Origin of the sequence: Klebsiella sp. JB_Kp004, from assembly GCF_040065795.1 — a bacterium.
Classification (GTDB): Bacteria; Pseudomonadota; Gammaproteobacteria; order Enterobacterales; family Enterobacteriaceae; genus Klebsiella; species Klebsiella quasipneumoniae.
The window spans coordinates 1-56,916 of record NZ_JBEAKW010000052.1 but is presented as its reverse complement, the minus strand read 5'-3'; the positions used below and the strand labels follow the sequence as shown (position 1 = coordinate 56,916).

Annotated in this window: 52 protein-coding genes and 4 tRNA genes (1 of these 56 only partly in view); 42 read left to right on the top strand and 14 right to left on the bottom strand. The window is 58.0% G+C overall.

Going from position 1 to position 56,916, the window contains the following annotated elements; translation table 11 throughout:
* From rfbA to ABLX76_RS24500, 12 genes are all read left to right on the top strand, one after another.
* Nucleotides 1–694, top strand: partial view of a glucose-1-phosphate thymidylyltransferase RfbA gene (rfbA, locus tag ABLX76_RS24555; protein ID WP_023291555.1) — the 3' portion only. Its footprint begins 188 nt before the window's first position; only the last 694 of its 882 coding nucleotides appear in the window; its start codon lies beyond the left edge, outside the window; its stop codon occupies nt 692–694.
* Nucleotides 672–1,346, top strand: coding sequence for a dTDP-4-amino-4,6-dideoxy-D-galactose acyltransferase (gene rffC, locus ABLX76_RS24550; RefSeq protein WP_023291556.1), 675 nt, complete (start codon nt 672–674; stop codon nt 1,344–1,346). The genes rfbA and rffC overlap by 23 nt, the downstream gene beginning before the upstream one ends.
* A 4-nt stretch (nt 1,347–1,350) precedes the next feature.
* Complete coding sequence (gene rffA, locus ABLX76_RS24545; protein WP_044521751.1) at nt 1,351–2,481, top strand: dTDP-4-amino-4,6-dideoxygalactose transaminase; 1,131 nt, start codon at nt 1,351–1,353, stop codon at nt 2,479–2,481.
* Nucleotide 2,482: 1 nt separating this feature from the next.
* On the top strand, nt 2,483–3,733 hold the full coding sequence (wzxE, locus tag ABLX76_RS24540; protein ID WP_048296402.1) for a lipid III flippase WzxE: 1,251 nt from the start codon (nt 2,483–2,485) through the stop codon (nt 3,731–3,733).
* Entirely contained in the window at nt 3,730–4,806 is a 1,077-nt protein-coding gene (locus tag ABLX76_RS24535; protein WP_048296403.1) for a TDP-N-acetylfucosamine:lipid II N-acetylfucosaminyltransferase, read from the top strand. The genes wzxE and ABLX76_RS24535 overlap by 4 nt, the downstream gene beginning before the upstream one ends.
* Nucleotides 4,803–6,149 (top strand): ECA oligosaccharide polymerase, encoded by a 1,347-nt coding sequence (gene wzyE, locus ABLX76_RS24530; protein WP_032454510.1) that lies wholly within the window; start codon nt 4,803–4,805, stop codon nt 6,147–6,149. Before ABLX76_RS24535 ends, wzyE begins: the two co-directional genes overlap by 4 nt.
* A gap of 11 nt (nt 6,150–6,160) precedes the next feature.
* Nucleotides 6,161–6,901, top strand: a complete 741-nt coding sequence (wecG, locus tag ABLX76_RS24525; RefSeq protein WP_023291561.1) for a lipopolysaccharide N-acetylmannosaminouronosyltransferase — start codon at nt 6,161–6,163, stop codon at nt 6,899–6,901.
* Nucleotides 6,902–7,106: 205 nt separating this feature from the next.
* A complete protein-coding gene (locus tag ABLX76_RS24520; protein ID WP_132136146.1) occupies nt 7,107–8,492 on the top strand; it encodes an amino acid permease in 1,386 nt (461 codons plus the stop codon).
* A gap of 102 nt (nt 8,493–8,594) precedes the next feature.
* Nucleotides 8,595–8,671: transfer RNA gene (locus ABLX76_RS24515), tRNA-Arg, on the top strand.
* A gap of 55 nt (nt 8,672–8,726) precedes the next feature.
* Nucleotides 8,727–8,802 (top strand) — tRNA-His (locus ABLX76_RS24510).
* 23 nt (nt 8,803–8,825) lie between these two features.
* Nucleotides 8,826–8,912, top strand: a tRNA-Leu gene (locus tag ABLX76_RS24505).
* 42 nt (nt 8,913–8,954) lie between these two features.
* A tRNA-Pro gene (locus ABLX76_RS24500) sits at nt 8,955–9,031 on the top strand.
* A 462-nt stretch (nt 9,032–9,493) separates the two neighbouring features.
* Here the strand turns inward: ABLX76_RS24500 and hemY are convergent.
* Genes hemY through hemC form a run of 4 tightly spaced genes read right to left on the bottom strand, consistent with a single transcriptional unit; the run spans nt 9,494 to nt 13,575 of the window.
* Entirely contained in the window at nt 9,494–10,690 is a 1,197-nt protein-coding gene (gene hemY / locus ABLX76_RS24495; RefSeq protein ID WP_023291562.1) for a protoheme IX biogenesis protein HemY, read from the bottom strand.
* 3 nt (nt 10,691–10,693) lie between these two features.
* Nucleotides 10,694–11,875 (bottom strand): uroporphyrinogen-III C-methyltransferase, encoded by a 1,182-nt coding sequence (gene hemX / locus ABLX76_RS24490; RefSeq protein WP_032454512.1) that lies wholly within the window; start codon nt 11,873–11,875, stop codon nt 10,694–10,696.
* 21 nt (nt 11,876–11,896) lie between these two features.
* Nucleotides 11,897–12,637, bottom strand: a complete 741-nt coding sequence (gene hemD / locus ABLX76_RS24485) for a uroporphyrinogen-III synthase (RefSeq protein ID WP_023291564.1) — start codon at nt 12,635–12,637, stop codon at nt 11,897–11,899.
* Nucleotides 12,634–13,575: a hydroxymethylbilane synthase gene (gene hemC / locus ABLX76_RS24480; RefSeq protein WP_032454513.1), complete on the bottom strand. Its 942-nt coding sequence runs from the start codon at nt 13,573–13,575 to the stop codon at nt 12,634–12,636. The genes hemD and hemC overlap by 4 nt, the downstream gene beginning before the upstream one ends.
* A 358-nt stretch (nt 13,576–13,933) precedes the next feature.
* Here hemC and cyaA point away from each other — a divergent pair, with 358 nt between their 5' ends.
* Nucleotides 13,934–16,486: a class I adenylate cyclase gene (gene cyaA / locus ABLX76_RS24475; protein WP_002883383.1), complete on the top strand. Its 2,553-nt coding sequence runs from the start codon at nt 13,934–13,936 to the stop codon at nt 16,484–16,486.
* 133 nt (nt 16,487–16,619) lie between these two features.
* On the opposite strand, the gene cyaY is transcribed toward cyaA, so the two are convergent.
* Nucleotides 16,620–16,940 carry an iron donor protein CyaY gene (gene cyaY, locus ABLX76_RS24470; RefSeq protein ID WP_023291566.1) on the bottom strand — a complete coding sequence of 107 codons (321 nt, stop codon included), beginning with the start codon at nt 16,938–16,940 and terminating at the stop codon, nt 16,620–16,622.
* Between the two features lie 138 nt (nt 16,941–17,078).
* Between cyaY and ABLX76_RS24465 the strand changes: the two genes are divergently transcribed.
* The 7 genes from ABLX76_RS24465 (at nt 17,079) to corA (ending at nt 23,993) form a co-directional block, all read left to right on the top strand.
* Entirely contained in the window at nt 17,079–17,282 is a 204-nt protein-coding gene (locus tag ABLX76_RS24465) for a lipoprotein (protein ID WP_004886794.1), read from the top strand.
* A 35-nt stretch (nt 17,283–17,317) separates the two neighbouring features.
* The gene (gene dapF, locus ABLX76_RS24460; protein ID WP_002883394.1) at nt 17,318–18,142 is read left to right on the top strand and encodes a diaminopimelate epimerase; all 825 of its coding nucleotides are present in this window, start codon (nt 17,318–17,320) and stop codon (nt 18,140–18,142) included.
* The gene (locus ABLX76_RS24455; RefSeq protein WP_180264123.1) at nt 18,139–18,846 is read left to right on the top strand and encodes a DUF484 domain-containing protein; all 708 of its coding nucleotides are present in this window, start codon (nt 18,139–18,141) and stop codon (nt 18,844–18,846) included. The genes dapF and ABLX76_RS24455 overlap by 4 nt, the downstream gene beginning before the upstream one ends.
* Nucleotides 18,843–19,745 carry a tyrosine recombinase XerC gene (xerC, locus tag ABLX76_RS24450; RefSeq protein ID WP_044521758.1) on the top strand — a complete coding sequence of 301 codons (903 nt, stop codon included), beginning with the start codon at nt 18,843–18,845 and terminating at the stop codon, nt 19,743–19,745. Before ABLX76_RS24455 ends, xerC begins: the two co-directional genes overlap by 4 nt.
* A complete protein-coding gene (yigB, locus tag ABLX76_RS24445; protein WP_023291569.1) occupies nt 19,745–20,461 on the top strand; it encodes a 5-amino-6-(5-phospho-D-ribitylamino)uracil phosphatase YigB in 717 nt (238 codons plus the stop codon). The genes xerC and yigB overlap by 1 nt, the downstream gene beginning before the upstream one ends.
* Nucleotides 20,462–20,524: 63 nt before the next feature.
* Nucleotides 20,525–22,687, top strand: coding sequence for a DNA helicase II (gene uvrD, locus ABLX76_RS24440; protein WP_004886784.1), 2,163 nt, complete (start codon nt 20,525–20,527; stop codon nt 22,685–22,687).
* A gap of 355 nt (nt 22,688–23,042) precedes the next feature.
* The gene (gene corA / locus ABLX76_RS24435) at nt 23,043–23,993 is read left to right on the top strand and encodes a magnesium/cobalt transporter CorA (RefSeq protein WP_002883400.1); all 951 of its coding nucleotides are present in this window, start codon (nt 23,043–23,045) and stop codon (nt 23,991–23,993) included.
* An 84-nt stretch (nt 23,994–24,077) separates the two neighbouring features.
* On the opposite strand, the gene rarD is transcribed toward corA, so the two are convergent.
* Both rarD and yigI read right to left on the bottom strand, forming a co-directional pair.
* Nucleotides 24,078–24,974 carry an EamA family transporter RarD gene (gene rarD / locus ABLX76_RS24430; RefSeq protein WP_023291570.1) on the bottom strand — a complete coding sequence of 299 codons (897 nt, stop codon included), beginning with the start codon at nt 24,972–24,974 and terminating at the stop codon, nt 24,078–24,080.
* A gap of 48 nt (nt 24,975–25,022) precedes the next feature.
* Nucleotides 25,023–25,487 carry an acyl-CoA thioesterase YigI gene (gene yigI / locus ABLX76_RS24425; RefSeq protein ID WP_002883404.1) on the bottom strand — a complete coding sequence of 155 codons (465 nt, stop codon included), beginning with the start codon at nt 25,485–25,487 and terminating at the stop codon, nt 25,023–25,025.
* Nucleotides 25,488–25,639: 152 nt separating this feature from the next.
* Here yigI and pldA point away from each other — a divergent pair, with 152 nt between their 5' ends.
* From pldA to rhtC, 3 genes are all read left to right on the top strand, one after another.
* A complete protein-coding gene (gene pldA, locus ABLX76_RS24420) occupies nt 25,640–26,500 on the top strand; it encodes a phospholipase A (protein WP_004886777.1) in 861 nt (286 codons plus the stop codon).
* A 67-nt stretch (nt 26,501–26,567) separates the two neighbouring features.
* Nucleotides 26,568–28,394: an ATP-dependent DNA helicase RecQ gene (gene recQ / locus ABLX76_RS24415; protein WP_060591384.1), complete on the top strand. Its 1,827-nt coding sequence runs from the start codon at nt 26,568–26,570 to the stop codon at nt 28,392–28,394.
* A 61-nt stretch (nt 28,395–28,455) separates the two neighbouring features.
* Nucleotides 28,456–29,076, top strand: a complete 621-nt coding sequence (rhtC, locus tag ABLX76_RS24410; protein WP_048336567.1) for a threonine export protein RhtC — start codon at nt 28,456–28,458, stop codon at nt 29,074–29,076.
* Between the two features lie 44 nt (nt 29,077–29,120).
* Here the strand turns inward: rhtC and ABLX76_RS24405 are convergent, their stop codons facing one another.
* Together ABLX76_RS24405 and rhtB are read right to left on the bottom strand one after the other, a co-directional pair.
* Complete coding sequence (locus tag ABLX76_RS24405) at nt 29,121–30,053, bottom strand: Rpn family recombination-promoting nuclease/putative transposase (protein WP_023291573.1); 933 nt, start codon at nt 30,051–30,053, stop codon at nt 29,121–29,123.
* Nucleotides 30,054–30,215: 162 nt separating this feature from the next.
* On the bottom strand, nt 30,216–30,836 hold the full coding sequence (gene rhtB, locus ABLX76_RS24400) for a homoserine/homoserine lactone efflux protein (protein ID WP_002883411.1): 621 nt from the start codon (nt 30,834–30,836) through the stop codon (nt 30,216–30,218).
* A 109-nt stretch (nt 30,837–30,945) separates the two neighbouring features.
* Here rhtB and pldB point away from each other — a divergent pair, with 109 nt between their 5' ends.
* The 3 genes from pldB to ABLX76_RS24385 all read left to right on the top strand — a co-directional run bounded on the left by pldB (nt 30,946) and on the right by ABLX76_RS24385 (nt 33,771).
* Nucleotides 30,946–31,938 carry a lysophospholipase L2 gene (pldB, locus tag ABLX76_RS24395; protein ID WP_008807942.1) on the top strand — a complete coding sequence of 331 codons (993 nt, stop codon included), beginning with the start codon at nt 30,946–30,948 and terminating at the stop codon, nt 31,936–31,938.
* Between the two features lie 44 nt (nt 31,939–31,982).
* Nucleotides 31,983–32,783, top strand: a complete 801-nt coding sequence (gene yigL / locus ABLX76_RS24390) for a sugar/pyridoxal phosphate phosphatase YigL (protein WP_017899394.1) — start codon at nt 31,983–31,985, stop codon at nt 32,781–32,783.
* 88 nt (nt 32,784–32,871) lie between these two features.
* On the top strand, nt 32,872–33,771 hold the full coding sequence (locus tag ABLX76_RS24385; RefSeq protein ID WP_101978338.1) for a carboxylate/amino acid/amine transporter: 900 nt from the start codon (nt 32,872–32,874) through the stop codon (nt 33,769–33,771).
* Here the strand turns inward: ABLX76_RS24385 and metR are convergent.
* A complete protein-coding gene (gene metR, locus ABLX76_RS24380; protein WP_032454519.1) occupies nt 33,659–34,612 on the bottom strand; it encodes an HTH-type transcriptional regulator MetR in 954 nt (317 codons plus the stop codon). The genes ABLX76_RS24385 and metR overlap by 113 nt on opposite strands.
* Nucleotides 34,613–34,843: 231 nt before the next feature.
* Here metR and metE point away from each other — a divergent pair, with 231 nt between their 5' ends.
* The gene (metE, locus tag ABLX76_RS24375; protein ID WP_348875394.1) at nt 34,844–37,108 is read left to right on the top strand and encodes a 5-methyltetrahydropteroyltriglutamate--homocysteine S-methyltransferase; all 2,265 of its coding nucleotides are present in this window, start codon (nt 34,844–34,846) and stop codon (nt 37,106–37,108) included.
* Nucleotides 37,109–37,167: 59 nt separating this feature from the next.
* Here the strand turns inward: metE and ABLX76_RS24370 are convergent, their stop codons facing one another.
* Nucleotides 37,168–37,980 (bottom strand): dienelactone hydrolase family protein, encoded by an 813-nt coding sequence (locus ABLX76_RS24370; RefSeq protein WP_023291577.1) that lies wholly within the window; start codon nt 37,978–37,980, stop codon nt 37,168–37,170.
* A 272-nt stretch (nt 37,981–38,252) separates the two neighbouring features.
* Between ABLX76_RS24370 and udp the strand changes: the two genes are divergently transcribed.
* The 9 genes from udp to tatD all read left to right on the top strand — a co-directional run bounded on the left by udp (nt 38,253) and on the right by tatD (nt 46,204).
* On the top strand, nt 38,253–39,014 hold the full coding sequence (udp, locus tag ABLX76_RS24365; RefSeq protein ID WP_348875393.1) for a uridine phosphorylase: 762 nt from the start codon (nt 38,253–38,255) through the stop codon (nt 39,012–39,014).
* 133 nt (nt 39,015–39,147) lie between these two features.
* Entirely contained in the window at nt 39,148–40,596 is a 1,449-nt protein-coding gene (rmuC, locus tag ABLX76_RS24360) for a DNA recombination protein RmuC (RefSeq protein WP_023291578.1), read from the top strand.
* Nucleotides 40,597–40,666: 70 nt separating this feature from the next.
* The gene (gene ubiE / locus ABLX76_RS24355) at nt 40,667–41,422 is read left to right on the top strand and encodes a bifunctional demethylmenaquinone methyltransferase/2-methoxy-6-polyprenyl-1,4-benzoquinol methylase UbiE (protein WP_023291579.1); all 756 of its coding nucleotides are present in this window, start codon (nt 40,667–40,669) and stop codon (nt 41,420–41,422) included.
* 13 nt (nt 41,423–41,435) lie between these two features.
* Nucleotides 41,436–42,041, top strand: coding sequence for an SCP2 domain-containing protein (locus ABLX76_RS24350; protein ID WP_032454522.1), 606 nt, complete (start codon nt 41,436–41,438; stop codon nt 42,039–42,041).
* Nucleotides 42,038–43,678 carry a ubiquinone biosynthesis regulatory protein kinase UbiB gene (gene ubiB, locus ABLX76_RS24345; RefSeq protein WP_032454523.1) on the top strand — a complete coding sequence of 547 codons (1,641 nt, stop codon included), beginning with the start codon at nt 42,038–42,040 and terminating at the stop codon, nt 43,676–43,678. The genes ABLX76_RS24350 and ubiB overlap by 4 nt, the downstream gene beginning before the upstream one ends.
* 129 nt (nt 43,679–43,807) lie before the next feature.
* Nucleotides 43,808–44,059: a Sec-independent protein translocase subunit TatA gene (tatA, locus tag ABLX76_RS24340; protein WP_002883425.1), complete on the top strand. Its 252-nt coding sequence runs from the start codon at nt 43,808–43,810 to the stop codon at nt 44,057–44,059.
* Between the two features lie 3 nt (nt 44,060–44,062).
* The gene (gene tatB / locus ABLX76_RS24335; protein WP_023291582.1) at nt 44,063–44,587 is read left to right on the top strand and encodes a Sec-independent protein translocase protein TatB; all 525 of its coding nucleotides are present in this window, start codon (nt 44,063–44,065) and stop codon (nt 44,585–44,587) included.
* Between the two features lie 2 nt (nt 44,588–44,589).
* On the top strand, nt 44,590–45,369 hold the full coding sequence (gene tatC, locus ABLX76_RS24330) for a Sec-independent protein translocase subunit TatC (protein ID WP_004886745.1): 780 nt from the start codon (nt 44,590–44,592) through the stop codon (nt 45,367–45,369).
* Between the two features lie 43 nt (nt 45,370–45,412).
* The gene (gene tatD / locus ABLX76_RS24325) at nt 45,413–46,204 is read left to right on the top strand and encodes a 3'-5' ssDNA/RNA exonuclease TatD (protein WP_032454525.1); all 792 of its coding nucleotides are present in this window, start codon (nt 45,413–45,415) and stop codon (nt 46,202–46,204) included.
* On the opposite strand, the gene rfaH is transcribed toward tatD, so the two are convergent.
* Entirely contained in the window at nt 46,201–46,689 is a 489-nt protein-coding gene (rfaH, locus tag ABLX76_RS24320; RefSeq protein WP_004886742.1) for a transcription/translation regulatory transformer protein RfaH, read from the bottom strand. The genes tatD and rfaH overlap by 4 nt on opposite strands.
* A gap of 178 nt (nt 46,690–46,867) precedes the next feature.
* Here rfaH and ubiD point away from each other — a divergent pair, with 178 nt between their 5' ends.
* On the top strand, nt 46,868–48,343 hold the full coding sequence (ubiD, locus tag ABLX76_RS24315) for a 4-hydroxy-3-polyprenylbenzoate decarboxylase (protein WP_023291584.1): 1,476 nt from the start codon (nt 46,868–46,870) through the stop codon (nt 48,341–48,343).
* Nucleotides 48,344–48,392: 49 nt separating this feature from the next.
* Nucleotides 48,393–49,094, top strand: coding sequence for an NAD(P)H-flavin reductase (fre, locus tag ABLX76_RS24310; RefSeq protein ID WP_004886735.1), 702 nt, complete (start codon nt 48,393–48,395; stop codon nt 49,092–49,094).
* A gap of 193 nt (nt 49,095–49,287) precedes the next feature.
* Here the strand turns inward: fre and fadA are convergent, their stop codons facing one another.
* Complete coding sequence (gene fadA, locus ABLX76_RS24305) at nt 49,288–50,451, bottom strand: acetyl-CoA C-acyltransferase FadA (protein ID WP_004886733.1); 1,164 nt, start codon at nt 50,449–50,451, stop codon at nt 49,288–49,290.
* A 9-nt stretch (nt 50,452–50,460) separates the two neighbouring features.
* On the bottom strand, nt 50,461–52,650 hold the full coding sequence (gene fadB / locus ABLX76_RS24300; RefSeq protein WP_101862610.1) for a fatty acid oxidation complex subunit alpha FadB: 2,190 nt from the start codon (nt 52,648–52,650) through the stop codon (nt 50,461–50,463).
* A 191-nt stretch (nt 52,651–52,841) separates the two neighbouring features.
* Here fadB and pepQ point away from each other — a divergent pair, with 191 nt between their 5' ends.
* From pepQ to hemG, 4 genes are read left to right on the top strand one after another with little or no spacing between them, the layout of a single operon-like run.
* Complete coding sequence (pepQ, locus tag ABLX76_RS24295) at nt 52,842–54,173, top strand: Xaa-Pro dipeptidase (RefSeq protein WP_348875392.1); 1,332 nt, start codon at nt 52,842–52,844, stop codon at nt 54,171–54,173.
* The gene (locus ABLX76_RS24290) at nt 54,173–54,787 is read left to right on the top strand and encodes an IMPACT family protein (protein WP_182962345.1); all 615 of its coding nucleotides are present in this window, start codon (nt 54,173–54,175) and stop codon (nt 54,785–54,787) included. The genes pepQ and ABLX76_RS24290 overlap by 1 nt, the downstream gene beginning before the upstream one ends.
* Before the next feature lie 39 nt (nt 54,788–54,826).
* A complete protein-coding gene (trkH, locus tag ABLX76_RS24285) occupies nt 54,827–56,278 on the top strand; it encodes a Trk system potassium transporter TrkH (protein WP_004886724.1) in 1,452 nt (483 codons plus the stop codon).
* Nucleotides 56,279–56,289: 11 nt separating this feature from the next.
* A complete protein-coding gene (gene hemG, locus ABLX76_RS24280; protein ID WP_023291587.1) occupies nt 56,290–56,832 on the top strand; it encodes a menaquinone-dependent protoporphyrinogen IX dehydrogenase in 543 nt (180 codons plus the stop codon).
* Nucleotides 56,833–56,916 lie beyond the last annotated feature (84 nt).

The window sequence follows — 56,916 nt, the reverse complement described above, 5'->3', positions numbered from 1 at the left end:
CCTGCTCGGCGATGGCTCAGAGTTTGGCATTGCGCTGCACTATGCCGTACAGCCGACGCCGGATGGTTTAGCCCAGGCGTTTATCATCGGCGAAGCCTTTCTTAACGGCGAACCGGCGTGCCTGGTGTTAGGCGACAACATCTTCTTCGGCCAGAGCTTCAGCCCCAAGCTGCGCAGCGTGGCTGCCCGCACGGAAGGGGCGACGATTTTTGGCTATCAGGTGATGGATCCTGAGCGCTTTGGCGTGGTGGAGTTTGATGACAACTTTCGCGCGCTGTCGCTGGAAGAGAAGCCGAAGCAGCCGAAGTCGAACTGGGCGGTCACCGGTCTCTATTTCTACGATGGCAAGGTGGCGGAGTACGCCAAACGGGTCAAGCCATCCGAGCGCGGCGAACTGGAAATCACCTCCATCAACCAGATGTACCTTGAAGATGGCGCACTGACCGTCGAACTGCTTGGACGCGGCTTTGCGTGGCTGGATACCGGCACCCACGATAGCCTGATCGAGGCCAGCATGTTCGTGCAGACCGTCGAGAAGCGTCAGGGCTTCAAAATCGCCTGTCTGGAAGAGATCGGCTGGCGCAACGGCTGGCTGGACGACGACGGCGTCAAACACGCGGCGAAGCGGTTGGAAAAAACCGGCTACGGCCAATATCTGCTGGATCTGCTCCGTGCCCGTCCGCGCCAGTATTGATCCCCTGGAGTGGGAGAACCGCTTCTTTGCCGTTAACAGCGCCGTCGTTCACTTTGACGAGCATGCGCCGCGGCTGACGCCTGAGGCGCTGGCGGGGTGGTCGCGAGTGCAGGCGAAGGTAGCCGCCAGCGACACCGTCCGGCTCGACGCGCTGCAGCAGCTGGGTTTTCAGCTGGTGGAAGGCGAGGTCGATCTGGCGCTACCGGTGGGCAACCCTGCGGATGCGGGCGCCGACGTCGCCGTGGAGGCGGATATTGCGCCACTGCGCGAGCAGGCGGCGCAGGCCTTTGCGATGAGCCGCTTTCGCGCGCCCTGGTATGCTGCCGACGCCAGCGGCCGCTTCTATGCCCAGTGGATTGAAAATGCGGTGCGCGGCACCTTCGATCATCAGTGCCTGATTTACCGCCATCCAGAGGGCGATATTCGCGCCTTTGTCTCTCTGCGCCAGCTCAATGCCACCGAGGCGCGTATCGGCCTGCTGGCCGGACGCGGCGCCGGGGCGCAGCTGATGCAGGCGGCGCGGTACTGGGCCGCTTCGCGCGGACTTTCTACACTGCGGGTGGCGACCCAGATGGGCAACACCGCCGCGCTTAAACGTTATATTCTCAGCGGTGCTAATGTGGAAAGCACCGCCTACTGGCTATACAGGTGACCCCATGATCCCATTTAACGCGCCGCCGGTGGTTGGAACCGAGCTTGATTACATGCAGTCTGCGATGAACAGCGGCAAGCTGTGCGGCGACGGCGGCTTTACGCGCCGCTGCCAGCAGTGGATGGAGCAGCGTTTTGGCACGGCAAAAGCCCTGCTAACCCCTTCCTGCACGGCTTCGCTGGAGATGGCCGCGCTGCTGCTGGATATCCAGCCGGGCGACGAAGTGATTATGCCCAGCTATACCTTTGTCTCCACCGCCAATGCCTTTGTGCTGCGCGGGGCGAAAATCGTCTTCGTCGATATCCGTCGCGATACGATGAATATCGATGAAACGTTAATCGAAGCCGCTATCACCGATAAAACCCGGGCGATCGTCCCGGTGCACTATGCCGGCGTAGCCTGCGAGATGGATACCATCATGGCCATCGCCGACAAGTACAACCTGTTCGTGGTGGAAGACGCCGCGCAGGGGGTGATGTCCACCTACAAGGGGCGCGCGCTGGGCACCATCGGCCATATCGGCTGCTTCAGCTTCCATGAAACTAAAAACTACACCGCCGGCGGTGAGGGCGGGGCGACGCTGATCAACGATCGCACGCTGGTGGAACGTGCGGAGATCATTCGCGAAAAAGGCACCAACCGCAGCCAGTTCTTTCGTGGCCTGGTGGATAAATATACCTGGCGGGACATTGGCTCCAGCTATCTGATGTCCGACCTGCAGGCCGCCTATCTGTGGGCGCAGCTGGAAGCGGCGGAGCGCATCAACCAGCAGCGTCTGGCGCTGTGGCAGAATTACTATGACGCGCTGCTGCCGCTGGCCCGCGCGGGACGTATTGAACTGCCGACGGTCCCGGCTGACTGCGGGCAAAACGCGCACATGTTCTACATTAAGCTGCGCGATATCGAGGATCGCAGCAGGCTTATCGCCTGGCTGAAAGAGGCGGAGATCCTCGCGGTATTCCATTACATTCCCCTGCACAGCTGTCCGGCAGGCGAACACTTCGGCGAATTCCACGGTGAAGACCGCTATACCACCCAGGAGAGCGAGCGCCTGGTGCGCCTGCCGCTGTTTTACAATCTGTCTGTGGTGAACCAGCGGACGGTGATTAACTCGCTGCTGAGCTACTTCTCCTGATATGTCGTTAGCAAAAGCCTCATTGTGGACGGCGGCCTCGACGCTGGTCAAAATCGGCGCCGGGCTGTTGGTCGTCAAGCTGCTGGCCGTCTCGTTTGGGCCCGCGGGCGTTGGTCAGGCCGGTAACTTCCGGCAACTGGTCACCGTGCTCGGCGTGCTGGCCGGGGCCGGGATATTTAACGGCGTCACGAAGCTGGTGGCTCAGCATCACGACGATCCCCCGCGCCTGAAGCAGGTGGTGGGCACCTCGTCGGCGATGGTGCTTGGCTTTTCCACGCTGCTGGCGCTGGTGTTTTTACTGGCGGCGGCGCCGATAAGCCAGGGGCTGTTCGGTCATACTCATTATCAGAATCTGGTACGGCTGGTGGCGCTGGTGCAGATGGGGATCGCCTGGGCGAACTTCCTGCTGGCGCTGATGAAAGGCTTTCGCGATGCGGCGGGAAACGCCTTCTCGCTGATTGCCGGCAGCCTGATTGGCGTGGCGGCCTATTATGCCTGTTACTACTTCGGTGGTTACCAGGGGGCGCTGCTGGGGCTGGCGTTAGTGCCGGCGCTGGTGGTGATCCCGGCGGGCATCATGCTCTGGCGGCGGGGTAATATTCCGCTGAACGCCCTGCGTCCGCGCTGGGATAACGGTCTGGCGGGACAGCTATCGAAATTTACCCTGATGGCGCTGATAACCTCAGTGACCCTGCCGGTGGCTTATGTGATGATGCGTAATCTGCTGGCGGCGCATTATGGCTGGGAGGCGGTCGGTATCTGGCAGGGGGTGAGCAGTATCTCTGATGCCTATCTGCAGTTTATTACCGCCTCGTTCAGCGTCTATCTCCTGCCGACGCTGTCGCGGCTGAGCGCCAAAACGGATATCACCCGCGAGATAGTCAAGTCGCTGAAATTCGTCCTGCCGGCAGTGGCGGCGGCGAGCCTGACGGTCTGGCTGCTGCGTGATTTTGCCATCTGGCTGCTGTTTTCCGATCGCTTTACCGCGATGCGAGACCTGTTCGCCTGGCAGTTGGTGGGCGACGTTTTAAAAGTAGGCGCCTACGTCTATGGCTATCTGGTGATCGCTAAAGCGTCGCTGCGTTTTTATATTCTGACGGAAATCAGCCAGTTCACGCTGCTGACCGCATTCTCACACTGGCTTATACCGGCGCACGGCGCGGTTGGCGCGGCGCAGGCGTATATGGCCACTTATATTGTTTATTTCGCCCTTTGTAGTGGCGTGTTTTTACTCTGGCGTAAACGGGCATGACAGCACTGATACATGTACTGGGATCGGATATCCCGCATCATAACCAGACCGTACTGCGGTTCTTTAACGACGAACTGGCCGCCGATCCGCAGGCCAGGAGATTTATGGTCGTCGGTGATGAGGCCAGCGTGCGTGATGGGTATCCGGCGCTGGACATCACCTGCTATCCGGGGAAGAAGTCGCTGGCGCAGGCGGTGATTGCGCAAGCCAAAGCCAACCGTCAGCAGCGCTTTTTCTTCCACGGCCAGTTCAATACCGGCCTGTGGCTGGCGCTGTTGAGCGGCGGTATCCGCCCATCGCAGTTTAACTGGCATATCTGGGGGGCGGATCTGTATGAAAATGCGACCAGCCTGAAGTTCCGCCTGTTCTATCCGCTGCGCCGCCTGGCGCAGGGGCGGGTGGGGCGCGTTTTCGCCACCCGCGGCGATCTTAGCTGGTTCGCTAACCGCCATCCACGCGTTCCGGGCGAACTGCTCTACTTCCCGACGCGTATGGATCCGGCGCTGAATACCCTGGCCGAAAACGCGCCGCGCGGCGACACGCTGACCATTCTGGTGGGCAACTCCGGGGATCGCAGCAATGAACATATTGCCGCGCTGAAGGCTATCCATCAGCAGTTTGGCGATACGGTAAACGTCATCGTGCCGATGGGCTATCCGGCGAATAACGAGGCCTATATCAATGAGGTTCGTGAGGCGGGGGCGGCGCTGTTTAGTCGCGAGCATCTGCAGATCCTCAGCGAGAAGCTTGAGTTTCATGATTATCTGGCGCTGCTGCGCCGCTGCGATCTGGGCTATTTCCTGTTTGCGCGTCAGCAGGGGATCGGCACCTTGTGCCTGTTGATTCAGGCGGGCATTCCCTGCGTGCTCAACCGCGAAAACCCGTTCTGGCAGGATATGACCGAGCAGCATGTGCCGGTGCTGTTCACCAGCGATGCGCTGGACGTCAGCGTGGTGCGCGAAGCGCAGCGCCAGCTGGCGAGCGTGGATAAGTCGGGTATCGCTTTCTTCCGGCCGAACTATCTGACGGGCTGGCAGCGGGCGCTACGGTTAGCGGCGGAGGGGCAGGCATGACGTTAATGCAATTTAGCGGGCTGCTGGTGGTCTGGCTGCTGTCGACGCTGTTTATCGCCACCGCCACCTGGTTTGAGTTCCGTCGGGTACGCTTCAACTTCAACGTCTTTTTCTCGTTGCTGTTTCTGCTGACCTTTTTCTTCGGTTTCCCGCTGACCAGTATTCTGGTGTTCCGCTTTGACGTCAGCGTGGCGCCGCCGGAGATTTTGCTGCAGACGCTGCTGATCGCGGTGTGCTTCTACGCGATCTACTACGTGACCTATAAAACGCGGCTGCGTCCGGCATCGCGTGAGGTTACGCGTCGGCCGCTGTTTACCATGAACCGGGTGGAAACCCATCTGGCGTGGGGCATACTGATGGGGCTGGCGCTGCTGTGCGTCGGCATCTTCTTCGCCCACAATGGTTTCCTGCTGTTTAAGCTCAACTCCTACAGCCAGATTTTCTCTGCTGAAGTCTCCGGCGTGGCGTTGAAGCGCTTCTTCTACTTCTTTATCCCGGCGATGCTGGTGGTCTATTTCCTGCGCCAGGATTATAAGGCGTGGATTTTCTTCCTCGTCAGCACCGTGGCCTTTGGTCTGCTGACCTACGCTATCGTCGGCGGGACTCGCGCCAATATCATCATCGCCTTCGCCATCTTCCTGTTTATCGGCATTATTCGCGGCTGGATCAGCTTGTGGATGCTGGCTGCGGCGGGCGTGCTGGGCATCGTCGGCATGTTCTGGCTGGCGCTGAAGCGCTACGGGATGAACGTCAGCGGCGACGAAGCGTTTTATACCTTCCTCTATCTCACACGCGATACCTTCTCGCCGTGGGAGAACCTGGCGCTGCTGCTGCAAAACTATGACAAGATCGATTTCCAGGGGCTGGCGCCGATGATCCGCGACTTCTACGTCTTTATCCCCAGCTGGATGTGGCACGGTCGTCCGACGATGGTGCTCAATACCGCCAACTACTTCACCTGGGAAGTGTTAAACAACCATTCGGGGCTGGCGATTTCGCCGACGCTGATTGGCTCGCTGGTGGTGATGGGCGGCGTCTGGTTTGTGCCGCTGGGCGCTGTGGCGGTCGGGTTGATTATTAAATGGTTCGACTGGCTGTATGAGCTCGGCAACCGGGAGAGCAATCGCTATAAAGCGGCAATCCTGCATAGTTTCTGTTTCGGCGCTATCTTCAACATGATAGTGCTGGCGCGCGAGGGGCTGGATTCGTTCGGCTCCCGCGTGGTGTTTTTCCTCGTGATCTTTGGTATCTGCTTGCTGGCGGCGAAACTGCTGTACTGGTTCCTGGATAGCGTGGGACTGATTCATAAGCGCGTAAAACCGCTTTCGCAACCGCAAGTCTGAGAAGGATGGACATGACTGGGACCATTTCCGCGCCGTTGTACCTGTTAAGAGGGCTGCAGCTCATAGGTTGGCGCGATATGCAGCACGCTCTGGATTATTTATATGCCGACGGCGTTCTCCGGGAGGGGACGCTGGTGGCGATTAATGCCGAGAAAATGCTGGCCGTAGAGGATAACCCCGAGGTGCGGGCGCTGATTGAGGCGGCGGAGTTTAAATATGCGGATGGCATCAGCGTGGTACGTTCGCTGCGTAAAAAATATCCGCAGGCCCAGGTGTCCCGCGTGGCGGGAGCCGATCTCTGGGAAGCGTTAATGCAGCGCGCCGGCGCTGAAGGCACTCCGGTGTTTTTGGTCGGCGGTAAACCTGAAGTCCTGGCGCAGACGGCGTCCAGCCTGCGCCAGCGCTGGCAGGTGAATATCGTCGGCAGCCAGGACGGCTATTTTGCGCCTGAGCAACGGCAGGCATTGTTCGAACGCATTCGCGACAGCGGGGCGAAAATCGTCACCGTCGCCATGGGGTCCCCGCGTCAGGAGATCTTTATGCGCGACTGTCGGCGCCTGTACCCGCACGCGCTGTATATGGGCGTCGGCGGCACTTACGATGTTTTCACCGGGCACGTTCATCGGGCGCCGAAGTTCTGGCAGGATCTGGGGCTGGAGTGGTTTTACCGCCTGGTTTCCCAGCCGAGCCGGATTAAAAGGCAGGCCCGGCTGCTACGATATTTACGTTGGCATTACACCAATAAACTCTAATATTCCTCTGCATTCTGGCGAGTTTGTGTCCATTTTCTGTTTAATGTCTTTACTCGCCTGATACTTTATTTGCCATTTCCATAAAATTCATTAACCATTCGCAGGCTTCATACGCGCGGGGGAGACCTGCGCGTCGGCAAGGCTATGAGTTCAGTTAATAACAATAACCGGGAGTACCCGGAATACGGCAAACACAAGAGGATATATGACTGAGAAAAAAGCGGAGCTCCAGCGTGGACTGGAGGCCCGGCATATTGAACTGATCGCCCTTGGGGGGACGATTGGCGTGGGGTTGTTTATGGGGGCGGCCAGTACCCTGAAGTGGGCTGGGCCTTCCGTGCTGCTGGCGTACATTATCGCTGGCCTGTTCGTCTTTTTCATTATGCGCTCAATGGGCGAAATGCTGTTCCTTGAGCCCGTCACCGGCTCCTTCGCAGTGTATGCGCATCGCTATATGAGCCCCTTCTTCGGCTACCTGACCGCCTGGTCGTACTGGTTTATGTGGATGGCGGTGGGCATCTCTGAGATTACCGCCATCGGCGTCTATGTGCAGTTCTGGTTCCCGGAGATGGCGCAGTGGATCCCGGCGTTAATTGCCGTGGGGCTGGTGGCGCTGGCTAACCTCGCGGCGGTCCGGCTGTACGGTGAAATCGAGTTCTGGTTCGCCATGATTAAAGTGACCACCATTATCGTGATGATCGTCGTGGGCCTGGGCGTCATTTTCTTCGGCTTTGGCAACGGCGGCCACTCCATCGGTTTTGGCAACCTGACCGAACATGGCGGCTTCTTTGCCGGCGGCTGGAAGGGCTTCCTGACGGCGCTGTGTATCGTGGTCGCGTCCTATCAGGGCGTGGAGCTCATCGGCATTACCGCTGGTGAAGCGAAAAATCCGCAGGTCACACTGCGCAGCGCGGTGGGCAAAGTGCTGTGGCGGATCCTGATTTTCTACGTCGGCGCGATTTTCGTTATCGTCACCATCTTCCCATGGGATCAAATCGGCTCCAACGGCAGCCCGTTCGTACTGACGTTTGCCAAAATCGGTATTACCGCCGCGGCGGGGATTATCAACTTTGTGGTGCTGACGGCGGCGCTTTCCGGCTGCAACAGCGGGATGTACAGCTGCGGACGTATGCTGTACGCCCTGGCGAAGAACCGTCAGCTGCCGGCGGCGATCGGTAAGGTATCGCGCAACGGCGTTCCGGCCGTCGGCGTGGCGCTGTCTATTCTGATCCTGCTGGTAGGCTCCTGCCTGAATTACATCATTCCTAATCCGCAACGGGTGTTTGTCTATGTCTATAGCGCCAGCGTCCTGCCGGGGATGGTGCCCTGGTTTGTGATCCTGATTAGTCAGCTGCGTTTCCGTCGCGTACATCAGGCAGCGATAGCCAGCCATCCGTTCCGTTCGCTGCTGTTTCCGTGGGCCAACTATTTCACCATGGCTTTCCTGATCTGCGTGCTGGTCGGGATGGGGCTGAATGATGAAACCCGGTTGTCGCTCTTTGTCGGCATTATTTTCCTTGCTGCCGTTACCCTGATTTATAAGGTGTTTGGCCTTGGAAGGCAGGGGCAAGTCAATAATACGGCTGAATAAGCGCCAAAACGAACAAAGCATGAGCAAACGATAATTTTCTTTTAAAAGGCACTAGACAGCGGGGGAGGAAGTCCGTATTATCCGACCCCGCAACGGCGCTAAGCGCCCGTAGCTCAGCTGGATAGAGCGCTGCCCTCCGGAGGCAGAGGTCTCAGGTTCGAATCCTGTCGGGCGCACCATTAACCCGGTGCTGGAGCTGCGGTGGTTTTAATACCGCGTAAAAGGTTTGCAGTGGTGGCTATAGCTCAGTTGGTAGAGCCCTGGATTGTGATTCCAGTTGTCGTGGGTTCGAATCCCATTAGCCACCCCATTATTTGATAGAGTTGTGAATTTGCGAAGGTGGCGGAATTGGTAGACGCGCTAGCTTCAGGTGTTAGTGTTCTTACGGACGTGGGGGTTCAAGTCCCCCCCCTCGCACCACGACTTTAACGAATTGAACTAAAAATTCAAAAAGCAGTATTTCGGCGAGTAGCGCAGCTTGGTAGCGCAACTGGTTTGGGACCAGTGGGTCGGAGGTTCGAATCCTCTCTCGCCGACCAATTTTGAACCCCGCTTCGGCGGGGTTTTTTGTTTTCTGTGACTTCCTGCCATGACTTATTTCCCTGATCTTGCTGATAAAAAATCTTCTCTTTGCTTAAGAATACGTGTCAGGAAAACTCTCAATTCATCACTGTGGTAGATGCAATTTCCCTGGATCCTGTGCGATAATAATCGGGTAGATGCTCATTCCATCTCTTATGTTCGCCTTGGTGCCTCATAAACTCCGGAATGATGCAGAGCCGTTCTTACGGTGCTTATCGTCCACTGACAGATGTCGCATTTATGCCTCATCAAACACCATGGACATTACGTTGAGTGAAGCACCCAATTTGTTGTCAAACAGACCTGTTTTAACGCCTGCCCTGATTTCAGCGCAGGCGTTTTTTTCTTTCAGGGGGAGCGTCAACGGGAAGGCGGGGGAGAAGGGCTATCGCCCCGCAGGAGGCGACAGCCAGGTGAGGTTATTGCTGAGGGTTATTCTGCAGCGTCAGCAGCAGACCATCGCGGCGCATGGTAGCCGCTTCCTCCGGTTGATGGAGACGATCCAGAGCATCCGCCAGCCAGGCGTAATCAAAGGCATCCGGACGCTGCTTAAGTGCGGCGCGGAAGGCGATGCTGGCCTCCTGCCATTCGCCGTGCCGCATCAGCGACTGGCCCAGAGTGCTCCACAGCAGCGGACGATCGCCAACGGCTTTGATCTGCTGGCGCAGTACTTTCTCCAGCTGTTCCGGGTTATTGGTCTTCAGGCGCGGGATCGGCATCACCAGACGGTCGTCATACTGTTTCTTCAGACCATCAATAATAATTTGCTGCGCGGTATCGTGATCGTCGCTCTCGATGAGGCGCTCGGCCATCGCCACCTGCAGCGGCACCAGCGCCCGCGTTTTACGGCTCTGGTTGCGCCACCATTCGCGCAGCCCCTCGCTGCCGCCGTCGGCCAGCGCTTTGTCCATCAGGCCAACCCATGCCAGCTGTTCCAGCGCGGCGCGGTGCTCTTCATCGCCGACGTTAGCTTTCGCCATCGACGGAATGATATCCAGCAGCGACTGCCAGGCGCCGGTACGGGTATAAGCCTGTTCGGCGAGGCGCAGCACTTCCGGATGACGCGGGGTGATTTCCAGTAGCTTATCGATGCCATGACGCGCGGCGTGATTTTCATTGCGCGCCAGCTGCAGGCGAACGCGGGTGATTTCCACCGGGATCAGGTCATCGCCCGCCAGGTCGGTGGCGCGCTCCAGATGCTGGTTAGCCCGCGCTTCATCGCCGCGCTGCTGGGCCGCTTCCGCCGCCAGCAGATAGTTCACCACCGGCTGTTCGGCGTGATCGGCGTTTTTCGCCATCAGCTTCTCAACCTGCTGGTAATCACCTTCGGCCAGCTTAAGCAGCGCCTGCTCGGTTTGCTTACGCGCGCGACGGCGTTTACGGCCGACAAACCAGCCGCGCGTATGCGCCCCGGTGCGGAAAATGCGGCGCAGCAGCCATTCAATGGCGAACAGCACCACCATGGCGAGGATCAGGATGATCACCAGCCCGGTCACGCTGGTCTCGATATTGTAATTATCGGTCTGGATCAGGACGTAGCCCTGATGCCCGGCGATCATCGGGCCAAGCACGATCCCGGCGATCAACAGTGCGAAGAGTAAAAGAATTTTCAGCATGCGTTACTCTCCTTGCGGCGCAGCGGGGGCGGCCGGTGCTGCAGGTGCAGGCGAGGGCGCGCCGCCTGCGGAAACGGCAGGCTGCGCCATCAGATTACGCACCCGGGTCTGCATCAGTTTTTCCAGCAACGCCTGGCTCTGCAGCGTTTCCGGTACCGTCATAGTAATGCTTTGCTGACTGAGCTTATCCACCTCTTCAAGGAAGGCTTTAGTGGTGGCGTCATCGGTATCGTAATAGGCGCGTACCCAGGTCGAGACGTTATCCAGCGACTGTTTCCAGGTCTCTTCCTGATGGCGCGGCACTGCCTGCGCGGCGACCAGCAGGCGAGAGCGAATATTTTCCCGCAGATAGATATCCTGATTCGGCGCCAGCAGCGGGACCGCCGTTTCATCGCGGCGGCGCACGGTGATAAAACTGTCCATAAAATTCTGCCAGCTTTTCTGCAGATTGACGCGCCATTCGCTGATGGAGCTGGAGAGCTCATCGCTATCAGAATCCATCGGCGAATCGTCATCGTTATTATCCGCCAGCCGCAGGTTATCGATTTGGTTCGCCAGCTGATTAACCTTGAGGATCATGCCGTCGTAGTCGACCTGGTTCACCGCGGAGAGGGTGGCGATATCGTCGGTGATCGCCCGGCGGGCGCCGATCAGGCTTGGGTCATTCATGTCGGCGAGGCTGGCGTCGGCGCTTTTCAGCAGCGCGGCGGCGGTGGTGACATCCTGATCGCTCCACAGCTTACGTCCCGCCAGCTTGACGAGGAAGTCGGCCTGGGCCAGCAGCCAGGTTTTGGCGTCGCTACCGGAAATGATCGCCACTTTTTGCTGGACTTCGTCCAGCTGTTTGGCCAGCGTCTCCTGCTGATGTTTGGCTTCGTTTAGCTGCTCGGCCTGCTGTTTGATAATGCCTTCCAGTTCGCTTTTTTGGCTCTCCTGCGCTTTTTGCAGCGCCGCGACCTGGCTTGATAATTCAGAGGTGGTTTCGTTTTGACGCGAGGCCTGCTGTTTGTTCAGGCCATACAGGCCGATACCGGCGGCTATCGCAATGGCGATAGCGATCGCGCTGAGCGCCAGGCTGGTTTTGTTGCCAGCCTTCTTCTTATCAGTGTTCTCTGGCTGTGGTGTGGTCTCCACGGCCTCCCTGGTCTCTTCAACCACGGCGGATTGATTTTGTTGTTCCGTCATTATGGCTTCCAATGTTGAGAGTTATTGTAATGCGCGTAGCAGCGCATCGTTGTCGGCGCTATCGGCAACCTGAATCTCCTGCCAGCCCAGCTCCCGGGCCTGAAGAGCCAGACGTTCGCTGACAACGACAACGCGGCAGTGCAGGAGCCACCGTTCGCGATACCATTGCGGTATTAACGACCATAGCTGCTGCAGCATCTCGCCGCTGGTGACCACCAGCGTGGTGACCCCGCGAGATTGCCAGCGCATCGCTTCTTCTGCGCCATCGTAATGCTTTGCACTACGTTGATAACATTCACAAAATGTGACCCTGGCGCCGCGCTCGGTCAGCGTCGCGCCTAAGAGTTCCCGCCCACCATTGCCGCGTAAGATCAGCGCATTCTTCCCGGCAATGTTTTGTAATTCAGGTAATTGTAGCAAGACTTCGCTAATTTCCCGATCTAACGGGTAATGGATGTGCTGCCCGCTGACCGTATGCAGGGCCAGCGCCGTCGTGCGGCCAATGGCAAAATAACGCGGGGAAGTGGGCCAGGGCATGCCCTGTTGCTGCAGACGGGCATGGGCGAACTCCACCGCATGCTGGGACAGCGCGAACAGCAGATCGTCAGGCCCCAGGCGGGCAAGCGCGTCGCCCAGCGCGGGAAGCTCCCGACCGGGCGTAAATTCTATCAGCGGAAAGCTCCAGGCCACGCGTCCCATGGCCCGCAGACGGCTGACCAGCGCTTCTCCTTGCGGTAGTGGACGAGTGACCAGGATGCTCATCGTGGGGCTTCTCCATCATAAACTGCCGCGAGAATGTCGCGGGCGCCGTTATCCAGGAGCTCTTCCGCCAGCGAGATGCCAAGCGCTTCGGCCTGCTCTGCTGGCCCGCGCCGTTCGCCGCGTACCATCTGCGAACCATCCGGGGCGCCAACCAGCGCCCGCAGCCACAGTTCACCGTCTTTCAGTTCCGCATAGCTACCAATCGGCACCTGACAGCCGCCTTCGAGACGCGTGTTCATCGCCCGCTCGGCGCGCACGCGCACTGCCGTTTCCGTATGGTTGAGAGGCGCTAACAGCCCCTGGGTCCATGCATCGTCGAGACGGCATTCGATGCCCACCGCGCCCTGGCCGACCGCCGGCAGAGATTGCTCAGGCGACAGCGGCTGGCGAATTCGCGCCTCGAGCTGCAGGCGCTTCAGGCCGGCGGCGGCGAGGATGATGGCGTCATACTCGCCGTTATCCAGCTTACTCAGTCGGGTACCGACGTTACCGCGCAGAGAGCGGATCACCAGATCCGGACGGGTGGCGGCCAGCTGGCACTGACGGCGTAAACTTGACGTGCCAACGACGCTGCCGGCCGGGAGTTCATCAATCGAGGCATAGCGATTGGAGACAAACGCGTCGCGCGGATCGTCGCGCTCGCAGATAGTCACCAGCCCCAGCCCCTCCGGGAATTCCACCGGCACATCTTTCATCGAATGAACGGCGATATCGGCGCGCCCTTCGAGCATGGCAAGCTCTAACTCTTTCACAAATAAGCCCTTGCCACCCACCTTTGCCAGGGGAGTATCAAGGATGACATCCCCGCGAGTGACCATCGGCACCAGCTCGACCTTCAGTCCGGGATGCGCTTGTTCCAGGCGCGCTTTAACATATTGCGCCTGCCATAGCGCAAGCGGGCTTTGCCGTGTGGCAATTTTCAAAACTTTGTCTAACATGCTTGTTACCGTCATTGTCGACCACTAACCATCCTAACATTGTTGTCTTACGGATGTTAGTTTTCACGGTTTATGTGGGAGATAGCTCCGGCCCACTCTTTTTTAACCTTTCATGCGCGTGGGCGGTTGCCGGAGGCGTAGTGAGGAATTTACAGGTAATAAACGGTGCTACACTTGTATGTAGCGCATCTTTCTTTACGGTCAATGAGCAAGGTGTTAAATTGATCACGTTTTAAACCATTTGTCTGTCCGCTGCTCTTCACAACCACACCGACGACGAATGGTGACGGTTTTTGTTGAAATACTGAAATCCTCCGTACTATTGTACCTCGGGTTTTTGAACATCAGGCGATATGTCTTGTACCTCTATATTGAGACACTGAAACAGAGACTGGATGCCATCAACCAACTGCGCGTGGATCGCGCGCTTGCTGCCATGGGACCCGCTTTCCAGCAGGTTTACAGTCTACTGCCAACGTTATTACATTATCATCACCCGCTGATGCCGGGTTACCTTGACGGTAACGTTCCCCGTGGCATTTGCCTCTACACGCCTGATGAAACCCAACGCCACTATCTTGAAGAACTGGAACTGCATCGCGGCATGCAGACCCAGGAGCCGCCGAAAGGCGAGCTGCCGATCACCGGCGTCTACTCGATGGGCAGTACCTCCTCCGTCGGCCAGAGCTGTTCTTCCGATCTGGATATCTGGGTATGTCACCAGGCCTGGCTGGATAGCGAAGAGCGCCAGCTGCTGCAGCGAAAATGCAGCCTGCTTGAGAGCTGGGCGGCCTCGCTCGGTGTGGAAGTCAGCTTCTTCCTGATCGACGAAAACCGCTTCCGCCATAACGAAAGCGGCAGCCTCGGCGGCGAAGACTGCGGTTCGACCCAGCATATTTTACTGCTCGATGAGTTCTACCGCACCGCGGTCCGTCTCGCCGGCAAGCGTATTCTGTGGAATATGGTGCCGTGCGATGAAGAAGAGCATTACGACGATTACGTCATGGGGCTGTATGCCCAGGGCGTGCTGACGCCAAACGAGTGGCTCGATCTCGGCGGCCTCAGTTCGCTGTCGGCGGAAGAGTACTTCGGCGCCAGCCTGTGGCAGCTGTATAAGAGTATCGACTCCCCCTATAAAGCGGTGCTGAAAACGCTGCTACTGGAAGCCTATTCCTGGGAATACCCCAATAACCGCCTGCTGGCGAAAGATATCAAACAGCGCCTGCACGATGGCGAGATCGTCTCCTTCGGCCTCGACCCGTACTGTATGATGCTGGAGCGCGTCACCACCTACCTGCAGGCCATCGAAGATGAAACCCGTCTCGACCTGGTGCGCCGCTGCTTCTATCTGAAAGTGTGTGAAAAACTCAGCCGCGAACGCGCCTGCGTCGGCTGGCGTCGCGAAGTCGTCAGCCAGCTGGTCAACGCGTGGGGCTGGGATGAAAAGCGTCTGATGATGCTCGACAACCGCGCGAACTGGAAAATTGATGAAGTGCGCAAGGCGCACAACGAACTGCTCGATGCGATGATGCAGAGCTATCGTAATCTGATCCGCTTCGCGCGGCGCAATAACCTCAGCGTCTCCGCCAGTCCGCAGGATATTGGCGTGCTGACGCGTAAGCTGTATGCGGCTTTTGAAGCGCTGCCGGGCAAAGTGACGCTGGTGAACCCGCAAATATCGCCGGACCTGTCGGAACCGAATCTGACCTTTATCCACGTGCCGCCGGGTCGCGCCAACCGTACCGGTTGGTATCTGTACAACCGCGCGCCGGATATGGAATCGATCATCAGCCATCAGCCGCTGGAATATAACCGTTATCTTAATAAGCTGGTGGCCTGGGCCTGGTTTAACGGCCTGCTGACCTCACGCACCCGCCTGTTTATTAAGGGCAACGGCATCGTCGATCTGGCGAAGCTGCAGGAGATGGTGGCCGACGTGTCGCACCACTTCCCGCTGCGCCTGCCGGCGCCGACGCCAAAAGCGCTATACAGCCCATGCGAAATTCGCCACCTGGCGATTATCGTCAACCTCGAATATGACCCGACGGCGGCCTTCCGCAATCAGGTGGTGCACTTTGATTTCCGTAAGCTTGATGTTTTCAGCTTCGGCGAAGAGCAAAAATGCCTGATCGGCAGCGTCGACCTGCTGTATCGCAACTCGTGGAACGAAGTGCGTACCCTGCATTTCAACGGCGAGCAGGCGATGATCGAAGCGCTGAAAACGATCCTCGGTAAAATGCATCAGGACGCCGCGCCGCCGGACAGCGTGGAGGTGTTCTGCTATAGCCAACATCTGCGCGGCCTGATCCGTACCCGCGTACAGCAGATGATCTCCGAGTGCATCGAACTGCGTCTCTCCAGTACCCGCCAGGATACCGGGCGCTTTAAAGCGCTGCGCGTCTCCGGCCAGACCTGGGGGCTGTTCTTCGAGCGTCTCAATGTTTCGGTGCAGAAGCTGGAAAACGCCATTGAATTCTACGGCGCTATCTCGCACAACAAGCTTCACGGCCTGTCGGTGCAGGTGGAAACCAATCACGTTAAGCTGCCGGCGGTTGTGGACGGCTTCGCCAGCGAAGGGATTATTCAGTTCTTCTTTGAAGATGCGGATAACAACGACAGCGGCTTTAACATCTATATTCTCGATGAGAGCAACCGCGCTGAGGTGTATCACCACTGCGAGGGCAGCAAAGAGGAGCTGGTGCGCGACGTCAGCCGCTTCTATTCGTCATCGCACGATCGTTTTACCTACGGCTCCAGCTTTATCAACTTCAACCTGCCGCAGTTCTATCAGATTGTCGAGGTGGACGGGCGCACCCAGGTGATTCCTTTCCGCACTCAGGCGATTGCCGCCGCGATACCCACCAGCCAGGACGTTACCGCCTCGCCGGTTCTGCAGCAGCGCTACTCGTAGATTTGGCCCGGATAAGTCGTGAGCCGCTATCCGGAGATATTCCCTGCTTGCGCTGCGCTTAGCAGGGCTACGGTTCTAAGACGTCGGGTAGCCCGGATAAGGCGCGATGCGCCGCCATCCGGGAAACGCGTCATTAACGGAATCTCACCGTCTCACCGGCCTGCTGACTTGCCGCCTGCTCCAGCAGATCCCAGAAGGTCTCGCCGCTGCGATCGCAGATCCACTCGTCGCCTTTGAGATCGAAATGGTAGCCGCCCTGTTTGGCGGCCAGCCATACCTGGTGCAGCGGCTCCTGACGGTTAATAATGATTTTGCTGCCGTTTTCAAAGCTGATGGTCAGCACGCCGCCGTTGATTTCGCAGTCGATGTCGCTATCGCCGTCCCAGTCGTCCAGGCGTTCTTCGATGGTCATCCACAGGCTGTCGGCAAGGCGATGAAATTCACTGTCATTCATGATTCTGTCCCGCATTTTTGAGATTGGCGGCAGTATAGCGCGAAACAAAAGCGCGCGCAGTCAGATGCTAAAGGCTTGCTTTTACGCCTTCTCCTGCGATGATAGAAAGCAGAAAGAATGAATCACGGGCAACTATCAATGAAAAACGTTTTTCCTACGCTTGCCGTTTTGTTTGCGATCTTCAGCCTGACCGGCTGCGGTCTGAAAGGGCCTCTCTATTTCCCGCCGGCTGACAAAACTGCGCCGCCGCCGACCAAACCGGTTAACCCGGGCATTCAGAGCTCAACGCCGGATCGTAACGATCGTGGCGATACCGGTGGTCCGAGCCAGGTCAATTACTAACGATAACGTTCTGTTCCGCGCAACTGGAGTAGATGATGCAGTTCTCTAAAATGCATGGCCTTGGCAACGATTTTATGGTCGTTGACGCGGTAACGCAGAATGTTTTTTTCTCGCCGGAGCTGATTCGCCGCCTGGCGGATCGCCACCTTGGCGTCGGGTTCGATCAGCTGTTAGTGGTGGAGCCGCCCTACGATCCGGATCTGGATTTCCATTACCGGATCTTTAATGCCGACGGCAGCGAAGTGTCGCAGTGCGGCAACGGCGCGCGCTGTTTCGCACGCTTCGTCCGGCTGAAAGGCCTGACCAATAAACGTGACATCCGCGTGAGTACGGCCAACGGCCGTATGGTATTAAGCGTAACGGAAGACGATCTGGTGCGGGTGAACATGGGCGAGCCCAACTTCGAGCCCTCCCAGGTGCCGTTCCGCGCCAACAAAGCGGAAAAGACCTATATCATGCGTGCCGCCGAGCAGACAGTATTGTGCGGCGTGGTATCCATGGGGAACCCGCACTGCGTTATCCAGGTGGATGATGTGGATACGGCGGCGGTGGAAACCCTCGGCCCGGTAATGGAAAGCCATGAGCGTTTTCCGGAGCGCGCCAATATCGGCTTTATGCAGGTGGTTGGCCGGTCCCATATCCGTCTGCGCGTCTACGAACGCGGCGCCGGGGAAACTCAGGCCTGCGGCAGCGGCGCCTGCGCCGCGGTGGCGGTGGGGATCCAGCAGGGGCTGCTCGCTGAAACGGTACGTGTGGAATTACCCGGCGGTCGTCTTGATATCGCCTGGAAAGGCCCGGGCCAGCCGCTGTTTATGACCGGCCCGGCGGCCCATGTCTATGATGGATTTATTCATTTATGAAACCAATCGGGGAAGAACAACAGGAAGTCGCCAGCGCATTGGACGATCGCGCCGTGGTGGACTATCTGTTGCAACATCCTGAATTTTTTATTCGTAATGCCGCCCAGGTCGAACACCTCCGCGTCCCGCATCCGGTACGCGGTACGATTTCGCTGGTGGAGTGGCATATGATGCGGGCGCGTAACCATATTCATGTGCTGGAAGAGAATATGTCGCTGCTGATGGAGCAGGCGGTCGCCAATGAAAGCCTGTTCCAGCGCCTGCTGCAGCTGCAAACGCGGCTGGCGGCGGCGGAGAGCCTCGACGATATGCTCAACCGCCTTCACCGCTGGGCGCGCGAGCTGGGGCTGGCGGGCGCCACGGTGCGCCTGTTCCCTGACAGCTGGCGCCTCGGCGCGCCTTCGAAGTTTACCCATCTGGCGTTAAGCCGGCAGGCGTTTGAGCCGATCCGTATTCAACGTCTGGGCCAGGCGCGCCACTACCTTGGGCCGCTCAACGGTCCGGAGCTGCTGGTGGTGCTGCCGGAGGCGAAAGCCATTGGGTCAGTGGCGATGTCGCTGCTGGGCGGCGATAATGCCCCCGGCGTGATGCTCTTTAGCAGCCGCGATGCGCAGCATTATCAGCCAGGACAGGGGACGCAGCTGCTGCAGGAGATTGCCCAGATGCTGCCCGGCCTGCTGGAGCGCTGGATTGAACGCGCATGACCGATTCTCCTCTCTTCTCCGCCGTCTCCCGCTTTCTGCGCCACCTGGGCGTTGAACGCCAGCTCAGCCCGATCACGTTACTGAATTACCAGCGACAGCTGGACGCGCTGATCGCCCTGGCGGATGAGGCGGGTCTGAAAAGCTGGTCGCAGTGCGATGCCGCTCAGGTGCGAAGCTTTGCGGTGCGCAGTCGCCGCGCGGGGTTAGGCCCGGCGAGCCTGGCGCTTCGCCTGTCGGCGCTGCGCAGTTTCTTCGACTGGCTGGTCGGCCAGGGCGAGCTCAGCGCCAACCCGGCGAAAGGGATCGCCGCGCCGAAAATTCCCCGTCACCTGCCGAAAAATATCGATGTCGATGACGTCAATCGGCTGCTGGATATCGATCTCAACGATCCGCTGGCGGTGCGCGACCGGGCGATGCTGGAGGTGATGTACGGCGCGGGGCTGCGTTTGTCCGAGCTGGTCAACCTTGATATCAAACATCTCGATCTCGAAAGCGGCGAGGTCTGGGTGATGGGCAAAGGCAGCAAAGAGCGCCGTTTGCCGATCGGTCGCAACGCCGTGATGTGGATTGAGCACTGGCTGGATTTACGCGGCCTGTTCGGTACCGACGACGACGCGCTGTTTTTGTCGAAACTGGGCAAGCGCATTTCGGCGCGCAACGTACAGAAGCGGTTCGCCGAGTGGGGCATTAAGCAGGGGCTGAACAGCCATGTGCATCCGCACAAGCTTCGCCACTCCTTTGCCACCCATATGCTGGAGTCCAGCGGCGATCTGCGCGGTGTGCAGGAGCTGTTGGGTCATGCTAACCTCTCCACCACCCAAATTTATACCCATCTCGACTTTCAACACCTTGCCTCGGTGTACGATGCCGCGCATCCGCGCGCAAAACGGGGGAAATAATGCGTTTTTACCGACCTCTGGGCCAGATTTCCGCGCTGACGTTTGACCTGGACGATACCCTTTATGATAACCGCCCGGTAATTGACCGGACGATGCACGAGTCGCTGGCTTTTGTGCGCAGCTACCATCCGTCGCTCAGCCAGTTCGATGCCCATGAGCTTAATCAGCTGCGCCAGACGCTGCTGGCATCCGAGCCTGAGATCTATCACGACGTGACCGTCTGGCGCCACCGTGCGCTGGAGTTAGGCATGCGTAACGCCGGCCTCTCCGCCGACGCGGCGAAAGCGGGGGCCGATGCGGCGATGGAACACTTCGCCCACTGGCGTAGCCGCGTCGATGTCCCGCAGGAGACCCACGATACGCTGGCGAAGCTGGCGGAGAAGTGGCCGCTGGTGGCGATTACCAACGGCAACGCCCGACCAGAGCTGTTCGGCCTGAGCGACTATTTCCGCTTTGTGCTGCGTGCCGGGCCGGATGGCCGCTCCAAGCCGTTTGCCGACATGTACCATCTGGCGGCGGAGCGCCTGAACTTACCGCTCGGGCATATTCTGCACGTCGGCGATGACCTGACCACTGACGTCGCCGGATCGCTGCGCTGTGGCATGCAGGCATGCTGGATCAAACCGCAAGGCGCGGACCTGATGCACACCGCGGACAGCCGCCTGCTGCCGCATATTGAAATTTCACGGTTGGCATCTCTGACCTCGCTGATATAATCACCAGTCACTCTGTATATATTAACAGGGGTTCGTGGAACCCCTTTTCTTCCGGCGGTGCCAATGGACGTTTCTTACCTGCTCGACAGCCTCAATGACAAACAGCGTGAAGCCGTAGCGGCCTCGCGCACCAACATGCTGGTGCTGGCAGGGGCGGGCAGTGGTAAGACGCGCGTTCTGGTGCACCGTATCGCCTGGCTGCTGAGCGTGGAGAACTGCTCGCCGTATTCTATTATGGCGGTGACCTTTACCAACAAAGCGGCGGCAGAGATGCGCCATCGTATCGGCCAACTGATGGGCACCACCCAGGGCGGCATGTGGGTGGGCACCTTCCACGGCCTGGCCCACCGCCTGCTGCGCGCGCACCATCTGGACGCCAACCTGCCGCAGGATTTCCAAATCCTTGATAGCGAAGACCAGTTGCGCCTGCTGAAGCGTCTGATTAAGGCGATGAACCTCGATGAGAAGCAGTGGCCGCCGCGTCAGGCGATGTGGTACATCAACAGCCAGAAAGATGAAGGGCTGCGTCCGCATCATATTCAGAGCTACGGCAACCCGGTCGAGCAGACCTGGCAGAAGGTCTATCAGGCCTATCAGGAAGCCTGCGATCGCGCCGGGCTGGTGGACTTCGCCGAACTGCTGCTGCGCGCCCACGAGCTGTGGCTGAATAAGCCGCATATCCTCCAGCACTACCGCGAGCGTTTCACCAATATCCTCGTCGACGAATTCCAGGATACCAACAACATTCAATACGCCTGGATCCGCCTGCTGGCGGGCGATACCGGCAAGGTGATGATCGTCGGCGATGACGATCAGTCGATTTACGGCTGGCGCGGCGCGCAGGTCGAGAACATTCAGCGCTTCCTTAACGATTTTCCCGGTGCGGAAACCATCCGCCTTGAGCAGAACTATCGCTCGACCAGCAACATCCTCAGCGCCGCCAACGCCCTGATTGAAAACAACAACGGTCGCCTGGGCAAGAAGCTTTGGACCGACGGCGCCGACGGCGAGCCGATCTCGCTGTACTGCGCTTTCAACGATCTCGACGAAGCACGCTTCGTGGTGAACCGGATAAAAACCTGGCAGGAGAACGGCGGGGCGCTGGAGCAGTGCGCCATCCTCTATCGCAGCAACGCCCAGTCGCGCGTGCTGGAAGAGGCGCTTCTGCAGGCCAGCATGCCGTACCGCATCTATGGCGGCATGCGCTTCTTCGAGCGCCAGGAAATCAAAGATGCGCTCTCGTACCTGCGTCTGATCGCCAACCGTAATGACGATGCGGCGTTTGAGCGCGTAGTCAATACGCCGACCCGCGGCATCGGCGACCGCACGCTGGACGTGGTGCGCCAGACGTCGCGCGATCGTCAGCTGACGCTGTGGCAGGCCAGCCGCGAGCTACTGAAAGATAAAGCGCTGGCCGGTCGCGCCGCCAGCGCCTTGCAGCGCTTTATGGAGCTGATTGACGCGCTGGCGCAGGAGACCACCGATATGCCGCTGCACGTCCAGACCGATCGGGTGATTAAAGACTCCGGGCTGCGCGCGATGTACGAGCAGGAGAAAGGCGAGAAGGGCCAGACCCGTATTGAAAACTTAGAGGAGCTGGTGACGGCGACGCGCCAGTTCAGCTACAACGAAGAAGATGAAGATCTGATGCCGCTGCAGGCGTTCCTCTCCCACGCCGCGCTGGAAGCGGGCGAAGGGCAGGCGGACACCTGGCAGGATGCGGTTCAACTGATGACCCTGCACTCGGCGAAAGGGCTGGAGTTCCCGCAGGTGTTCATCGTCGGCGTCGAAGAGGGGATGTTCCCGAGCCAGATGGCCCTTGATGAAGGCGGCCGCCTGGAAGAAGAGCGTCGTCTGGCCTACGTTGGCGTGACGCGCGCCATGCAGAAGCTGACGCTGACCTACGCGGAAACCCGCCGTCTGTACGGCAAAGAGGTTTACCATCGCCCGTCGCGCTTTATTGGAGAACTGCCGCAGGAGTGCGTAGAAGAGGTGCGTCTGCGGGCCACGGTAAGCCGCCCGGTAAACCATCAGCGACTGGGCGCGCCGATTGCCGAGAGCGATACCGGCTACAAATTAGGCCAGCGCGTACGACATCCGAAGTTCGGCGAAGGCACCATCGTCAACCTCGAAGGCAGCGGCGAGCACAGCCGGCTGCAGGTGGCTTTTCAGGGTCAGGGGATCAAATGGCTGGTAGCGGCTTACGCCCGGCTCGAGGAAGTGTAACTTTAAGAAAAATATCATTATTTTGTAATATTCTGCTACCTTTATACGTTAAGGCGCCTGATTTGCGCTTACGCGTTCCGTTGCGTGTTGACGCCGATTTTGCGCTGGCGTAACATGCGCGCACGATTACGCTAAGAGGACATTCGCCTTGGACACACCCAGTAGATGCTGGCTCAACTTCCTGTCATTCAGGAACAACTCCTAAGGCTATCCTCTTATGCTGATAGCCTTAGCGGTTGTCAGCGACCTGCCCCATTCCCGTCGCGCTGAGTCAGGCTTAATGGTCTGAAACCCAATTTGTTTCTGTGTGCCCACCGAACTGTCCGATAATTTTTTTGCATTGGGAGTCCCGGTCATGCTGAGCGCATTTCAACTGGAAAACAATCGTTTAACGCGCCTGGAAGCCGATGAGATCAAGCACCTCGCCAGCTCGGTGTGGGTCGATCTGGTCGAGCCTGACGATGACGAGCGAAGCCGCGTGCAGACGGAACTGGGTCAGAACCTGGCGACGCGCCCGGAACTGGAAGATATCGAAGCCTCCGCACGTTTCTTTGAAGATGAAGACGGGTTACATATCCACTCCTTCTTCTTTTTCGAAGATGCCGACGATCACGCGGGTAACTCTACCGTGGCGTTTACTATCCGCGAAGGGCGCCTGTTTACGCTGCGCGAGCGTGAACTGCCGGCTTTTCGCCTCTACCGCATGCGCGTGCGTAACCAGACGCTGGTGGACGGCAACGCTTACGAGCTGTTGTTAGATCTGTTCGAGACCAAAATCGAACAGCTGGCGGATGAGATAGAAAACATCTACAGCGACCTGGAAAAGCTGAGCCGCGTGATTATGGAAGGCCACCAGGGCGATGAGTACGACGAAGCGCTGTCGACGCTGGCGGAACTGGAAGATATCGGCTGGAAGGTCCGCCTCTGTTTGATGGATACCCAGCGCGCGCTGAACTTCCTCGTACGTAAGGCGCGCCTGCCGGCGGGCCAGCTGGAGCAGGCGCGGGAGATCCTGCGCGATATCGAATCCCTGCTGCCGCACAACGAATCGCTGTTCCAGAAGGTGAACTTCCTGATGCAGGCGGCGATGGGCTTTATCAATATCGAACAGAACCGCATCATTAAGATCTTCTCGGTGGTGTCGGTGGTGTTCCTGCCGCCAACTCTGGTGGCCTCCAGCTACGGAATGAACTTTGAATTTATGCCGGAGCTGCACTGGAGCTTCGGCTACCCGGGGGCGATCGTCTTTATGATGCTGGCCGGCCTGGCGCCGTATCTCTACTTCAAGCGTAAAAACTGGCTGTAGTTGTTGTGCCGGATGCGCTTCGCTTATCCGGCCTGGGTGCTGGACTTTTGTAAGCCGGATAGGGCACAGACGCTATCCGGCAATCTACTGGCTCCGACGCCCCCGTCTTTGCGTATACACCGCATCCATCACGAATATCGCCAGCGCCACCCAGATAAAGCCAAAGGTGACCATTTTATCCTTGCCCGGCACTTCGCCGTAGAACGTCACCGCCAGCAGGAACATCAGCGTTGGGCCGATGTACTGGAAAAAGCCCAGCGTGGATAGCCGCAGACGCGTTGCCGCCCCGGTGAAGCACAGCAGAGGGATGGTGGTCACCACGCCCGCCGCCATCAGCAGCAGATTGAGCGACCAGGGGTTCTGCCCCATATGGCTGGTGGGGCTGTCGGTGATGCCGAACAGCCAAATCGCCGCCACCGGCAACAGCCACAGCGTTTCCACCAGCATGCCGGTCTGCGCATCGACAGCGATTTTCTTGCGCACCAGACCATAAAAGGCAAAGCTGAAGGCCAGCCCAAGGCCGATAATCGGCAGCGAACCAAAGGTCCAGAGCTGCACCAGTACGCCGCAAAAGGCGAGGATCATCGCCAGCCACTGCAGGCGACGGAAACGTTCGCCAAGGAAAATCATCCCTAACAGAATGTTCACCAGCGGGTTGATAAAGTAGCCGAGACTGGCTTCCAGCATATGGTGGTTATTCACCGCCCAGATGAACAGCAGCCAGTTGCCGCCGACCAGCACCGCAGAGAGCGCCAGCAGGAAGATCTTGCGCGGCGTCTTCAGCAGCTTTTTCACCTGCGGCCACTGGCGGCTGACGCTGATGAGCGCCACCATGAAGAAGAAAGACCAGATCACGCGATGGGTCAGAATTTCATCGGCGGGAACATAGTAGATAAGTTTGAAGTACGCCGGCGCGATACCCCAGATAAAGTAGGCGGCGAGGGCCAGAATAATCCCCAACCGCGTCTGTTTCGCATCCATCGGTAAAATCCATTGCCAAAGAGAGTGATGTTACTCGATTTTGGCCAATCAACCCACCATATAGGTCGCTGTTGCGCTGGCAATATATACCTGCGCTTCGTTATGCAGTTCCACACGGGCTACCGCCACTTTATTGCCGGCGCGCAGCAGGGTGCTGGTCGCGGTAAAACGTTCGCCGCGGCCCGGACGCAGGTAGTCCACGCGCAGGTCGATGGTTCCCATGCGGGAAAGCCGCTGGCGCAGCTCTTCTTCGTTGATAGTGTCATGGCGGGTAAGGGTGCTGCCAACGCAGACCAGCCCTGCGGCGACGTCCAGCGCGGAGGCGATCACTCCGCCATGCAGAATGCTTTGCGCCCAGTTGCCGACCATCATCGGCTGATTATTAAAGCTGAGCTGGGCAAACGCTTTTTCATAGCGCTCCAGTTCGAGGCCGAGGGCGCGGTTAAACGGCATGTGATAGACGAAAATCTCCCCCACCAGTTTCAGAGCTGCTTCGGCAGTAAGTTCGGACATAACACCGGTTCCATTCGTTAATAAAATGTTGATTTTATGCTTCTAAAATATTGATTTCCACTTTCGGAGTGGATTAGGGGGCAGGGGATTAATAAACAGGTAGAATGTCTTCAGGTTAAACAAAAATAAAAACTATTTATCAGGAGACCAGCATGCGTATCTCTTTGGCCTGCCTGGCGGCGCTGTGCGCGCTACCGGCTGGTGTTATGGCGCAGGATGCGTCGGTACACGACAAACCAGCAGTGCGCGGCAGTATTATCGCCAACCTGCTACAGGATCATGATAATCCTTTTCTGCTCTACCCTTATGAAAGCAACTATCTGCTCTACACGTGGACCAGCGATCTCAATAAAGAGGCGATTCGCAGCTATGACTGGGCCGAAAATGCCCGTAAAGATGAAGTGAAGTTTCAGCTGAGCCTCGCCTTCCCGCTGTGGCGCGGCATCCTGGGGGATAATTCGCTGCTCGGCGCGTCCTATACCCAGAAATCCTGGTGGCAGCTCTCCAACAGCAAAGAGTCGGCGCCGTTTCGCGAAACCAACTACGAACCCCAGCTGTTTCTTGGTTTTGCGACCGACTATCAGTTTGCCGGCTGGACGTTGCGCGATATCGAAATGGGATATAACCACGACTCGAATGGCCGTTCCGATCCCACCTCGCGCAGCTGGAACCGGCTTTATGCCCGCCTGATGGCGCAAAATGGCAACTGGCTGGTGGAAGTGAAACCCTGGTATGTGGTGGGCAGCACCGATGATAACCCGGACATCACCAAATATATGGGTTATTACCGCCTGAAGGTGGGCTACCAGCTGGGCGAGGCGATCCTTAGCGCGCAGGGGCAATACAACTGGAATACTGGCTACGGCGGGGCGGAACTTGGGGTGAGCTATCCCATCACCAAACATGTTCGCGCTTACACCCAGATCTACAGCGGCTACGGCGAATCGCTTATCGACTACAACTTTAATCAAACGCGCGTCGGCGTCGGGCTAATGCTTAACGATCTGTTTTAATCGTTGCACTCTGGCTCGCAGGCGCTGAAAATAGCGCCTGTTTTCTTTTCAGGCAAATGGGGTCAACGTGGCACAGGCGGAAGTATTAAATCAGGAATCGCTGGCTAGGCAGGTTTTACAAGAGACCTTCGGCTACCAGCAGTTCCGTCCTGGCCAGGAGACGATTATCGAGACGGCGCTCGAGGGCCGTGACTGCCTGGTGGTTATGCCGACCGGTGGCGGCAAGTCGCTGTGTTATCAGGTACCGGCGCTGGTCATGGGCGGCCTGACGGTCGTGGTCTCGCCGCTGATCTCGCTGATGAAAGATCAGGTCGATCAGCTGCTGGCCAACGGCGTGGCGGCGGCCTGTCTGAACTCGACGCAGAGCCGCGAACAGCAGCAGGACGTGATGGCCGGCTGCCGCAGCGGGCAGGTTCGTCTGCTGTATATCGCCCCGGAACGGTTGATGCTCGACAACTTCCTTGAGCATCTGGCGAACTGGAATCTGGCGATGCTGGCGGTGGACGAAGCGCACTGCATCTCTCAGTGGGGCCATGACTTCCGCCCGGAATATGCCGCGCTGGGCCAGCTGCGTCAGCGGATGCCGCAGATCCCGTTTATGGCGTTGACCGCCACCGCCGATGACACCACCCGCCGCGATATCGTCCGTCTGCTGGGACTTAACGATCCGCTGATTCAGGTCAGCAGCTTCGACCGGCCGAACATCCGCTATATGCTGATGGAGAAATTCAAGCCGCTCGACCAGCTGATGCGCTACGTCCAGGATCAGCGAGGCAAATCGGGCATTATCTACTGCAACAGCCGTTCGAAAGTGGAAGATACCGCCGCGCGTCTGCAGAGCCGCGGCATCAGCGCGGCGGCTTACCATGCCGGCCTGGAAAACGACGTGCGCGCCGACGTGCAGGAGAAATTCCAGCGCGACGATCTGCAGATTGTGGTGGCGACAGTGGCCTTTGGGATGGGCATCAACAAGCCGAACGTCCGCTTTGTGGTGCATTTTGATATCCCGCGCAATATTGAATCCTACTATCAGGAGACCGGCCGCGCCGGGCGTGACGGCCTGCCGGCGGAAGCGATGCTGTTTTACGATCCGGCGGACATGGCGTGGCTGCGCCGCTGTCTGGAAGAGAAGCCCGCCGGACCGCTGCAGGATATCGAACGGCATAAGCTGAACGCGATGGGGGCGTTTGCTGAAGCCCAGACCTGTCGTCGTCTGGTGCTGCTGAACTACTTTGGCGAAGGACGCCAGGAGCCGTGCGGTAACTGCGATATCTGTCTTGATCCGCCGAAGCAGTATGATGGCTTAATGGACGCCCGCAAGGCGCTCTCCACTATTTATCGGGTTAACCAGCGCTTCGGGATGGGTTACGTGGTGGAAGTCCTGCGTGGCGCCAACAATCAGCGCATCCGCGAGATGGGCCACGATAAGCTCCCGGTATACGGCATCGGCCGGGAACAGAGTCACGAGCACTGGGTGAGCGTGATCCGCCAACTGATTCACCTTGGGCTGGTGACGCAGAATATCGCCCAGCACTCCGCGCTGCAGCTGACCGAAGCCGCACGCCCGGTGCTGCGCGGCGACGTTCCGCTGCAGCTTGCCGTACCGCGTATCGTGGCGCTGAAGCCGAAGGCGATGCAGAAATCCTTCGGCGGTAATTACGATCGTAAGCTGTTTGCCAAGCTGCGCAAGTTACGTAAAGCGATTGCCGATGAAGAAAACATTCCCCCGTACGTGGTCTTCAACGACGCGACGCTGATTGAGATGGCGGAGCAGTCGCCGCTAACCGCTGGCGAAATGCTCAGCGTCAACGGCGTAGGGACACGTAAACTCGAGCGTTTCGGCAAGCCGTTTATGGCGCTGATCCGGTCGCATGTCGATGGCGACGATGAGTAGTCAGCTGGCTATAAAAGTGCCAGAATAGTTATCCTCTTCATTATTTTCCTGCGAGTTAACTATGCTGATGCTTTTCCTCACCGTGGCGCTGGTGCATATCATTGCGCTAATGAGCCCGGGGCCGGATTTTTTCTTTGTCTCACAAACGGCCATCAGCCGCTCGCGCAGAGAGGCGATGATGGGCGTACTGGGGATCACCTGCGGCGTGATGATCTGGGCGGGGGTTGCGCTGCTCGGCCTGAACCTGATCCTCGCCAGAATGGCATGGCTGCACAACATCATTATGATCGGCGGTGGCTTGTACCTGTGCTGGATGGGCTATCAGATGTTGCGCGGCGCGTTGAAAAAAGAGGCGGTGTCCCCGGCAGAACCGCAGGTTGAACTGGCCCGCAGCGGACGCAGCTTCCTGAAGGGATTGCTGACCAATCTGGCGAACCCGAAAGCGATTATCTACTTCGGCTCGGTGTTTTCGCTGTTCGTCGGTGACAGCGTTGGCGCCGGCGCGCGCTGGGGCATTTTTCTGCTGATTATCATGGAGACGCTGGCCTGGTTTTTGGTGGTTGCCAGCCTGTTCGCCCTGCCGGGGATGCGCCGCGGCTATCAGCGGATGGCGAAGTGGATCGACGGTATCGCCGGCACGCTGTTTGCGGGCTTCGGCATCCACCTGATTATCTCGCGTTAACCTGGCGCGATGCTCCACCCGGCTATATCCGGGTGGAGAAAGTGTCAATAGCGAAGCCGCTGCAGCTCGTCTTCAGACAGACCGGTCATTTCCATAATCGCTTCGTCATCAATCCCGCGTTTGCGCATCGCTTCGGCAACCTGCAGCAAGGCCTGATGTTTGCCTTCCTTTATACCTTCCTTTATGCCTTGCTGTACGCCTTTCCTGATGCCTTTTTCCATACCTTCTGCGAGCCATGTTTCCGCCAGCGTCATCAGTAATCCTCCATGCTGCGGCACGCGCTGTGCCAGCCCGTATAAGAGTGCCCGAGTATCCTCGGCATCCCCTGCCTGAGCCATATAGTTTACCAATACGGTGATTTGTTGTCCGCTCATCTGCTCCAGCATTAAGAGTTGGGTCAACTTATCCAGCAATTGCGCCATATCGCGCTGGCGGATGTGTTTTTGCACCAGCGTCAGGGCCGCCATGCTGCGGTGCTGCATAATGTCGTCGTCGGGGATCACCGTGATATCGACCAGCGGAAACGCCCCGCTATAGAGCTGGCGGGCGGTCTCGGGATCGGCGAAATTATCCAGCCAGCTCATAGACCAGGGATAGGGGCTGCGTCGTCCCTGATAGAAGAGGACCGGAATAACCAGAGGCAGCGTTTTATGGCCGCTCTCCAGATGGCGCTGCATGGCGGCGACGGCATAGCGCATTAAGCGAAAGGCCATCAGTTTATCGGGGGCGCTCTGGTGCTCGATCAGAACATGGACATACCCTTTACCGCGGGTGGTTTCCAGCGAATAGAGAATATCGCTGTAGTAGGGCCTGAGATCGTCTTCAAGAAAGCTGCCGGATTCCAGACGCAGGGTATCCAGTTTGCAGATCGCTGTTAACGACGGTGGCAGGTGGATCTCGATAAAATCGCGCGCTGTCTCTGCCCGCGACAGAAAAGTTTTAAATACCGCATCATGTGGGGTCGCCGTTTCTGCCATCGCCGTTCATCCGTGAATCACGTCTCTGACGGCATCCTGGCACGGCGGGCTCAGCGTCGACAGCGGGCAAAAAGATTAATTTCCCGCTTTGCGCGCCGGCTCGCGCAGAGAGATGGCTTCGCCAGCCAGGCGAACCTCTCTTTGCGAGCGAGATTCCATCATTCAGGCGTGACGGGCGGAGGCAAGCAGCGCCCCAACCAGCATAAACAGTGAACCAAAGACTTTGTTCAGCGCCTTCATCTGCTTTGGCCCCTTAATCCATGCTGAAATGCGCTGTGCGAGGGTTGCATAGCCAATCATCACAATGATATCGACGACGATGGTGGTGACGCCCAGAACGAGATACTGCATCACCTGGGGCTGGTGGGGCAGGATAAACTGTGGAAACAGGGCGGCCAGAAAAACGATGCTTTTAGGATTGGTGAGATTCACGAACACCGCCCGCTGGAACAGTTTGCCGCGGGTCTGCGCCTTCGCCAGCGTATTCAGGTCGATGGCCCCTGCCGCGCGCCATTGCTGGATACCAAGCCAGATCAGGTAGGCTGCGCCGGCCCATTTCAGCACCTCAAAGGCCAGCACCGAGCGAGAGAAGAGAGTGCCGAGGCCGACGCCGACCAGCACGATATGAATGGCCAGCCCGGTCTGCAAACCGGCAATCGACGCCGCCGCGCCGCGGTAACCGTGGTTAATGGAGGTAGTCATGGTATTAATCGCTCCGGAACCCGGGGACAGGCTGAGAATGATTGATGTCAGCAGGTAGGCGAACCACCACTCAATGGTCATGAGAAACTCCCTGATTGTCTGTTTTTATGCCACAATACGCTATTGTGTCAGCATTGTGTGATACACGGCAAAAAAACGATTTTCAGCGGTTAACAGGGGTGTAAACCCGATGTTTGGGCAGAAAAAGGACTGGGAAACACGAGAAAACGCGTTTGCGGCCTTTAGCATGGGGCCGCTGACGGATTTCTGGCGACAGCGCGAAGAGGCTGAATTTAAAGGCGTCGATGATGTACCGGTACGCTTTGTTCGCTTTTGCGCGCAAAATAACGATCGGCTGGTGCTGATTTGCCCCGGGCGCATTGAAAGCTACGTGAAGTATGCTGAAGTGGCCTACGATCTCTTTCACAGCGGCTTTGACGTAATGATCATTGATCATCGCGGCCAGGGACGCTCGGGTCGTCTGCTCTCTGATACCCACCGCGGGCACGTGGTTAACTTCAGCGATTATGTTGATGACCTGGCTGCGCTCTGGCAGCAGCAGGTGGTCCCGGGCCACTGGCGAAAACGGTTTATCCTCGCTCACTCTATGGGCGGGGCGATTGCCACGCTTTTTCTGCAACGCTACCAGGCGCATTGCGATGCCATTGCGCTCTGCGCGCCGATGTTCGGGATTATCATTCGGCTGCCGGACTGGATGGTGCGGCATATTCTCGACTGGGCTGAGGGCCATCAGCGCATTCGCGAAGAGTATGCCATCGGCACCGGACGCTGGCGGGCGCTGCCTTTTGCCGTTAACGTGCTGACGCACAGTCGACAACGCTATCGTCGTAACCTGCGCTTCTATGCCGACGAGCCGCGACTGCAGGTCGGCGGCCCGACCTGGCACTGGGTGCGCGAAGGCATGCTGGCCGGTGATGAAGTGCTGGCGAATGTGGAGAAAGATACGGCCCCGACGCTGCTGCTGCAGGCGGAAGAGGAGCGGGTGGTCGATAATCTGATGCACGACCGCTATTGTGAATTACGGGCCGCCGCCGGCCATCCCTGTGAGGGCGGAAAGCCGCTCGTCATTGAAGGGGCATACCATGAGATCCTTTTTGAAAAGGACGCTATGCGCTCAGTCGCGCTCAATGCCATCGTCGAGTTTTTCAATCGACATACTTAATCCGACGATAACGCTCGTCGCCCTGCTTAGAGGTTAACTTTTTTATGTACCAGGTTGTTGCGTCTGATTTAGACGGCACGCTGCTTTCCCCCGATCATTTCCTGACCCCGTATGCCAAAGAGACGCTGAAGCTGCTTACCGCCCGTGGGATCAATTTCGTCTTCGCCACCGGCCGACACTACATCGACGTCGGGCAGATCCGCGATAATCTCGGCATCCGGTCGTACATGATCACCTCTAACGGCGCCCGCGTTCACGATAGCGATGGCCAGCAAATTTTCGCCCATAACCTCGACCGCGATATTGCCGCCGACCTGTTTGAAATCGTGCGCAACGACCCGAAAATCGTCACTAACGTCTATCGGGAAGATGAGTGGTATATGAACCGCCATCGCCCGGAAGAGATGCGCTTTTTCAAAGAGGCGGTGTTTAACTACAAGCTGTATGAGCCGGGCGAACTGGATCCGCAGGGGATCAGCAAGGTGTTCTTTACCTGTGAGGATCACGAACATCTACTGCCGCTTGAGCAGGCGATGAACGCCCGCTGGGGCGATCGCGTGAACGTCAGCTTCTCCACCTTAACCTGCCTGGAGGTGATGGCGGGCGGGGTATCGAAGGGGCATGCGCTGGAGGCGGTGGCGAAAATGCTCGGCTACAGTCTGTCCGATTGCATCGCTTTCGGCGACGGCATGAACGACGCCGAGATGCTGTCGATGGCCGGTAAAGGCTGCATTATGGCCAACGCCCACCAGCGGCTGAAGGATCTGCATCCGGAGCTGGAAGTGATCGGCAGCAACGCCGACGATGCGGTCCCGCACTATCTGCGTAAGCTGTACCTCGACTGAAAAAGACTGACGACTGGCGAATAACTGTCCAGTCGTCAACCTGGCTCTTCGCTACAATGCCTGTTCTTTATCCAACGAGACGACCATTGTGGCGCTGTTAATTATCACCACTATCCTGTGGGCCTTTTCTTTCAGCCTGATTGGCGAGTACCTGGCCGGTAGCGTCGACAGCTATTTTTCGGTGCTGATGCGCGTGGGCCTGGCGGCGCTGGTGTTCCTGCCTTTCCTGCGGACGCGCGGCCAGTCTCCGCGCACGATCGTACTCTATATGCTGGTGGGCGCGATGCAGCTTGGCATCATGTACCTGCTGGCCTTTCGCGCCTATCTCTATCTGACGGTCTCGGAATTCCTGCTGTTTACCGTGTTTACCCCGTTGTATATCACGCTGATCTACGATTTGCTCAGCGGACGTAAACTACGCTGGGGCTATCTGCTGAGCGCCGCGCTGGCGGTGCTGGGGGCGGCGATTATCCGTTACGACAAAGTCAGCGATCATTTCTGGACCGGGCTGTTACTGGTGCAGTTGTCAAACCTCTGCTTCGCCATCGGGATGGTGGGTTACAAGCGCCTGATGGAGGTGCGACCGATGCCGCAGCACAATGCCTTTGCCTGGTTCTATGTCGGGGCCTTTATCGTGGCGGTGGCGGCATGGTTTATGCTGGGCAACCCACAGAAGCTGCCGACCACCAGTCTGCAGTGGAGCGTGCTGGTGTGGCTTGGCGTCGTGGCTTCCGGGCTGGGCTACTTTATGTGGAACTATGGCGCCACTCAGGTGGATGCCGGCACGCTGGGGATCATGAATAACGTCCATGTCCCCGCCGGGCTGTTGGTTAACCTTGCCATCTGGCAGGAGCAGCCGCACTGGCCGAGCTTTATTAGCGGAGCGTTGGTGATCCTGGCCTCGCTGTGGGTCCATCGACGCTGGGTCGCTCCGCACTCCGGACAAACGGCAGATGATCGCACGCGTGGTTCCGCGCGGAGCGAATAAACGCTTCGGTGACCGGTTGACGCTGTTCGCCATCGCGAACGGCCGCGTACAGCCGGCTCCATAATCCCTCGCCCAGGGTTTTGGTCACCACCAGACCCTGGCGTTCAAAACTTTCCACCACCCAGTGCGGCAGCGCGGCGATACCCATCCGGGCTGCCACCATCTGGATCAGCAACAGCGTGTTATCGACGCTTTTCAGCTGGGGACTGATGCCGGCCGGCTGCAGGAAATGACGCCAGATGTCGAGGCGTCCGCGCTGCACGGGATAAATCAGCAGCGTTTCCGTGGCCAGATCCTCCGGCGTAATCAGCGTCTTCATGGCTAACGGGTGCTCAGGCGCCAGCACCAGGCGCACCTCATAATCAAACATTGGCGAGTAGTGCAGACCGCTGCGCGGCAGGATATCTGAGGTCATGACCAGATCCAGTTCGCCCTGCTGCAGCGCAGGCTGCGGGTCGAAGGTGACGCCGGAATGGAAGTCGACTTCCACGTGCGGCCAGCGGGCGCGGAAATTCTCCAGCGCCGGCGTGAGCCACTGAATACAGCTGTGGCATTCGATAGCCAGCCGCAGCCGGGTCTGTTGTGGTTCGTTACAGTCCTGCAGGGCGCGAGCGATCTGCGGCAGCACCTGGTTGGCCAGCTGTAAGAGGATCTCCCCTTGAGGAGTAAAACGCAGCGGCTGGCTCTTACGCACAAAGAGACGAAAGCCGAGGCGCTGTTCCAGATCGCTGAACTGGTGAGACAAGGCGGACTGGGTCTGATGCAGGGCAGCCGCTGCGCCCGCCAGTGAACCGCTGTTCCGCAACGCTTGCAGCGTTTTCAGATGTTTAATTTCGATCATGAAAGTCCTTCACTTCGCCATGAGCATTTTGCGCTTGAGGAATATACAGTAACCGCCAATTATGGATGTGTAAACATCTGGACGGCTAAATCCTTTATCTTTCGAATTTATGGTGCGTTGGCTGCACTTCCTCACCCCAGTCACTGACTTCAGTAAGCTCCTGGGGATGAGCAAGTTTGCCGCCTTCCCTAAATCCGAAATCTTTCGGATTGCAATTATGAGGCTCAAAAAATGACAATTATTAACCACACCCTCGGTTTCCCTCGCGTTGGCCTGCGCCGCGAGCTGAAAAAAGCGCAAGAGAGCTACTGGGCGGGCAATGCCACTCGCGAGGAGCTGCTGGCGGTAGGCCGGGAACTGCGCGCCCGTCACTGGGAGCAGCAGAAGCAGGCCGGTATTGACCTGCTGCCGGTGGGCGATTTCGCCTGGTACGACCATGTTCTGACCACCAGCCTGCTGCTTGGCAACGTGCCGGCTCGTCATCAGAACAAAGACGGCTCTGTCAATATCGATACCCTGTTCCGCATTGGCCGCGGCCGCGCTCCCACCGGCGAGCCAGCGGCCGCTGCGGAAATGACCAAGTGGTTCAACACCAACTATCACTACATGGTGCCAGAGTTCGTGAAGGGCCAGCAGTTCAAACTGACCTGGACCCAACTGCTGGATGAAGTGGACGAAGCGCTGGCGCTGGGCCACAAGATCAAGCCCGTGCTGCTGGGGCCGGTGACCTATCTGTGGCTGGGCAAAGTGAAAGGCGAACCGTTTGACCGTCTGAGCCTGCTGAATGACATCCTGCCGGTTTATCAGCAGGTGCTGGCCGAACTGGCGAAGCGCGGCATTGAGTGGGTGCAGATTGATGAACCGGCGCTGGTGCTGGAGCTGCCGCCAGCGTGGCTGGAGGCCTTTAAACCGGCTTATGACGCCCTGCAGGGCCAGGTCAAACTGCTGCTGACTACCTATTTTGAAGGCGTTAGCGACAATCTCGAGACCATTGCTGCGCTGCCGGTCCAGGGGCTGCACGTCGATCTGGTCCACGGTAAAGATGATGTCGCCGAACTGCATAAATGTCTTCCTGCCGACTGGCTGCTGTCCGCCGGCCTGATCAACGGGCGTAACGTCTGGCGCGCCGATCTCGCCGAAAAATATGCGCAAATTAAAAACCTCGTCGGTAAGCGCGAACTGTGGGTCGCGACATCCTGCTCTCTGTTGCACAGCCCGATCGACCTGAGCGTGGAGACGCGCCTTGATGCGGAAGTGAAGAGCTGGTTTGCCTTCGCGCTGCAAAAATGCGGTGAGCTGGCGCTGCTGCGCGATGCGCTGAACAGCGGCGATACCGCGGCGATTACCGAGTGGAGCGCGCCAGTCCATGCCCGTCGCCATTCGACGCGCGTACATAACCCGGCGGTGGAAAAACGGCTGGCGGCGATCACCGCTCAGGACAGCCAGCGCGCCAGCCCCTATGAGGTTCGCGCTCAGGCGCAGCGTCAACGCTTTAACCTGCCGGCGTGGCCGACCACCACTATCGGGTCATTCCCGCAGACGACCGAGATCCGCGGCCTGCGCCTGGACTTCAAAAAGGGCAATCTGGACGCCAGTCATTATCGTACCGGCATTGCGGAACATATTAAGCAGGCGATCGTCGAGCAGGAGCGGTTAGGATTAGACGTACTGGTGCACGGGGAAGCCGAGCGGAACGATATGGTGGAATACTTCGGTGAGCATCTGGACGGTTTCATCTTCACGCAAAACGGCTGGGTGCAGAGTTATGGCTCCCGCTGCGTGAAGCCGCCGGTGGTGATCGGCGACGTCAGCCGTCCACAGGCGATCACCGTCGAATGGGCGAAGTACGCGCAGTCGCTGACCGACAAGCCGGTGAAAGGGATGCTCACTGGACCGGTGACGATTCTGTGCTGGTCCTTCCCGCGGGAAGACGTCAGCCGTGAAACCATCGCGAAACAGATTGCGCTGGCCCTGCGTGATGAAGTGGCGGATCTGGAAGCGGCCGGTATCGGCATCATCCAGATTGATGAGCCTGCCTTGCGCGAAGGGTTACCGCTGAAGCGCAGCGACTGGGATGCCTATCTGCAGTGGGGTGTGGAAGCCTTCCGCCTTAACGCCGCGGTGGCCAAAGACGACACTCAGATCCATACCCACATGTGCTATTGCGAGTTCAACGACATCATGGACTCCATCGCCGCGCTGGACGCCGACGTGATCACCATTGAAACCTCGCGTTCCGACATGGAACTGCTGGAGTCGTTCGAAGTGTTCGAGTATCCCAATGAAATCGGGCCGGGGGTATATGATATTCACTCGCCAAACGTACCGAGCGTGGAGTGGATCGAAGCGCTGCTGGAAAAAGCCGCGCAGCGTATCCCGGCGGAGCGGCTGTGGGTCAACCCGGACTGCGGCCTGAAAACCCGGGGCTGGCCGGAGACTCGCGCCGCGCTGGCGAATATGGTGCAAGCGGCGCGTAACCTGCGTCAATCTGCCTGATCGTCACCCGAAAAATCAAAAAGGAGGCATTTGCCTCCTTTTTTTCCTGCTTCGGACGATTACCCTTTTTTACCGCCATATTGAGCAAACCAGTCGAGCATCCGCTGCCAGCCGTCTTTGGCTGACTCTTCGTGATAGCTGGCGCGATAGTCGGCGTTAAAGGCGTGATCGGCTTCAGGATAGACCACGATTTCCGCCGTGGCGTTGGCCGCCCGCAGCGCCTGGCGCATGGTTTCGACGGTGTCCTGTGGAATGCTGGCGTCTTTAGCGCCGTACAGGCCGAGTACCGGGGCGTTGAGATCGACGGCGATATCCACCGGGTGTTTTGGCGAATTCAGCGATTTTTCTCCTACCAGTTTGCCGTACCAGGCTACCGCCGCCTTCAACTGCGGGTTATGGGCAGCATATAGCCAGGTGATACGTCCGCCCCAGCAGAAGCCGGTGATCAGCAGACGATGGGCATCGCCGCCATGGCGCGCCGCCCAGCTGGCGACGTGGTCGAGATCCGCCAGCACCTGCGCGTCCGGCACCTTCGTAACCAGCTCTTTAAACAGGGTCGGGATATCGTGATACTCATTCGGATCGCCCTGACGGAAGTACAATTCAGGCGCGATAGCCAGATAGCCTTCCTGCGCCAGGCGACGACAAAGATCGCGAATATGCTCATGCACGCCGAAGATTTCCTGCACCACGATGACGATCGGCAATGGGCCATCAGCGTTTTTCGGGCGGGCATGGTAAGCCGGCATGTTTTCCCCCTGAGAGGGAATAGAGGTCTCTCCGGCGACAATATGCTCTTCCGGCGTATGAACAGCGGTTGCGGCATGCGGCGAGGCTGCAGGTGCGAATCCAGGTTGCTTGGTGGTGGTCATGGTATTCTCCGTACCCTTATTTATTAGCGCATCAGTAACTATAGACCCTTTACCTTTAGTTCGGGCGGTAATAAAGCACAGTGCCTGAAAGCGGCTATCTTTTGTTCAGTGACGATGGATATAACTTGTTAATGTGATGTTTATCACTATTTACTGAAAAACAACTGCAATCATTATTGTTCTTGGTGACTAACATCACAAAATGTTGCCAAGGGCTTCTGTACAGTACCGTTTTGCTTCTGCTGATAATTCGACCCACAGAGGAGTTTTTTATGTCCAAGTCTGATGTTTTTCATCTCGGCCTCACCAAGAACGATTTACAAGGGGCTACGCTGGCTATCGTCCCTGGCGATCCGGAGCGTGTGGAAAAGATCGCCGCGCTGATGGATAAGCCGGTTAAGCTGGCATCTCACCGCGAATTTACCTCCTGGCGCGCGGAACTGGACGGCAAACCGGTGATCGTCTGCTCCACCGGCATCGGCGGCCCGTCTACGTCTATCGCTGTGGAAGAGCTGGCGCAGCTTGGCGTGCGTACCTTCCTGCGCATTGGCACCACCGGCGCCATTCAGCCGCACATCAACGTTGGCGATGTGCTGGTGACTACCGCTTCCGTTCGTCTGGACGGCGCCAGCCTGCACTTCGCGCCGATGGAATTCCCGGCCGTCTCAGATTTCGCCTGCACCACCGCGCTGGTGGAAGCAGCGAAATCCATTGGCGCCACCACCCATATCGGCGTGACTGCTTCCTCGGATACCTTCTACCCGGGACAGGAGCGTTACGACACCTTCTCCGGCCGCGTAGTGAGCCGCTTCAAAGGCTCCATGGAAGAGTGGCAGGCGATGGGCGTGATGAACTATGAAATGGAATCCGCTACGCTGCTGACCATGTGCGCCAGCCAGGGTCTGCGCGCCGGGATGGTGGCCGGGGTTATCGTTAACCGTACCCAGCAAGAGATCCCTAACGCCGAAACCATGAAGCAAACCGAAAGCCATGCGGTGAAAATCGTCGTGGAAGCGGCGCGCCGTCTGCTGTAATTCAACGCTTTCCCTGTCAGGCCGGATCCTCCGGCCTCTTTTTTGCGTCGCCTCTCGCAGGAAATTCCTTTTAAACTGGACGTTTGTACAGCACAATTCTATTTTGTGTCATCAGGTTATCGCAGGGGGCGTCGTGGATCTCTCCATTATTATCAGCGCGGTTATCGCACTGGCTGCTGGATTAATCGTCGGCTGGCTGGCGACCAAAGCGCGCGCCGATCAAATTCGGGCCGATCTTATCGAGGAGCGGCGAGAGCTGGATATTGAGCTGAGCGCCGCCCGTCAGCAGCTGGTACAGGAAGCCCACTGGCGTGAAGAGTGCGAGCTGCTGAACAACGAGCTGCGCAGCCTGCGGGATATCAATACCTCGCTGGAGGCCGATCTGCGGGAGGTTACCACCCGGCTCGAATCCACCCAGCTGCATGCGGAAGATAAGATCCGCCAGATGGTGAACAGCGAACAGCGCCTGAGCGAGCAGTTTGAAAACCTCGCCAACCGCATTTTCGAACACAGCAACCGACGCGTCGATGAGCAAAATCGCCAGAGCCTGCATGGCCTGCTGACACCGCTGCGCGAACAGCTGGACGGGTTCCGCCGCCAGGTGCAGGAGAGCTTCGGCCAGGAGGCGCGGGAAAGGCACACCCTGGCGCATGAGATCCGCAACCTGCAGCAGCTGAACGCGCAGATGGCGCAGGAGGCGCTGAACCTGACCAAAGCGCTGAAGGGCGATAACAAAACTCAGGGCAACTGGGGGGAAGTGGTTCTCACCCGCGTGCTGGAAGCCTCCGGCCTGCGGGAAGGCTATGAGTACCAGACCCAGGTCAGCATCGAGACCGACAACCGCTCGCGGATGCAGCCGGACGTCATCGTGCGCCTGCCGCAGGGTAAAGACGTGGTTATCGACGCCAAAATGACCCTTGTCGCCTATGAGCGCTATTTCAACGCCGAGGACGACTACACCCGCGAAGTCGCGCTGCAGGAGCACCTTGCCTCGGTGCGTAATCATATTCGCCTGCTGGGACGCAAGGATTATCAGCAACTGCCGGGCCTGCGCTCCCTCGACTATGTGCTGATGTTTATTCCCGTCGAGCCGGCATTTCTGCTGGCCATTGATCGTCAGCCCGAGCTCATCAGCGAGGCGCTGCAAAATAATATTATGCTGGTCAGCCCGACGACGCTGCTGGTGGCCCTGCGCACCATCGCCAATCTGTGGCGTTATGAGCACCAGAGCCGCAACGCGCAGAAGATCGCCGAGCGGGCGGGGCGCCTTTACGACAAAATGCGCCTGTTTGTGGACGATATGTCCGCTATCGGCCAGAGTCTGGATAAAGCGCAAGAGAACTATCGCCAGGCGATGAAAAAGCTCGCTTCCGGGCGCGGTAATCTGCTGGCTCAGGCGGAGGCTTTTCGCGGGTTGGGCGTGGAGGTCAAGCGCGGGATTAATCCTGATTTAGTCGAACAAGCCACTGCTCAGGACGATCAATATCGTCTCGAAGAGGAGGATAACCTGCCGGAAAATGACGCATTTTCGCCCGACTCTGCCGAGGCGGTGCGCAGCCGGGAGGCGGCTCCGCCACGCTGAAACGTATGGGAAATGCGCTGAGTCTGATACACTCAGTGAACATTTTCTTGAAAAGCAAGCAGGCATAAAGATGGTTGAGGATTCACAAGAAACGACGCACTTTGGCTTTCAGACGGTCGCTAAAGAGCAGAAAGCGGACATGGTGGCGCATGTATTCCATTCTGTCGCCGCAAAGTATGATGTGATGAATGACTTAATGTCGTTTGGTATCCATCGTTTGTGGAAGCGTTTCACCATCGACTGCAGCGGTGTACGTCGCGGGCAGACCGTGCTGGATCTGGCGGGGGGTACCGGTGATTTGACGGCTAAGTTTTCCCGTCTGGTAGGGGAAACCGGCCGCGTTATGCTTGCTGATATCAATGATTCAATGCTCAAAATGGGCCGCGAAAAGCTGCGCAATATCGGCATCGTGGGTAATGTTGAGTATGTTCAGGCCAACGCGGAAGCCCTGCCGTTTGCTGATAATACCTTTGACTGCATCACCATCTCTTTCGGTCTGCGTAACGTGACCGACAAAGAGAAAGCGCTGCGTTCGATGTACCGCGTGCTGAAGCCGGGCGGACGTCTGCTGGTGTTGGAGTTTTCTAAACCCATTATTGAACCGCTGAGCAAAGCCTACGACGCTTACTCCTTCCATATCCTGCCGAAGGTGGGCGAGCTGGTGGCAAAAGACGGCGACAGCTATCGCTACCTGGCGGAGTCGATCCGTATGCATCCGGACCAGGAATCCCTGAAAGGGATGATGCAGGATGCAGGCTTCGAAAGCGTGGACTACTACAACCTGACGGCAGGTATCGTTGCTTTGCATCGCGGTTACAAGTTCTGACAGGAGGGACGCTATGCCTTTCACACCCCTGGTGACCGCTGGCATTGAAACGGCGCTGAATACTTTCCTCTGGCGCGACAAAGCGCTAAAACCCGCCCGCCAGCGCCTGCTGGGCAAGGTATTGCGGGTACAGCTGCAGGACTTCTCCACGCCCGTGGTGCTGGTGTTCAGCGAACGCCAGGTTGATGTCCTGAGCGCCTGGGAGGGAGAGGCCGACTGCACCGTGATTACCCGGCTCAGCGTACTGCCAAAACTGCGCAACCGTCAGCAGCTCACGGCGCTTATCCGCAGCGGCGAGCTGGAAGTGCAGGGCGATCTGCAGGTGGTGCAGAACATGGTCACCCTGTGCGATCTGGCGGAGTTCGATCCCGCTGAACTGCTGGCGCCTTACACCGGCGACATCGTGGCCGAAGGCGTCGGTAAAGTCCTCCGCGGCGGCGCTCAGTTTTTACTGAAAGGGGCGCAGCGCCAGCAGCGCTATGTCGCGGAAGCGATCACTGAAGAGTGGCGCCTGGCGCCGGGGCCGCTGGAGCTGGCCTGGTTTGCTGAAGAGACGACGGCTATTGAACGCGCGCTGGCCGCACTGGAAAAACGGCTGGAAACGCTGGAGGGCAAATGACGCCAGGAGAATTACGGCGCCTGTATTTCATCGTCCACACCTTTTTGAGCTACGGGCTCGATGAGCTCATCCCCAAAATGCGGATCACGCTGCCGCTGCGTATCTGGCGGCGGATGCTGTTCTGGATGCCAAACCGCCATCAGGATCAACCCCTTGGCGCCCGTCTGCGGCTGGCGCTTCAGGAGCTGGGGCCGGTGTGGATTAAATTCGGCCAGATGCTGTCCACGCGGCGGGATCTCTTTCCGCCGCATATTGCCGATCAGCTGGCGCTGTTGCAGGACCGCGTGGCGCCCTTTGACGGGAAGCTCGCGCAGCAGCAGATAGAGAAAGCGATGGGTGGCCTGCCGGTGGAGGCCTGGTTTGATGATTTCTCCGTTGAGCCGTTAGCCTCGGCGTCTATCGCCCAGGTGCATACCGCGCGTCTGAAAGAGAACGGCAAAGAGGTGGTGATCAAGGTTATCCGTCCGGATATTTTGCCGATCATTAAAGCGGACATGAAGCTCATCTACCGCCTGGCGCGCTGGGTGCCGCGTCTGCTGCCTGACGGCCGCCGTCTGCGCCCGCAGGAGGTGGTTCGTGAGTATGAAAAAACGCTGCTGGACGAGCTGAACCTGCTGCGGGAATCCGCCAACGCCATTCAGCTGCGGCGTAATTTCGAAGACAGCCCGATGCTGTATGTGCCGGAAGTGTACCCCGACTACTGCAGCGAAAGCATGATGGTGATGGAGCGCATCTACGGCATTCCGGTGTCCGACGTCGAGGCGCTGGAGGCTCAGGGAACCAACCTGCAGCTGCTGGCGGAGCGGGGCGTGCAGGTCTTCTTCACCCAGGTGTTCCGCGACAGTTTTTTCCATGCTGATATGCACCCTGGCAACATATTCGTCAGCTACGAGCACCCGGAAGATCCGCAGTATATCGGTATCGATTGCGGCATTGTCGGCTCGCTGAACAAAGAAGATAAGCGCTATCTGGCGGAAAACTTTATCGCCTTTTTCAACCGCGATTATCGTAAGGTTGCCGAGCTGCACGTCGACTCCGGTTGGGTTCCGCCGGACACTAATGTCGAAGAGTTTGAGTTCGCGATCCGCACGGTCTGCGAGCCCATCTTTGAGAAGCCGCTGGCGGAGATCTCCTTCGGCCACGTGCTGCTTAATCTGTTCAACACCGCGCGGCGCTTCAATATGGAAGTCCAGCCGCAGCTTGTTTTGCTACAGAAGACATTACTTTACGTAGAAGGGGTAGGCCGGCAGCTCTATCCTCAGTTAGACTTGTGGAAAACGGCGAAGCCTTTCCTTGAGTCGTGGATCAAAGATCAGGTCGGTATTCCGGCGCTGGTGCGCGCGTTTAAAGACAAAGCGCCGTTCTGGATCGAAAGAATGCCTGAAATACCTGAGCTGGTGTATCAGAGCCTGCAGCAGAGCAAACAGCTGCAGACCAGCGTCGATACTATCGTGCGGGATATGCATGTGCGTCATGTGCGCCAGGGCCAATCCCGTTATCTGTTTGGTATAGGCGCGGTTTTATTGCTCAGTGGTACGCTGCTCTTTATCCATCGCCCTGAGTGGGGAATGATGCCCGGCTGGCTGATGGCCGGCGGTGTCGTGACCTGGCTGATTGGCTGGCGAAAAACCCGCTGATCGGTTCGCCACTTCATGACGCAGGCTTATTTGCGCAAAATCATGCCGGTGGCCTGACGGCGAGGCGGCTGGCAGGATGGCGTGTATAATGCGTCCACATAATTCATCATCTGTCATAGGGGAACGTGTATGGGTGGTATCAGTATTTGGCAGTTATTAATTGTTGTCGTCATCGTAGTTCTGCTTTTCGGGACGAAGAAGCTGAGCTCACTGGGGTCAGACTTAGGGGCATCCATCAAAGGCTTTAAAAAAGCCATGAGTGATGATGATAAACCCGAAAAGTCGGCGCCAGACGCAGATTTCACGGCGAAAACTATCGCCGACAAACAGGATGATGCAAAAAAAGACGAGACAAAACGCCACGACAAAGAGCAGGTGTAACTCGTGTTCGATATTGGTTTTAGTGAACTACTGCTGGTGTTTGTAATTGGCCTCATTGTTCTGGGGCCACAGCGGCTTCCCGTCGCGGTTAAAACGGTGGTTGGCTGGATCCGTACGCTACGGTCGCTGGCGACCACGGTGCAGAATGAGCTGGCTCAGGAGCTAAAACTGCAGGAGTTCCAGGAGAGCCTCAAGAAGGTGGAAAAGGCCAGCCTGAATAACCTGACGCCGGAGCTGAAAGCCTCTATGGACGAGCTGCGCGAGGCCGCGGAGTCGATGAAGCGCTCCTATAGCGCCCACGATCCGGAAAAGGCCAGCGACGAAGCGAATACCATCCATAATCCGGTGGTGAAAGGCAGCGAAGCGCAGCGACAGGACGTCACGCCGGCGACGGCCGAACATCAGGCCAGCGCTCCGGTTCATGCGCCGGAGCCCGTGGCCGACGAGCAACCCGCTTCACCGGCAGAGAAAACATCCGCTACGGCGGCTGCCCCCCATTCTTCCCCCGCATCGAGTGATAAACCGTAAACATGGGCGTAGACGATACACAACCGCTAATTTCGCATCTGATTGAGCTGCGCAAGCGTCTGCTCAACAGCATCATTGCTATCCTGGTGATCTTCCTGGCGCTGGTCTATTTCGCCAATGATATCTATCAGCTGGTCTCGGCCCCGCTTATCAGCAAGATGCCGGTAGGCGCGACGATGATCGCCACCGATGTCGCTTCACCTTTCTTTACGCCGATAAAGCTGACCTTTATGGTGTCGGTGATCCTGTCGGTGCCGATTATTCTGTATCAGGTATGGGCCTTCGTCGCGCCGGCGCTGTATAAGCACGAGCGCCGGCTGGTGGTGCCCTTGCTGGTCTCCAGCACGCTGCTGTTCTATATCGGCATGGCTTTCGCGTATTTTGTCGTGTTTCCGCTGGCGTTCGGCTTTCTGACCCATGCTGCCCCGGAGGGGGTGCTGGTCTCGACCGATATCCGCAGCTATCTCGACTTCGTGATGGCGCTGTTTATGGCGTTCGGGGTCTCTTTTGAGGTGCCGGTCGCCATTGTGCTGCTCTGCTGGATGGGCGTCACTACGCCGGAAGAGCTGCGCAAAAAACGGCCGTATGTGCTGGTGGGCGCCTTCGTGGTGGGCATGCTGCTGACGCCGCCGGACGTGTTCTCGCAGACGCTGCTGGCCATTCCGATGTACTGTCTGTTTGAAGTCGGGGTGTTCTTCGCCCGCTTCTACACCGGGAAGCGCCTGACGCGCGATGACGATGCCGCGGCCGAAGCTGAAGCCGCTGAACACAGAGAAGAGTAATACCGCCAACCGCCCGTCAGGGCGGTTGTCATATGGAGCGATCATGTTTGATATCGGCGTTAATCTGACCAGTTCGCAGTTTGCCCGCGACCATGATGAGGTGGTGGCGCGCGCCCGGTCGGCGGGTGTCCACGGCATGCTGCTGACCGGCACAAATTTGCCGGAGAGCCAGCAGGCGCAGAGAATGGCGAGCCATTACGCCGGCTGCTGGTCCACGGCGGGGGTTCATCCCCATGACGGCAGCAGCTGGACGCCAGCGGTCGCCGAGGCGATTTATGTCCTTGCCCGCGAGCCGCAGGTGGTGGCGATAGGGGAATGTGGTCTGGATTTTAATCGTAATTTCTCCACGCCGCAGGAGCAGGAGGCGGCATTCAGCGCCCAACTGGCGCTGGCCGCCGAGCTGTCGATGCCGGTGTTTTTACACTGCCGCGACGCCCACGACCGGTTTCTGACGCTACTTAAACCCTGGCTTGGGAAGATCCCGGGCGCGGTGCTGCACTGCTTTACCGGCAGCCGCAGCGAGGTGCAGGAATGTCTGGATCTGGGGCTGTTTATCGGCATTACCGGTTGGGTGTGCGATGAGCGGCGCGGGCTCGAGCTGCGAGAGCTACTGCCGGCGATCCCGGCGGAACGTCTGCTGCTGGAGACCGATGCGCCTTATCTGCTGCCGCGCGACCTCAAGCCGAAACCCGCCTCGCGTCGTAACGAGCCCGCGTATTTGCCGCATATCCTGGCCAGCGTCGCGGCCTGGCGCGGCGAGGAGGCGCAGTGGCTTGAGGCGCAAACGGACGCAAACGTCAGAGCGCTGTTTGGCGTAGACGTTATCGGCGCTTAGATTTTCTGGAAATCGGTGTTTTTAACGCTCTGCAGGACTTGCTTATTCAGCAGGTTTAACAGCAACATAGAGCGTGCTTCACCGTCCGGCTCGGTAAAGATAGCCTGTAAGCCTTCGAACGCGCCGTCGGTGATCAGTACGCTATCGCCCTCATGCGGCGTTTCCGGGTCGGTGATGCCTTCCGGTTTATAGATAGAGAGCTGATGGATGACCGCCGAAGGGACGATAGCGGGTAGGGCGCCAAAGCGCACGAAGTTGTTAACCCCGCGGGTGGCGCTGATGGTGGTGGTATGAATCACCTCTGGATCGAACTCAATAAACAGGTAGTTCGGGAACAGCGGTTCGCTGACCATGGTGCGTTTACCGCGAATGATTTTTTCCAGCGCAATCGTCGGCATCAGGCAGTTAACTGACTGACGTTCCAGATGTTCCTGGGCTCGTTGTAGCTGCCCACGTTTGCAATACAGTAAGTACCAGGCTTGCATAATGACTCATTCCACTTCTAATAACGGCAAGCATAACAAATGGCTGGTGTAATCGCGAAAGCCATTATAATTGAAATCCAAATTTCAGCGTTCTTTCACGCTAATTTAACAAAATTACAGCATCTCGCCGTTGAACACCGTATAATTAGCCGCCTGTAGAGAGGTCAATAACACTTTCATGAAATATCACGATCTTCGCGACTTTCTGACACTCCTGGAACAACAGGGCGAACTAAAACGTATCACTCTGCCGGTCGATCCCCACCTGGAAATCACCGAAATTGCCGACCGCACCCTGCGCGCTGGCGGTCCGGCGTTGCTGTTTGAGAATCCGAAAGGCTATACCATGCCGGTGCTGTGCAACCTGTTCGGCACGCCGCGGCGCGTGGCGCTGGGGATGGGTCAGGAGGACGTCAGTTCGCTGCGCGAGGTGGGTAAGCTGTTAGCCTTTCTGAAAGAGCCTGAGCCGCCCAAAGGTTTCCGCGATCTGTTTGATAAGCTGCCGCAGTTTAAGCAAGTGCTGAATATGCCGACCAAACGTCTGCGCGGCGCCCCCTGCCAGCAAAAAATCATCCAGGGCGATGACGTCGACCTGAGGAAAATCCCGATTATGACCTGCTGGCCGGACGATGCCGCGCCGCTGATCACCTGGGGGCTGACGGTGACCCGCGGGCCGCACAAAGAGCGGCAGAACCTGGGGATTTATCGCCAGCAGCTGATTGGCAAAAACAAACTGATTATGCGCTGGCTGTCTCATCGCGGCGGCGCACTGGATTTCCAGGAGTGGAGCGCGGCGCGTCCGGGCGAACGCTTCCCGGTTTCTGTGGCGCTCGGCGCCGACCCAGCGACCATTCTTGGCGCGGTGACCCCGGTGCCGGATACGTTGTCGGAATATGCCTTTGCCGGGCTGCTGCGCGGTACCAAAACCGAAGTGGTGAAATGCGTCTCGAACGATCTTGAAGTGCCTGCCAGCGCAGAGATTGTGCTGGAAGGTTATATCGAGGCCGGGGAGATGGCGCCGGAAGGTCCGTATGGCGACCATACCGGCTACTACAATGAAGTAGACCAGTTTCCGGTGTTTACGGTCACCCATATTACCCAACGTGAAGACGCGATTTATCATTCGACCTATACCGGCCGTCCGCCGGATGAGCCTGCGGTGCTGGGCGTGGCGCTGAATGAAGTCTTCGTCCCGATCCTGCAAAAACAGTTTCCGGAAATCGTCGATTTCTATCTGCCGCCGGAAGGGTGCTCCTACCGCCTGGCGGTGGTGACGATGAAAAAACAGTATGCAGGCCATGCCAAGCGCGTGATGATGGGCGTCTGGTCGTTCCTGCGCCAGTTTATGTACACCAAATTCGTGATTGTCTGCGATGACGATGTCAACGCCCGCGACTGGAACGATGTGATTTGGGCGATCACTACCCGTATGGACCCGGCTCGTGATACGGTACTGGTAGAGAATACGCCAATTGATTATCTGGATTTTGCCTCGCCGGTTTCCGGCCTGGGTTCAAAAATGGGGCTGGATGCCACCAATAAATGGCCTGGCGAAACCCAGCGTGAATGGGGTCGCCCAATCAAAAAAGATCCTGCCGTCACGGCGCGCATTGACGCCATCTGGGATGATCTGGCCATCTTTAAACAACAGTAAGCGGGGCTAACGCCGCTGTTTTGCTCTATAGACCCGACAGAGGGGACGCATGACAACCTTAAGCTGTAAAGTGACCTCGGTGGAGGCGATTACCGATACCGTGTATCGTGTTCGATTAGTACCGGAAGCGGCATTCTCTTTCCGCGCTGGCCAGTATCTGATGGTGGTAATGGATGAGCGCGACAAACGCCCATTCTCCATGGCCTCCACGCCGGCGGAACAGGAATTTATCGAACTGCATATCGGCGCCTCGGAGCTCAATCTGTACGCGATGGCGGTCATGGATCGCATCCTGAAAGAGCGCGAAATTGAGGTTGATATCCCGCATGGCGAAGCCTGGCTGCGTGAAGATGAAGACCGCCCGCTGATTTTGATTGCCGGCGGCACCGGCTTCTCTTATGTGCGTTCTATTCTGCTGACCGCGCTGTCACGCAATCCTCAGCGCGATATCGCGATTTACTGGGGCGGCCGCGAGACCAAACATCTGTACGATCTGGCTGAGCTGGAAGCCTTGAGCGTCAAACATCCGAATCTGCGCATTGAGCCGGTGGTTGAGCAGCCGGAAGAGGGCTGGCGTGGGCGTTCCGGCACCGTGCTGACCGCGGTGCTGCAGGATTACGGTACCCTGGCCGATCACGATATCTATATTGCCGGGCGTTTTGAGATGGCCAAGATTGCTCGCGACCTGTTCTGCAACGAACGCGGCGCGCGCGAAGATCGCCTGTTTGGCGACGCGTTTGCCTTTATCTGATATCTGCAAATAAAAAACCCGCCCCTGACAGGCGGGAAGAACGGCAACTAAACTGTCTCTCTTCGCCAATGACGTCATAACTGCGTCGGCTGCGCTCGCTCACCCGAATCACTTACTTCAGTAAGCTCATCGGGGTTCGCTCGCTTGCCGCCTTGTTCTGACGCCATTGGCTGTGAGATACCCTTTTGTAAATTTACACCCGCTCAAACACGGTGGCGATCCCTTGTCCCAGGCCAATGCACATGGTGGCGAGGCCGAACTGGGCATCTTTACGCTCCATCTGATTGATCAACGTGGTGCTAATACGCGCCCCGGAACAACCCAGCGGATGACCGAGCGCGATCGCCCCGCCGTTAAGGTTGATCTTCTCATCGATCTGCTCCATCAGGCCCAGATCTTTAATGCACGGCAGGATCTGCGCGGCAAAGGCCTCATTCATTTCAAAGACGTCGATATCGCTGGTGGATAAGCCCGCTTTTTTCAGCGCCAGCTTCGAGGCGGGAACCGGGCCATAGCCCATAATGGACGGGTCGCAGCCGACCACCGCCATCGAACGGACGCGGGCGCGTGGCTTCAGCCCCAGTTCGCGGGCGCGACTTTCGCTCATCAGCAGCATCGCCGCCGCGCCATCGGAAAGGGCGGAAGAGGTACCCGCCGTTACCGTACCGGTCACCGGGTCAAACGCCGGCCTCAGGGTAGACAGCGTCTCGACGGTGGTTTCCGGGCGGATCACTTCGTCATAGTTAAAGGACTTCAGTACGCCATCGGCATCGTGGCCGCCGGTGGGGATAATCTCGGCTTTGAATGCGCCGGACTGGGTCGCAGCCCAGGCGCGGGCGTGGGAGCGCGCGGCGAACTGATCCTGCATTTCCCGGCTAATGCCGTGCAGACGCGCCAGCATTTCAGCGGTCAGCCCCATCATCCCTGCCGCCTTCGCCACGTTGCGACTCAGGCCCGGGTGGAAATCGACGCCGTGGCTCATCGGCACATGGCCCATGTGCTCCACGCCGCCAATCAGGCAGACGCTGGCATCGCCGGTCATGATCATGCGTGCGGCATCGTGCAGCGCCTGCATGGAAGAACCGCACAGACGGTTAACCGTGTTTGCCGGTACCGAATGCGGGATCTCCGCCAGCAGCGCCGCGTTACGGGCGATGTTAAAACCCTGCTCGAGGGTTTGCTGTACGCAGCCCCAGTAGATATCGTCTATCGCGCTTGCCTCAAGCGACGGGTTGCGCGACAGCAGGCTACGCATCAGGTGCGCGGAGAGGTCTTCCGCGCGCACGTGGCGAAATGCGCCGCCCTTTGAACGGCCCATCGGGGTGCGAATAGCATCGACAATGACAACCTGTTCCATTGTGACTCCTTAAGCCGTTTTCAGAGCGCCAACCGGACGGGCTGGCTCTACCTGGGGATAATACGCTTCGTTATGGCGCGCTTTGTCACGCAGACCGGCAGGGACTTCATACAGCGGCCCAAGGTGCTGGTACTGCTGCGCCATATCGAGATACTTCGCGCTGCCGATGGTATCCAGCCAGCGGAAGGCGCCGCCGTGGAACGGAGGGAAGCCGAGGCCGTATACCAGCGCCATATCCGCTTCCGCCGGGCTGGCGATAATGCCTTCTTCCAGGCAGCGGACGACTTCGTTAACCATCGGGATCATCATGCGGGCGATAATCTCTTCATCGCTGAAATCGCGCTTCGGCTGGCTGACGTCGGCCAGCAGGCTGTCGACGGCAGCATCTTCTTCTTTCTTCGGCTTACCTTTGCTGTCGTCTTTATAGCGCCAGAAGCCGAGGCCGTTCTTCTGGCCGAAACGGTTGGCGTCAAACAGGGCGTCGATGGCGTCGCGATAATCTTTCTGCATCCGCTGCGGGAAGCCCGCCGCCATGACCGCCTGAGCATGGTGCGCGGTGTCGATGCCGACCACGTCCAGCAGATAGGCCGGGCCCATCGGCCAGCCAAACTGTTTCTCCATCACTTTGTCGACTTTGCGGAAATCCGCCCCGTCGCGCAGCAGCTGGCTGAAGCCGGCGAAGTAGGGGAACAGCACGCGGTTGACGAAGAAACCGGGACAATCATTGACCACGATTGGCGTCTTGCCCATTTTGCTGGCCCAGGCGACGACTTTGGCAATGGTCTTATCCGAGGTTTTTTCGCCGCGGATCACTTCTACCAGCGGCATGCGATGCACCGGGTTAAAGAAGTGCATGCCGCAGAAGTTTTCCGGGCGCTGCAGAACGCTGGCCAGCTCGCTGATGGGGATCGTTGAGGTGTTGGACGCCAGCACGGTATCCGGGCGGATTTTATCTTCCGTTTCCGCCAGCACCGCTTTCTTCACTTTCGGGTTTTCCACCACCGCTTCAACGACCACGTCCACGCGATCAAAACCGCTATACTCCAGCGTTGGCTGAATGGTGCTTATTACTCCGGCCAGCTTCAGACCGTCGATTTTGCCGCGTTCAAGCTGTTTATTCAGTAGCTTCGCCGCTTCGGTCATGCCGAGCGTCAGCGATTTATCGTTGATGTCCTTCATGATGACCGGCACGCCTTTCCACGCCGACTGATAAGCGATGCCGCCGCCCATAATGCCCGCGCCCAGGACGGCGGCCTGCTTCGGCGTTTCGACATCTTTGGTCAGTTTTTTCGCTTTCGCTTTGACGTACTGGTCGTTGAGGAAGATACCGACCAGCGCGCGGGCCTCATTGGTATGAGCCAGCGGAACAAAACTTTTATTTTCCAGCACCAGGGCCTCTTCACGACCAAGACGCGCGGCGGCTTCAATGGTTTTCACCGCGGTGATCGGCGCCGGATAATGCTTCCCGGCGGTTTGCGCGACCATGCCTTTGGCGATGGTGAAACTCATCGTCGCTTCAATTTTGCTGAGCTTCAGCGGCTCCAGCTTCGGTTGACGTTTCGCTTTCCAGTCCAGGTCGCCCTGAATCGCCTGGCGCAGGATCGCCAGCGCGCCGTCGCGCAGTTTGTCGGCAGCAACTACGCCATCCACCAGGCCGATTTTCAGCGCTTGATCGGCACCGACATCTTTCCCGGCAGCAATGATCTCCAGCGCGCTGTCGGCGCCGAGCAGGCGCGGCAAACGGACTGAGCCGCCGAAGCCTGGCATAATGCCGAGTTTGGTTTCCGGCAGACCAATGCGCAGATCCGGCGTCGCCAGGCGGTAATCGGTCGCCAGGACGCATTCACAACCGCCGCCCAGCGCGTAACCGTTGACGGCGGAGACAGTGGGGACGGGAAGATCTTCCAGACGGTTGAAGACGCTGTTAGCAAAATGCAGCCATTGGCTTAACTGCTCCTCAGGGACCAGGAACAGTGAGAGGAATTCCGTAATATCCGCGCCGACGATAAACGCCGCTTTTTCAGAGCGCAGCATCAGGCCTTTGAGATCGTTTTGTTTTTCCAGTACGTCCAGCGCATGACCGAGGCTGGCTACGGTTGCGGTATCAAGCTTGTTGACCGAACCTGGGGCATCGAACACCAGTTCGGCGATGCCATCTTCCAGCCAGTCGAGGTACAGGGTGTCGCCTTTGTAGAGCATGTCAGTCTCCTGAATCCAGCAATATGATCTGGTCATACCAGATGAAACGGAGTGTGGAATTTATGTTAAAGAATTGCAAATTACTCTTTAAATAATTGCTGGTCGGATCACATCCGGTGGAAATCACCCGCACGCAGGTCGATGTGCTAAGATGCGGAGTATCACGATCCCATAAAAGCAAAGGACAAAAGATGGAATCCCTGGCCGCGCTCTATAAAAATCATATTGTTACCCTACAAGAACGTACCCGCGACGTCCTGTCCCGTTTTCAGATGGATGCTCTGCTGATTCACTCCGGCGAGCTGGTTAACGTCTTCCTTGATGACCATCCGTACCCGTTCAAGGTCAATCCGCAGTTCAAAGCCTGGGTGCCGGTGACTCAGGTGCCTAACTGCTGGTTGCTGGTGGACGGTGTGAATAAACCGAAGCTGTGGTTCTATCTGCCGGTTGATTACTGGCATAACGTTGAGCCGCTGCCAACCTCGTTCTGGACCGAAGAGGTCGATGTGGTCGCGCTGCCGAAGGCCGATGGCATCGGCAGCCAACTGCCTGCCGCTCGCGGAAATATTGGTTATATCGGGCCGGTGCCGGAGCGCGCGCTGGGTCTGGGAATCGCCGCGGATAAGATCAACCCGAAAGGGGTTATCGATTATCTGCATTACTACCGGGCTTACAAAACCGATTACGAGCTGGCCTGTATGCGTGAAGCGCAGAAGTCGGCGGTGAATGGTCATCGTGCGGCCTATGAAGCTTTTCAGTCCGGGATGAGCGAATTCGATATCAATCAGGCCTATCTTACCGCAACCGGTCACCGCGATACCGACGTGCCTTACAGCAACATCGTGGCGCTGAACGAGCATGCTTCTGTCCTGCACTACACCAAACTGGACCACCGCGCTCCGGCGGAAATGCGCAGCTTCCTGCTCGACGCCGGTGCGGAATATAACGGCTATGCTGCGGATCTGACGCGGACCTGGGCGGCACACGGCGATAACGATTTCGCCCATCTGATTAAAGACGTTAACGACGAGCAGCTGGCGCTGATTAGCACCATGAAAGCCGGGACTCGCTACGTCGATTACCATACCCAGTTCCACCAGCGTATTGCGAAGCTGCTGCGTAAACACCAGTTAGTCACTGACATGAGCGAAGAGGCGATGGTGGAAAACGATCTGACCGGGCCATTTATGCCGCACGGGATTGGTCATCCGCTGGGTCTGCAGGTGCATGATGTTGCTGGCTTTATGCAAGACGACTCCGGTACGCATCTGGCGGCGCCAGCGAAATACCCGTATCTGCGCTGCACCCGTATTATCGAGCCGCGTATGGTGTTGACCATTGAACCCGGCATCTACTTTATCGAGTCGTTACTGGCGCCGTGGCGTGAAGGCCCGTTCAGCAAACACTTCAACTGGCAAAAAATTGACGCCATGAAGCCATTCGGCGGGATCCGTATCGAAGATAACGTGGTGGTTCACGAAAACAGTATCGAAAATATGACGCGCGATCTGAAGCTGGCCTAATGGAGAGCTGGTTAATCCCGGCGGCGCCCGTTTCCGTCGTTGAGGAGATCAAAAAGAGCCGTTTTATCACGTTGTTGGCGCATACCGACGGCGTGGCGGCGGCGAAAGCCTTTGTCGAGTCCGTCAGAGCGGATCACCCCGATGCCCGTCACCACTGCGTGGCGTGGGTCGCCGGACCGCCTGATGATTCGCAACAGCTTGGGTTTTCTGATGATGGCGAACCGGCGGGAACGGCGGGTAAACCGATGCTGGCGCAGCTGATGGGAAGCGGCGTCGGCGAGATAACCGCTGTCGTCGTGCGTTACTACGGTGGTATCCTGCTGGGCACCGGCGGCCTGGTGAAAGCCTATGGCGGCGGTGTTCATCAGGCGCTGGCGCAGTTGACGACACTGCGCAAGACGCCGTTAACGGCATATACTTTGCAATGTGAATATGGGCAACTGGCCGGCGTCGAAACGCTGCTCGCCCAATTTTCCGGCAACGTCGTTGAAAGCGAATATCTGGCGTCGGTTCGGCTGCGCGTGGCGCTTCCCCAGGCTGAAGTGGCGGCTTTTTCAGCAAAACTGGCTGATTTTAGTCGCGGTTCATTGCAATTGCTGAAGATTAACGAATAATCCCCTCTGTTTTTTTGCCTATCAAAGGAAGCGCCAGAGATGCATTTTCGCGCCATAACCCGAATCGTTGGACTGCTGGTCATCTTGTTTTCGGGGACGATGATCGTCCCGGGATTAGTGGCCCTGATATATCGCGATGGCGCGGGACGGGCCTTCACTCAAACTTTTTTTGTCGCTCTGGCGATCGGCTCCATGCTGTGGTGGCCGAACCGTAAGCAAAAGGGCGAACTGAAATCCCGTGAAGGATTTCTGATCGTGGTGCTGTTCTGGACCGTGCTGGGTAGCGTAGGGGCCTTGCCCTTTATTTTCGCCGAACAGCCGAACCTGACGGTGACGGATGCCTTCTTCGAGTCATTTTCCGGCCTGACGACGACCGGGGCGACCACCCTGGTGGGGCTGGACTCGCTCCCGCACGCTATCCTCTTTTACCGGCAGATGCTGCAGTGGTTCGGCGGCATGGGGATCATTGTGCTGGCGGTGGCGATTCTGCCTATCCTCGGCGTCGGGGGGATGCAGCTCTACCGTGCGGAAATGCCCGGCCCGCTGAAAGATAACAAGATGCGCCCGCGCATCGCCGAGACGGCAAAGACATTGTGGCTCATCTATGTGTTACTGACGGTCGCCTGCGCATTGGCGCTCTGGTTTGCCGGTATGCCGGCCTTCGATGCGATAGGGCACAGCTTCGCCACCATCGCCATCGGCGGTTTCTCGACTCACGATGCCAGCGTCGGCTATTTCAACAGCCCGATGATCAACTCCATCATTGCCATCTTCCTGCTGATCTCCGGCTGTAACTACGGTCTGCATTTTTCGTTGTTGAGCGGACGCAGCCTGAAGGTGTACTGGCGCGACCCTGAGTTTCGAATGTTCATTGGCGTCCAGTTGACGCTGGTCATCGTCTGTACGCTGGTGCTATGGCTTCATAACGTGTACGGCTCGGTGCTGACGACGCTGAATCAGGCGTTTTTCCAGGTGGTGTCGATGGCGACCACCGCGGGATTCACCACCGATAGCATTGCGCGCTGGCCGCTGTTCCTGCCGGTGCTTCTGCTGTGCTCCGCATTTATCGGCGGCTGCGCAGGCTCCACGGGCGGTGGCTTAAAGGTTATCCGTATCCTGTTGCTGTTCAAGCAGGGCAACCGTGAGCTTAAGCGTCTGGTTCACCCGAATGCGGTGTATAGCATTAAATTAGGTAACCGCGCGCTGCCGGAACGTATTCTGGAAGCGGTATGGGGATTCTTCTCCGCCTATGCGCTGGTTTTTATCATTAGTATGCTGGCTATTATCGCCACCGGGGTGGATGACTTCTCCGCTTTCGCCTCCGTGGTGGCGACATTGAACAACCTCGGGCCTGGGCTCGGCGTCGTCGCGGACAACTTTGCCACCATGAACCCGGTCGCGAAATGGATCCTGATTGCTAATATGCTGTTTGGTCGTCTGGAAGTGTTCACCTTACTGGTGCTCTTTACTCCCACTTTCTGGCGCGAATAACAGGAGTGCTCGTGAAAACTTTAATTCTCTTTTCCACCCGCGACGGGCAGACACGTGAAATCGCTTCGTTTCTCGCCTCTGAGCTTAAAGAGCTGGGTATCGATGCGGACACCCTGAATCTGAACCGTACCGATGACGTGGAATGGCATCATTATGATCGCGTGGTGATTGGCGCGTCGATTCGCTACGGACACTTTCATCCGGCGGTGGACCGCTTTGTGAAAAAGCACCTTGCAGCATTGCAGGCGCTGCCGGGGGCATTCTTTTCGGTGAACCTGGTTGCGCGTAAACCCGAGAAGCGCACGCCGCAGACCAACAGCTATACGCGCAAGTTTCTGCTCAACTCGCCGTGGCAGCCGCAGAGCTGCGCGGTGTTTGCCGGGGCGCTACGTTACCCGCGTTACCGCTGGTACGATCGGTTTATGATCCGCCTGATTATGAAAATGACCGGGGGCGAAACGGATACCCGTAAAGAAGTGGTCTATACCGACTGGCAACAGGTCTCCCGATTTGCCCGAGAAATCGCGCAAATGATCCGCAAACAGGGCGTTTAAACAGCGTCTTGATGGAAAAGCGAGCGAACGAAAAGTTTTTTTGCATTTCCCCTTGTCACCTCAGAATTACTCCCTATAATGCGC

Bases quoted from the DNA above. Each gene is read 5' to 3' on its own strand.
- rfaH (WP_004886742.1), bottom strand. From the start codon at position 46,689: ATGCAAGCCTGGTACTTACTGTATTGCAAACGTGGGCAGCTACAACGA.
- metR (WP_032454519.1), bottom strand. From the start codon at position 34,612: ATGATCGAAATTAAACATCTGAAAACGCTGCAAGCGTTGCGGAACAGC.
- hemY (WP_023291562.1), bottom strand. From the start codon at position 10,690: ATGCTGAAAATTCTTTTACTCTTCGCACTGTTGATCGCCGGGATCGTG.
- dapF (WP_002883394.1), top strand. From the start codon at position 17,318: ATGCAGTTCTCTAAAATGCATGGCCTTGGCAACGATTTTATGGTCGTT.
- rhtC (WP_048336567.1), top strand. From the start codon at position 28,456: ATGCTGATGCTTTTCCTCACCGTGGCGCTGGTGCATATCATTGCGCTA.
- pepQ (WP_348875392.1), top strand. From the start codon at position 52,842: ATGGAATCCCTGGCCGCGCTCTATAAAAATCATATTGTTACCCTACAA.
- ABLX76_RS24465 (WP_004886794.1), top strand. From the start codon at position 17,079: ATGAAAAACGTTTTTCCTACGCTTGCCGTTTTGTTTGCGATCTTCAGC.
- ABLX76_RS24405 (WP_023291573.1), bottom strand. From the start codon at position 30,053: ATGGCAGAAACGGCGACCCCACATGATGCGGTATTTAAAACTTTTCTG.
- ABLX76_RS24350 (WP_032454522.1), top strand. From the start codon at position 41,436: ATGCCTTTCACACCCCTGGTGACCGCTGGCATTGAAACGGCGCTGAAT.
- trkH (WP_004886724.1), top strand. From the start codon at position 54,827: ATGCATTTTCGCGCCATAACCCGAATCGTTGGACTGCTGGTCATCTTG.
- tatA (WP_002883425.1), top strand. From the start codon at position 43,808: ATGGGTGGTATCAGTATTTGGCAGTTATTAATTGTTGTCGTCATCGTA.
- pldA (WP_004886777.1), top strand. From the start codon at position 25,640: ATGCGTATCTCTTTGGCCTGCCTGGCGGCGCTGTGCGCGCTACCGGCT.
- rhtB (WP_002883411.1), bottom strand. From the start codon at position 30,836: ATGACCATTGAGTGGTGGTTCGCCTACCTGCTGACATCAATCATTCTC.
- ubiD (WP_023291584.1), top strand. From the start codon at position 46,868: ATGAAATATCACGATCTTCGCGACTTTCTGACACTCCTGGAACAACAG.
- wzxE (WP_048296402.1), top strand. From the start codon at position 2,483: ATGTCGTTAGCAAAAGCCTCATTGTGGACGGCGGCCTCGACGCTGGTC.
- hemD (WP_023291564.1), bottom strand. From the start codon at position 12,637: ATGAGCATCCTGGTCACTCGTCCACTACCGCAAGGAGAAGCGCTGGTC.
- ABLX76_RS24535 (WP_048296403.1), top strand. From the start codon at position 3,730: ATGACAGCACTGATACATGTACTGGGATCGGATATCCCGCATCATAAC.
- tatC (WP_004886745.1), top strand. From the start codon at position 44,590: ATGGGCGTAGACGATACACAACCGCTAATTTCGCATCTGATTGAGCTG.
- uvrD (WP_004886784.1), top strand. From the start codon at position 20,525: ATGGACGTTTCTTACCTGCTCGACAGCCTCAATGACAAACAGCGTGAA.
- ABLX76_RS24370 (WP_023291577.1), bottom strand. From the start codon at position 37,980: ATGACCACCACCAAGCAACCTGGATTCGCACCTGCAGCCTCGCCGCAT.
- pldB (WP_008807942.1), top strand. From the start codon at position 30,946: ATGTTTGGGCAGAAAAAGGACTGGGAAACACGAGAAAACGCGTTTGCG.
- fadB (WP_101862610.1), bottom strand. From the start codon at position 52,650: ATGCTCTACAAAGGCGACACCCTGTACCTCGACTGGCTGGAAGATGGC.
- ABLX76_RS24455 (WP_180264123.1), top strand. From the start codon at position 18,139: ATGAAACCAATCGGGGAAGAACAACAGGAAGTCGCCAGCGCATTGGAC.
- fadA (WP_004886733.1), bottom strand. From the start codon at position 50,451: ATGGAACAGGTTGTCATTGTCGATGCTATTCGCACCCCGATGGGCCGT.
- xerC (WP_044521758.1), top strand. From the start codon at position 18,843: ATGACCGATTCTCCTCTCTTCTCCGCCGTCTCCCGCTTTCTGCGCCAC.
- tatD (WP_032454525.1), top strand. From the start codon at position 45,413: ATGTTTGATATCGGCGTTAATCTGACCAGTTCGCAGTTTGCCCGCGAC.
- wecG (WP_023291561.1), top strand. From the start codon at position 6,161: ATGACTGGGACCATTTCCGCGCCGTTGTACCTGTTAAGAGGGCTGCAG.
- ABLX76_RS24520 (WP_132136146.1), top strand. From the start codon at position 7,107: ATGACTGAGAAAAAAGCGGAGCTCCAGCGTGGACTGGAGGCCCGGCAT.
- yigB (WP_023291569.1), top strand. From the start codon at position 19,745: ATGCGTTTTTACCGACCTCTGGGCCAGATTTCCGCGCTGACGTTTGAC.
- metE (WP_348875394.1), top strand. From the start codon at position 34,844: ATGACAATTATTAACCACACCCTCGGTTTCCCTCGCGTTGGCCTGCGC.
- hemC (WP_032454513.1), bottom strand. From the start codon at position 13,575: ATGTTAGACAAAGTTTTGAAAATTGCCACACGGCAAAGCCCGCTTGCG.
- yigL (WP_017899394.1), top strand. From the start codon at position 31,983: ATGTACCAGGTTGTTGCGTCTGATTTAGACGGCACGCTGCTTTCCCCC.
- udp (WP_348875393.1), top strand. From the start codon at position 38,253: ATGTCCAAGTCTGATGTTTTTCATCTCGGCCTCACCAAGAACGATTTA.
- cyaY (WP_023291566.1), bottom strand. From the start codon at position 16,940: ATGAATGACAGTGAATTTCATCGCCTTGCCGACAGCCTGTGGATGACC.
- ABLX76_RS24290 (WP_182962345.1), top strand. From the start codon at position 54,173: ATGGAGAGCTGGTTAATCCCGGCGGCGCCCGTTTCCGTCGTTGAGGAG.
- rarD (WP_023291570.1), bottom strand. From the start codon at position 24,974: ATGGATGCGAAACAGACGCGGTTGGGGATTATTCTGGCCCTCGCCGCC.
- fre (WP_004886735.1), top strand. From the start codon at position 48,393: ATGACAACCTTAAGCTGTAAAGTGACCTCGGTGGAGGCGATTACCGAT.
- yigI (WP_002883404.1), bottom strand. From the start codon at position 25,487: ATGTCCGAACTTACTGCCGAAGCAGCTCTGAAACTGGTGGGGGAGATT.
- hemX (WP_032454512.1), bottom strand. From the start codon at position 11,875: ATGACGGAACAACAAAATCAATCCGCCGTGGTTGAAGAGACCAGGGAG.
- rffA (WP_044521751.1), top strand. From the start codon at position 1,351: ATGATCCCATTTAACGCGCCGCCGGTGGTTGGAACCGAGCTTGATTAC.
- wzyE (WP_032454510.1), top strand. From the start codon at position 4,803: ATGACGTTAATGCAATTTAGCGGGCTGCTGGTGGTCTGGCTGCTGTCG.
- corA (WP_002883400.1), top strand. From the start codon at position 23,043: ATGCTGAGCGCATTTCAACTGGAAAACAATCGTTTAACGCGCCTGGAA.
- ubiB (WP_032454523.1), top strand. From the start codon at position 42,038: ATGACGCCAGGAGAATTACGGCGCCTGTATTTCATCGTCCACACCTTT.
- ubiE (WP_023291579.1), top strand. From the start codon at position 40,667: ATGGTTGAGGATTCACAAGAAACGACGCACTTTGGCTTTCAGACGGTC.